Consider the following 52,106-nt stretch of genomic DNA (forward strand, 5'->3'; position numbering starts at 1 on the left):
TCGGCGGGGTCGACGGCCAGCCGCAGCGGCAGGATGTTGACGGCCATGCCGACCATCCCCTCGCTCAGGGTCACGGGCCCGGGCTCGCGGGCCCGGGGTCACTTGCCCGCGGCGGTGTCCTCCGCGAAGCGGACCAGGGTGCGCACCGCGCTGGCGGTGCCGCCCTTGGGGGTGTAGCCGTGCGGGCCGCCCTCGTTGAACGCCGGACCGGCGATGTCCAGGTGCGCCCAGGAGAGGCCCTCGGCGACGAACTCCTGCAGGAACAGGCCGGCCACCAGACCGCCGCCCATCCGCTCGCCCATGTTCGCCAGGTCCGCGACGGTCGACTCGACCATGCCCTTGCGCAGGTCGGCCGGCAGCGGCATCGGCCAGGACGCCTCGCCCACCGCGCCCGCGGTCTCGTGCAGGCGGGTGCGCAGCGCCTCGTCGTTGGCCATCACGCCGAAGGTGCGGGTGCCCAGCGCCAGCACCATCGCGCCGGTCAGGGTCGCCACGTCGACGATCACGTCCGGCTGCTCCTCGCCGGCCCGGACGATCGCGTCGGCCAGCACCAGCCGGCCCTCGGCGTCGGTGTTCAGCACCTCGACGGTCTTGCCGCCGTACATCCGCAGCACGTCGCCCGGACGGGTCGCCGAGCCGGACGGCATGTTCTCCGCCAGCGCCAGCCACGCCGTCACGTTGACCTGCAGGCCGAGCCGCTTGGCGGCGACCACGGCGGCGAACACCGCGGCGGCGCCCGACATGTCGCACTTCATGGTCTCGTTGTGGCCGGCCGGCTTCAGCGAGATGCCGCCCGAGTCGTAGGTGATGCCCTTGCCGACGAAGGCCAGCGAGGCCTTCGCCTTCGGGTGGGTGTACGCCACCTTCACCAGCCGGGGCGGGTTCGCCGAGCCGACGCCCACGCCCAGGATGCCGCCGAAGCCGCCCTTGGCCAGCGCCTTCTCGTCCAGCACCTCGACCTTCAGGCCGTGCTCCTTGCCCGCCGCCTGCGCGATCGCGGCGAAGGACTTCGGGTTCAGGTCGTTCGGGGCGGTGTTGATCAGGTCGCGGGCCCGGTTCATCTCCTCGCCGATCGCCGCGGCGCGCTCCACGGCGGTCTTGGCGTCCTTCGAGCCCTTGCGCTCCACCAGCACGACCAGCTCGCCGACCGGGGCCTTGGCCACCTCGCCCTTGTAGCTGCCGAAGGAGTACGCGCCGAGCAGGCCGCCCAGCGCGACCGCCTCGACCTCGTCGGCCGCGGCCGCGGGCAGGGCCAGCGCGACCTTCTTCGTCCCGGCCAGCGTGCGGGCGGCGACACCGGCCGCCCGGCGCAGCTCCTCGGCGCCGAACGCGCCCTCGGGGGCCGCGCCCAGGCCGACGGCCAGCACCAGCGGCGCCTTGGCCCCGGCCGGAGCGGGGAGCTTGACCGCCTCACCCTCGGCGCCGGTGGCACCCAGGGTGGTGAGGACCTCGGCCAGCTTGCCCTCGAACGCCTCGACGACCGCCTCGGCGCCCGGGGCGACGACCAGGCCCTTGGGGCCCTTCGCCACACCGACCACCACGGCGTCGGCCCGCAGGCTCACGGCGGAAGAGGTGCTCACAGACAGTGCAGTCACGACAAATGCGTCCTGTTCTTTCGCGGTCCACAGCCGGTGACGGCTCCGTTGCCGACCGGCAAAACACCAGGCAGACTCCGCGGCGAAACGGGGCACAGGGCCAGGGTGCTCACCGCATGGTAGTCCGCATGCTGGGATCGCGCCGCCCCGCCTGCCCCGTGCACGAACCGCCGCCGCCCGTGACGGTGCGTGAGTTCGTGCACGTGACGGAAGTTGACGCGCCCTCACACCAGGGCGGTCGCCACCAGCGCCGCCGTCGCCGCCGTCTCCACCAGCGCGCCCAGCACGTCCCCGGTCACTCCGCCGAACCGGCGCACGCACCGTCGCAGCAGCACGCCCGCAGCCAGCACCCCGCACAGCACCGCGACCCCCGCCTGCCAGCGCACCGCCGCCGCCGCGCCGGCCACCAGCAGCGTCACCGCCACCGCCGCCGCCGGACGCACGGTGGCCGCCACCACCGCCCCCAGTCCGCCCGGCCGGGCCGCCGGCACCGACCGCAGGCACCCCCAGGCCAGCGCCGCCCGCCCCGCGGTCGCGGCCACCGCCGCCGCCAGCGCCCCGCGGACCGGCGACACCGCGAACTGCCCGGCCAGCGCCGCGATCTGAGCCAGCACCAGCAGCACCAGCGTCAGCACGCCGAACGGGCCGATATCCGACTGCTTCATGATCCGCAACGCGTCCCCGGCCGGCTTCCCGCTGCCCAGCCCGTCCGCGACGTCCGCCACCCCGTCCAGGTGCAGCCCCCGGGTCAGCAGCGCCCCCGCCGCCACCGCGGCCACCCCGCCCAGCAACCCCCCGCCGCGCCACGCCACCAGCGCGCCCGCCGCCCCGGCGAGCACGCCCACCACCAGCCCCACCAGCGGGGCCAGCACCATCGCCGCCCCGCCCGCGGCCCGGTCCCACCGGTGCACCCGCACCCGCAGCACCGTCAACGTCCCGAACCCGAACCGCAACCCGGCCCCCACCAGCGCGAGGCCGCCGCCCTCCCCGGCGACCCGCGCGGAGCCGGGAGCCGCCGACCCGGAGCCCCCTCCCGAGAGCCCCTCCGCCTCCGCGGCCCCCTGCCGTGCGTGCTGCTCGTCCACCGGGGTCAGTAGCGGTCGAGCAGGTCCGCCGCCGTCGGCAGCTTGGCCGGCGCCCGCGGCGGGAGCGGCTTGGCGCTCGGCACGGCGGCCGGTTCGGCGAGGGTGTCGCCGGCGGCCTGCAGCAGCGGGAGGGCCAGCACCGCGCCGACGCCCTCGCCCATGGTGACGCCCGCGTCCTGCAGCGGGGTCAGGGTCAGCCGGTCGTACGCCTTGGCCTGGGCGGGCTCGCCGGTGAGCGCGGCCGCCCGCCACCACTCGGGGGCGCGGAAGGCGATCCGCTGGGCGACCAGCGCGCAGGCGGCCGAGACCACCCCGTCCAGGACGACCGGGAGCTTGCGGACGGCGGCCTGCAGCAGGAAGCCGGTGATCGCGGCGAAGTCGGCGCCGCCGGAGGTGGCGAGCAGCGCGAGCTGGTCGCCCAGCACCGGACGGGCCCGGCGCAGCGCGTCCCGGACGGTGGCGCACTTGACCATCCAGGTGCGGTCGTCGACGCCCGAGCCGCGGCCGGTGACGGCGGCGGCGTCGGTGCCGCACAGCGCGCCGATCAGCACGGCGGCCACCGTGGTGGAGCCGACCCCGAGGTCGCCGAGCAGCACCAGGTCGGTGCCGGCGTCGGCCTCCTCGTCGGCCACCGCCATGCCGGCCCGGAACGCCCGGGCGGCGTCCTCGGCGCTCAGCGCGTCCTCGACGTCGATCCGCCCGGAGCCGCGGCGCACCCGGTGGCGGACGACCTCCTCGGGGAACTCGTTCGGGTCGGCGTCCACGGCGACGTCGACCACCCGGACGTCCGCGCCGTAGCGGCGGGCCAGCACCGCGACCGGCGCGGTGCCGTCCAGCACGGCCCGGACCCGGTCGGCGGTCCCGCCGCGCGGCTCCAGGGTGGAGACGCCGAGCGAGGCGACGCCGTGGTCGGCGGCGAACAGCAGCACCCGGGCACCGGTCAGCGGGCGGGCCGGCGCCTCGCCCCGGGCGGACGCCAGCCAGGAACCCAGCTCCTGGAGCCGGCCCAGGCCGCCGCGCGGCACGGCGAGTTGCTGCCAGCGCTCCTCGGCGCCGCGCCGCGCACCCTCGTCGGGCCGTTCGACGAGCGAGGAGAAAGTGTCGAGATCCACGGTGGTGTCCATCGCTCGGCAATCTACACGGACACCCCTTTGACGGTCAGCACCTGTCCGGCGACCACCAGGAGCACCTGCTCGGAGGCGTCGGCCACCGCCATGTTGAGCCGCCCGAGGGCGTCCCGGAAGCGCCGCCCGGCCGCGGTGGCGGGCACCACGCCCATGCCGACCTCGTTGGAGACCGCGACCGCCTCCCGCGCGGTGCCCGCCCAGGCCGCGGCCAGCGCCGCGCAGCGCGCCTCCACCGCCTCCTGCCCGCCGTCCAGCCACACCGCGTCGTCCCAGGCCCCGCACTCGTCCATGACGGCGGTCAGCCACAGCGCCAGGCAGTCGATCAGCACCGGCGCCGGGTCGGAGCGGTCGGCCAGCACCTCCTCCAGCGCGCAGGTCTCCGCGGTCCGCCAGGACGCGGGCCGCCGGGCCCGGTGCAGGTCGACCCGGCGGGCCCAGTCGGCGTCGTCGTCCCGGGTGCCGGAGGTGGCCACGTAGAGCACGTCGGGGCGGTCGGCGAGCAGCAGTTCGGCCCGGGTGGACTTGCCGGAGCGGGCGCCGCCGAGGAGCAGGGTGCGGGGGAGTGCCATGCGATCATCCTGCCGGACGGAGCTTCGCCCCCGGACGGGGTGGGCACGCTACCGTCACAACCCCAGTGGCACGACTCGCGGAGGAGCCCGGCATGGTGTGGACCTGGCGGTACGAGAAGAACGACGGCACGGTGGTGGAGCCGGCGAACGGCGCCGAGGAGTTCTCCAGCCAGGGCGACGCGGAGTCCTGGATCGGCGAGGAGTGGAAGGCGCTGCTGGAGGACGGGACGGACCGGGTGGTCCTGGTCGAGGACGGCCGGGACGTCTACCCGATGAGCCTGCACGAGGCGTAGCGCGCCCCGCCCCCGGTCCCCCGGGAGGCCCGGCCGGCGGCCGGGCTCACTTCTCGGCGACGACGTGCAGCAGCGCGGCGACGTGCCGGTAGGGGTCCTGCTTGCCGGCCCGCTCCTCGGAGTCCAGCAGCTGGGCGAGCTGCCGGCCGTCGACCGGGGCGGCCTCGTCCGGCATGGCGTCGGTGAAGACCCGCACCCCGTACCAGTGGCGGACCGGGACGGCGAAGCCGGCCAGCGTGCCGGAGAGCTCGGCGAGGCGGTCGGCGCGGGCGGGCAGGCCCAGCCGGTTGGTGTAGCGGGTGGAGTCGAAGGACTCCTGGCAGGCCCGCCAGTCGCCCATCAGCCCGGCCCGCATGGCCAGCGCGTCGCCGTTGCGGACCAGCAGCGAGAGCAGCCCGCCCGGGGCCAGGATGCGCGCCACCGAGGCGAGCATCGGCTCCGGGTCCGGCAGGTACATCAGGGCGCCGTGGCAGAGCACCAGGTCGAAGCTGCGCGGCCCGAACCAGCGGCCCACCTGGTGGCCGTCCCCGGTGAGCAGCTGGACGCGCTCGCGGACCTCCGGCGGTTCGGCCGCCAGCGCCTGGTGCGCGATGCCCAGGGTGACCGGGTCGGGGTCGATCCCGGTGACGAAGTGCCCGGCCCGGGCCAGCCGCAGCGCCTGGACGCCCTCGGCGCAGCCGACGTCCAGCACCCGCAGCGCGACGCCGCGGGTGAGCTGCTCGGCCAGCTGCCGGGTGACCAGCTCCTGGCGGACCAGGTTGTGCAGCCCGCCGTGCCGCTCCAGCCACTCGCCGGCCCCGCTGTGGTACGGCCCGCCGCGGGCCGGCAGCCGCCCGTGCCGGCCCCGCGGCTGGTAGCCGTACCCGTGCTGCGGCGGGACGCCCGGGGCGCCGAAGGCCCCGACCGGCTGCTGCGCGGGCGGGGCCCAGTAGGGCGGAACGGCTTCCGCGGTCAGGGCCGCTCGCCCCGCTTGACCAGCGGCTTCGGCAGCCGCAGCCGGCGCATCTGCAGGGTGCGCATCAGGCCGTACATCACCGCGCCGCGGGTGTCCTCGTTCGGGAAGCGCTGGGCCAGGCCCTTGCGCAGCTGGAAGCCGATCCGGACGAAGTCCAGGATGACCACCACGAAGAAGACCATGAACAGCAGCGTGGAGAGCAGCTGCAGGTAGTTCACCTTGGTGATGCTGAGCACCAGCACCACGACCGCGTACGGCAGGAAGAACTCGGCGGCGGCCCACCGGGAGTCGATGAAGTCGCGGACGTAGCGCCGCACCGGCCCCTTGTCGCGCGGCGGCAGGGCGCGCTCGTCGCCCGACAGCAGCGCCGTGCGCTGCTTCTCGCGCTCCACCCGGATCCGCTGCCGGGCCTGCTTGGCGGCCTCCTTGCGGTCCTTGGGGACGGTGACCCGGGTCTTCCGGTGGGCCTCGGCCTCACTGCGCTTGGGCGTGGGCCGGCCCTTGGGGGCCTGCGGGTCGCGGGACGGCCTCTCGTCCTCCTTCGTCAAGGTGACGGTGGAGGAGGGGGCGGCGGATTCATCAGAGCGGCGTCGAAACACACTCCCAGCGTACGGGTTGACCGGGGGCTTTCCGGCGCGACCCCGGACGCGAACCGATATCGATCGTGAGGACGATGCCGAACGCCCGCCCGCTGTAGCAGCATTGTTGCAGGCTGGTGCACTGCGCCGGTGGCCTCACCGCGCATACACTCGACCTGTCACGAGACGCAAACCCAGGCCCGAAGAAGGGGGCTATCGAGGCCCATGAGCGACGGAATCATGAAGCGTATGGGGCTGATCTTCCGCTCCAAGGCGAACAAGGCCTTGGACCGGGCGGAGGACCCGCGCGAAACGCTCGACTACTCCTACCAGAAGCAGCTGGAACTGCTGCAGAAGGTGCGCAGGGGCGTCGCCGACGTGGCCACCTCCCGCAAGCGCCTGGAACTCCAGCTGACCCAGCTCCAGCAGCAGTCCGCGAAGTACGAGGACCAGGGCCGCAAGGCGCTCTCCCTCGGCCGCGAGGACCTGGCCCGCGAGGCGCTCAGCCGCAAGGCCAACCTGCAGACCCAGATCACCGACCTGGAGACGCAGTACCAGGCCCTGCAGGGCGAGGAGGAGAAGCTCACGCTCGCCTCCCAGCGCCTCCAGGCCAAGGTGGACGCCTTCCGCACCAAGAAGGAGACCATCAAGGCCACCTACACCGCGGCCCAGGCGCAGACCCGGATCGCCGAGTCCTTCTCCGGCATCTCCGAGGAGATGGGCGACGTCGGCCTGGCGATCCAGCGCGCGGAGGACAAGACCGCGCAGATGCAGGCCCGCGCGGGCGCGATCGACGAGCTGCTGGCCTCCGGCGCGCTCGACGACGCCAGCGGCCTCGGCCGCAAGGACGACATCGAGGCCGAGCTGGAGCGGGTGGCCGGCGGCAGCGACGTCGAACTGGAGCTGGCCCGGATGAAGGCCGAGCTGACCGGCGGCAGCCCCGCCTCCCAGCCGCAGGCGATCGAGCAGGGGAAGAACGACACCCCGCCGCCCACCATCAACTACCAGAAGTAAGCGCCGGGAAGCAGGGGAGACGCACCAGCATGATCATGCGGGTCTTGGGTGAGGGGCAGTTCGAGGTCGCCGAAGGCGACCTGAGCTGGCTGAACCAGCTGGACGACGATCTGCTCCAGGCCGTCGAGGCGGGCGACGAGGCGGCCTTCCGGGCCGCGCTCGGCAGCCTGCTCGCGGCCGTTCGTGAGGTCGGCACGCCGCTCCCGCCGGAGTCGCTGGAGCCGTCGGACCTGATCCTGCCGGACGCCGAGGCGTCCCTGGAGCAGGTCCGCGAGCTGCTGCGGGACGAGGGCGACGGTCTGATCCCCGGCCTCCCGGAGTAGTTCGGGCGCCACACGTGACGAGAGGGCGGGCACCCCGGTGGGGTGCCCGCCCTCTCGTCCGCCCCCGGCCTCCCGGGGGCGGAGAACCGTTACGGCAGGGCCAGCATCCGGTCCAGCGCGGCCTTGGCGTACTTCTCGGTCTCGGCGTCCACCGTGATCACGTTCGGCACCCGGCCCTCGACCAGCGACTCCAGCGTCCACACCAGGTGCGGCAGGTCGATCCGGTTCATGGTCGAGCAGAAGCACACGGTGCGGTCGAGGAAGACGACCTCCTTGTCCGGGTGCGCCTTGGCCAGCCGGCGGACCAGGTTCAGTTCGGTGCCGATCGCCCACTTCGAGCCGGGCTCGGCGGCGTCCAGCGCCTTGATGATGTACTCGGTCGAGCCCACCATGTCGGCGGCGGTGACCACCTCGTGCTTGCACTCCGGGTGCACCAGCACGGTCACGCCCGGGATCCGCTCGCGGACCTCGTTCACCGACTCCACGCTGAAGCGGCCGTGCACCGAGCAGTGCCCGCGCCACAGGATCATCTTGGCGTTCCGCAGTTGCTCGGCGGTCAGGCCGCCGTTCGGCTTGTGCGGGTTGTAGAGCACGCACTCGTCCAGCGAGACGCCCATCTCCAGCACCGCGGTGTTGCGGCCCAGGTGCTGGTCCGGCAGGAACAGCACCTTCTCCCCCTGCTCGAAGGCCCACTCCAGGGCCCGCTTGGCGTTGGAGGAGGTGCAGATGGTGCCGCCGTGCCGGCCGGTGAACGCCTTGATGTCGGCCGAGGAGTTCATGTACGACACCGGCACGGTGGCGTCCGCCACGCCCGCCTCGGTCAGCACGTCCCAGCACTCGGCGACCTGCTCGGCGGTGGCCATGTCGGCCATCGAGCAGCCGGCCGCCAGGTCCGGCAGAACGACCCGCTGGCGCTCGGAGGTGAGGATGTCCGCGGACTCGGCCATGAAGTGCACGCCGCAGAACACGATGTACTCGGCCTCCGGGCGGGCCGCCGCGTCCCGGGCCAGCTTGAAGGAGTCGCCGGTGACGTCGGCGAACTCGATGACCTCGTCGCGCTGGTAGTGGTGGCCGAGGACGAAGACCCGGTCGCCGAGCTTCTCCTTCGCGGCGCGGGCGCGCGCCACCAGGTCGGGGTCGGAGGCGGCGGGCAGGTCGCCGGGGCACTCCACGCCGCGCTCGCTGTTCGGGTCGGCCTCCCGGCCGAGCAGCAGCAGGGCGAGCGGCGAGGGCGCGGGGTCGGTGCCGTAGGTCTCGGTGGTGGTGGTCACGGGCGGCTGCCCTCCTGGTGCGGCCGGATCAACACCAGCCTTCTCGTCTATCTGACGCTATCTATGATAACCGGTTGTCGTCAGCCTGACGATGGCCACCGCGTCGATGTGACGAGAACCGCTCACCGGTATGGAGGCTTCCGACGCGAGGACCCGCCGCACCGTCCGGTTGGCTGGGAACCATGAAGGCAATCGTGATCAACCGCTACGGCGGCCCCGACGTGGTCGAGTACACCGAACTCCCCGACCCGAAGGTCGGCCCCGACACCGTACTCGTCCGCACCCGCGCGGTCGGCGTCAACCCCGTCGACTGGAAGATCCGCGAAGGACACCTCGACGGCGTCCTCGACGCGCACTTCCCCCTGGTCATGGGCTTCGACCTGGCCGGCACCGTCCAGGCCGTCGGCGGCGCCGTCACCGAGTACGCCCCCGGCGACGAGGTGATCGGCTACGTCCGCAAGGACGTCATCGAGAGCGGCACCTACGCCGAACTCGTCGCCGCCCCCGTCCGCACCCTGGCCCGCAAACCCGCCGCCCTCGACTGGGCCGAGGCCGGCGGACTGCCCACCGCCGGCCTCACCGCCCGGCAGGCCCTGGTCGGCGCGCTCGACCTGCGCCGCGGCGAGACCGTGCTGGTCCACAACGCGGCCGGCGGCGTCGGCGCCGTCGCCTGCCAGGTCGCCACCGCCCTCGGCGCCCGGGTCATCGGCACCTCCGGCGAGCACAACCACACCTTCCTGCGCGGCCTGGGCGTCGAACCCGTCCGGTACGGCGACGGCCTCGCCGACCGGGTCCGCGCCCTGGCCCCCGACGGCGTCGACGCCGCGCTCGACCTGATCGGCGGCGACGCCGTCGAGGTCTCCCTCGGCCTGCTCAAGGACCCGACCCGGATCGCCTCGGTGGTCGACTACACCGTCACCGCCCGCGGCGGCCGCTACGTCTTCACCCGCCCCGACCCCGAGGACCTCGCCGCCGTCGCCCGGCTCGCCGAGGAGGGCCTGCTCACCGTCCCGATCGCCTCCACCTTCCCGCTCAGCCAGGCCGCCTCCGCCCAGGCCCTCAACGCCGAGGGCCGCACCCGCGGCAAGATCGTCCTGCTGGTGGACTGACCGGAGCCGGACCGTCCGCGAGAATGGCCCCACGGAGCCGTTCCCCGCACGGCCCGCCACCCTCGCCCGCACCACCCGTGGAGCCCCGCCATGACCACCCGACGCCTGCCCGAGCCCGGCCAGGCGGGGCTCGACGACACCGACCGCCTGCTACTCGAACACCTCAGCCGGGACGGCCGCGCCTCCTACGCCGAGATCGGACTGCGCGCCAACCTCTCCGCCACCGCCGTCCGCCGCCGGATCGACCGGCTGCGGGCGCGCGGCGCGGTCCGCGGCTTCACCGTCGTCCTCGACCCCGCGCTGCTCGGCTGGCGCACCGAAGCCTTCGTCGAGGTCTACTGCCGCGCCCGCACCTCGCCCGAGGAACTCCTCGCCACGCTGCGCCAGTTCCCCGAGGTCGCCGCCGCCTGGACGGTCACCGGCGAACCCGACGCCCTGGTCCACCTGCGCGCCGCCGACACCCGCCACCTGGAAGCCGTCATCGAACGCATCCGCAAGGAACCCGGCGTCCAGCGCAGCCGCTCCTCCGTGGTCCTCTCCCAGCTCATCTGACGCAGCTTTCCTGCGCGCACCCGCCCGAACACGCAGGAAACCCGCCCCGGACGGCCGCGTTCCGACGCGCGCCCGCCCACCCCCGCTGCCTACGCTGATCATGACCCCAGCACCGCCCGCAGCGAAGAGGAACACCCGTGTACGCAGCGCCCGACCGCATGCACAAGCCGGACAACGAGCTGGTCGACCTCGTCTTCGACTACATGCGCGAACGACTGCAGTACGACCCCGTCCCGCTCGACCACCCCGGCGACGGCGCCCACCTGCGCGACGCCCTCGCCGGACTGCTCAACGACCACGGCAACCACCCCGCCGACGTGCTCAAGCTCTACGACCACGAGCTCTCCCGCGCCGTCATCTCCGCCGACAGCCCCCGCTACCTCTCCTTCGTCCCCTGCGCCCCCACCAAGGCCGCCCTGCTCTTCGACATGGTCGTCTCCTGCGCCTCCCTGCAGGGCATCTCCTGGCTGGAGGCGGCCGGCGCGATCGCCGCCGAGAACCAGGTCCTGCGGCTGATAGCGGACCGGGCCGGCCTGCCCGCGAGCGCCGGCGGCACCTTCGTCTCCGGCGGCTCGGCCGGCAACCTCTCCGCCCTGGTCGTCGCCCGGGACACCGCCCGGCGCCGCCTGGCGGTCGGACCCGAGGCCCGGCTGCGGATCGCCGTCGCCGACCAGGTGCACTCCTCGGTCAAGAACACCTTCAACATCATCGGCGTGGAGCCCTTCCTCGTCCCCGCCGTCGACCGCCGCCTGACCGGCGCCGCCCTGCGCGCCGCCCTCGCCGCCGACCCCCACCCCGAGACCGTCATCGCCGTGGTCGGCACCGCCGGCACCACCAACGAGGGCATCGTCGACGACCTGGCCGGCATCGCCGAGGCCGCCCGCGAGTACGGCCTCTGGTTCCACGTCGACGGCGCCTACGGCGGCGCGGGCCTGTTCGCCCCCTCCGTCCGCGCCCGCTACGACGGCATCGAGCACGCCGACAGCTTCGTCGTCGACCCGCACAAGTGGCTGTTCGCCCCGTTCGACTGCGCCGCCCTGCTCTACCGCGAACCGCGCCTCGCCCGCGCCGTCCACACCCAGGACGCCTCCTACCTCGACGTCCTGCACACCGAGGGCGACGAGTGGAACCCCACCGACTACGCCTACCACCTCACCCGCCGGGCCCGCGGCCTCCCGCTCTGGTTCTCCCTCGCCGTCCACGGCGTCCAGGCCTACACCGACGCCATCGAGGCCGGCCTGCGCCTGGCCCGGACCACCGCGCAGCTCATCCGCGACACCGAGCACCTCGAACTCCTGCACGACCCGCAGCTCTCCGCCGTCTGCTTCCGCCGCAAGGGCTGGACCCACGACGACTACTACCACTGGTCCCGCCGGCTGCTCGCCGACCAGACCGGCTTCGTCACCCCCACCGGCTGGGACGGCGAGACGGTCGCCCGCTTCGCCTTCCTGCACCCGGGCACCACGATGGAGATGGTCCAGGAGATCCTCGACACGATGCGGTAGGGGTATTTCAGGGGCTCGGGGAACGGCGAGTCGATGCTGCTGGTGGCCGGAGCCCATCGAAGGTCGGGGCTGCTGCGTGTGGTGAACGGAACCGGAAGCCGGTGCGCGCTCCGGCAGTGAACCTCGCGCAGTACCCGGCCCCGCCGTTCCCCGAGCCCCTGGCGGTTGCCCTTCTCCCTACAGGTAGCCCCCGTTGGGGACGTACGGCATCGGCGGTCGCATGCCGCGCAGGCCCAGGTAGCCGCGGGTGGACAGCGACAGGCCGAGGTCGAGGCCCACGTCCACCGCCCACTCCTGCTCGGCGGTCAGGAAGGAGACGTTCGCCTCCGTCCCCACCGGCACCCGGGACAGCGCCTCGCGCAGCAGCCGGACGGCGATCCGCTTGGAGGTCGCGGCGACCAGCTGCACCTCGCCGCCGTCCCGGTAGCAGTAACCCGTCCCGGCCAGGGTGTCCGCGACCAGCAGTTCCTCGAAGTGCGCCAGCATGAACGCGTGGTCCGGCCCGTGCGCCGCGCCCCGCACCCGGCGGTCGACCGAGTCCAGCAGGTGCAGGTGCGTCGGGTTGCCCGCGTGCACCGGGATGTCGCCCGGGTCCAGCAGCCGCTCCCGGTCGACCTGCCCGGTCAGCCGCATCGCCGGGTGCAGCGTGAACCCGGCCCGCCGGTAGCGCCGCGCCGCCGCCGGGGACGGCGAGGCGCACAGCATGCCGCGCAGGCACCCCCGCCCGTACGCGGTGGCCCGCTCCAGCAGCAGCCGGCCCACCCCCCGCCCCTGCGCGGCGGGCAGCACCACGAACAGCGGCAGCACCCACACCCCCTCGCGGCGCAGCGACAGCGCCGCCCCGACCGCCTCGCCGTCCTGCTCGGCGATCCAGCACCCCTCCGGGTCGGTGACCGCCAGGTGGCGGGTGCGGGCCTTGCCGCGGATCCGGCGGCGCTCGTCCGCCGGGGTCCGCGCGTCGTCCTGCGGCCGGTTGTCCAGGTCACGGAAGGCCGTCCGGGCGATCCGGTCCACGGCCTCGGCGTCCTCTTCGGTGTCCCTGAGCTGACGAATGATCACCCCTCACATCCTGCTGCGCCCGGTGCGCGGGCGGTAGCGGTTTGCCGAAGTGGGCGGTGACCCGCCGGGCCCGGTGTGCGAGCATGGGGTACGTGGGGGAGTGGGCGACGAAAAATGTCCCCCGAACGCACCACCTCCCGGAAATGAATCCGGGGGGCCGCTGGTTGGCACTGGCGGATCACAGTCGTCACAGACCGGGAGTAAGCATGACCGTCCAGGACGAGACCACCGTCGAGAGTGGCATTCTCCTCACCGATGCCGCCGCGGCCAAGGTCAAGGGCCTGCTGGAGCAGGAAGGCCGCGACGACCTCTCGCTGCGCGTCGCCGTGCAGCCCGGCGGCTGCTCGGGCCTGCGCTACCAGCTGTTCTTCGACGAGCGTTCGCTGGACGGCGACGTCGTCAAGGACTTCAACGGTGTCAAGGTCGTCACCGACCGGATGAGCGCCCCCTACCTGGGCGGCGCCACCGTCGACTTCGTGGACACCATCGAGAAGCAGGGCTTCACGATCGACAACCCGAACGCCACCGGCTCCTGCGCCTGCGGCGACTCGTTCAGCTAAGCCCTGAACGGACCGGACGAGGGCGGCTCCCCCAGCACGGGGGAGCCGCCCTCGCGGCGTTCCGGGAGCCGGGTCAGCGCGGGTCGCCACCCGCGACGCCGCTGCGCACCGGCAGCTGCTCGCCCGTCGCGGTGTCCACCACGCCGCCGCCGGACATCGGCTCCGACAGCGTGACGCTCGCCTGCTGCTCCTTCACCAGCTGCGGGCACGCCTTGCCCGGCTCCGCGGTCTGGGTGATCACCACCCGCAGCCTCACCACCGGCGGGGTGTCCTCCTCCACCCGGACCCCGTACTTGTCGCAGACCCCGGCGGTGAAGAACACCGTCAACCGGTTCGGCCCGTCCTGCCGGTACCCGGACGCCGGGATCTTCACCGCCGTCGGCGGGTGCTCGCCCACGGCTATCCCGGGCGTGGTCGGCTGCGCGGCCGAGGGCTGCGGGCTCGCGGACGGGGCCGGTGAGGTCGGGGCCGGGGCGGTCGGCGACGGGCTGGCGGACGGCGAGCCGACCGGGGCCGGGCTCGCGGTCGCGCCCGGCGAACCGGTGGCCGCGGTGGGTGCGCCCGAGCTGCCGCACGCGGTCAGCAGGGCGCCCGCGAGGGCCGCGCCGGCCAGTGCGGCGGCGGCCCGGCGGGCGCGGGTGGTCCTGGCGGGGGCGGCTGCGCTGCTGTCGTCCATGATCTGCGTTCCTCCCGAGGGTCGTGCGGCGCCGCCGTGAGCGGCACCGCGCCGATTTGACGTGCCCCGGAGGAAACCGGTTCCGCGTCAGCTGCCGTACTCCGGCATGCCCGCCACCACCCGGCGCGCGGCCACCGGCACCCGGACGGCCGGGACGGCCGGCGCGGCGGCCGTCGGGAGCGGTCCGGCGACGGGCCAGAACCGGCCCAATCGGCGTGAGGAATCCAGCAGTTCGGCGAGCGTCCCGGCTTCGGGGTCGGTGCTGCGACGGCTCGGCGTCCATCCGGGCGAGTGATCGATGACCATGTGTCCCCAGCTCCGATCGCCGTGCCGCGGCCACGGTGCCGCGGACTGGACGGGGGCCGCGTCCGGCCCCCGTACTGGCGACCCTAGGCCGACGCACGTCCGGAAGACAGCCTTACCGCTCGGTAGTACCCGGCCGGGCCGGGTACCGTAGGCGGGTTGCTGCCCCCAAGCTCCGGCCACCGCCGGGCCGCCAGAGGAGACCCCGTGCGCATCGCCGTCGCCGGCTCGATCGCCACCGACCACCTGACGACCTTCCCCGGACGCTTCTCCGAGCAGCTGGTCGCCGAGCAGCTGCACACGGTGTCGCTGTCCTTCCTCGTCGACACCCTGGACATCCGCCGCGGCGGCGTGGGCCCCAACATCGCCTACGGCATGGGCGTCCTGGGCCTCAACCCGGTCCTGGTCGGCGCGGCCGGCGGCGACTTCGCCGAGTACCGCAGCTGGCTCGACCGGCACGGCGTCGACACCGAGTCCGTGCACATCTCGGAGACCCGGCACACCGCCCGCTTCATGTGCACCACCGACCAGGACCACAACCAGATCGCGTCCTTCTACACCGGCGCGATGGCCGAGGCCCGCAACATCGAGCTCAAGCCGATCGCCGACCGGGTCGGCGGCCTCGACCTGGTCCTGATCGGCGCCGACGACCCCGCCGCGATGGTGCGGCACACCCAGGAGTGCCGCACCCGCGGCTACGCCTTCGCCGCCGACCCCTCCCAGCAGCTCGCCCGGCTGGAGGGCGACGACATCCGGGAGATCGTCGACGGCGCGGCCTACCTCTTCACCAACGAGTACGAGGCCGCCCTGATCGAGTCCAAGACCGGCTGGTCCGCGGACGAGATCCTGGAGCGCGTCGGCACCCGGGTCACCACCCTCGGCCCCAAGGGCGTGCGCATCCAGCGCCGCGGCGAGCCCGACGTCGTGGTCGGCTGCCCCGCCGAGGAGCGCAAGGCCGACCCCACCGGCGTCGGCGACGCCTTCCGGGCCGGCTTCCTGGCCGGCCTCTCCTGGAACCTCGGCCTGGAGCGCGCCGCCCAGATCGGCTGCATGCTCGCCACCCTGGTCATCGAGACCGTCGGCACCCAGGAGTACGAGCTGCGCGGCGGCCACTTCCTGGAGCGCTTCGAGGCGGCCTACGGCACCGAGGCGGCCAAGGAGATCAGCGCCGAGATCGCCCTCTGAGAGCCTCGCCAGGGAGCCCCGCCAGGGGCTCGGGGAACGGCGAGTCGATGCTGCTGGCGGCCGGAGCCCATCGGAGGTCCGTGCTGCTGCGTGTAGTAACGGAACCGGAAGCCGATGCGCGCTCCGGCAGTGAACCTCTCGCAGACCCGGGCTCGCCGTTCCCCGAGCCCCTGGTGGTTCACGACCTCTGCACCAGGTAGGCCGTGCCGTGGCTGCCCCCGTACTCCGCGGCGGGGGCCTCGCCCGCGTAGGTGTGGCCGCACATCTCGCACCAGGCGGGAATGTCGTGCCGGGCCGCCTCGTCGTCGGAGAGGACGGCGACCCGGCCGCCGGGGGCGACCTCGCCGATGTGCTTGGCGAGTTCGATGACCGGGATCGGGCAGCGCCGGCCCAGGGTGTCGAGGACCAGGGCCCCGGCGGGGTGGTCGTCCGCGGGGCCGTCCGCCGGGAGGGCCAGGTCGAGGCCGAGCGGGGCGCGGACGTCGGCGACGACGCGGGGGAGGACGTCGAGGAAGGCGTCCACCTCGGCGCGGGTGGTGCCGGCGGGCAGCGAGACGCGCAGGTTGCCCTCGGTGAGGACGCCCATCGCGGCCAGCACGTGGCTGGGGGTCAGGGTGCTGGAGGTGCAGGAGGAGCCGGAGCTCACCGCGAAGCCCGCCCGGTCGAGTTCGGTGAGCAGCGCCTCGCCGTCGACGTACAGGCAGGAGAAGGTCACCAGGTGGGGGAGCCGCTGCTCGGGGTGGCCGACCACCTCGACGGCGGGGACGAGCCGCGGGACGCGGTGGCGGATCAGCTCGACGAGCTCGCGCAGCCGCGCGTCCTCGGCCTCCGCCCCGGCCCGGACGGCGCGCAGCGAGGCCGCGGCGGCGACGATCGCCGGGACGTTGGGGAAGCCTGGCACCCGGCCGCCCTCGCGGTCGTCGGCGGGCAGCGCGGAGGAGAAGCGGACGCCCTTGCGGACGGCCAGCACCCCGACGCCCGCCGGGCCGCCCCACTTGTGGGCGCTGGCGGTGAGCAGCGACCAGCCGGCCGGGACGGGCAGGCGTCCGGCGCTCTGCGCGGCGTCGACCAGCAGCGGGACGTCGCCGAGCAGCGCGGCGGTCTCGGCGACCGGCTGCAGGGTGCCGACCTCGTGGTTGGCGGACTGCAGCACGGCGAGCGCGGTGTCGGGGCGCAGCGCGGCGGCGAACTCCCCGGCGGACACCCGGCCGTGGCGGTCGACGGGGACGGAGGTGACGGCGCCGCCGTCGGCCTCCCAGCACTCGGCGGTGTGCAGGACGGCGGAGTGCTCGACGGCGGAGTGCACCAGGTGGGAGCCGCGGCGACGGTGGCCGCGCAGGGCGCCGAGGACGCCCAACTGGAGGGACTGGGTGCCGGATGCGGTGAAGGAGACCTCGTCGGCGCGGGCGCCGAGCACCTCGGCGACGGTCTCCCGGGCGGCGTCCAGTAGCATCCGGGCCTGCCGGGCGGAGCGGTGCAGGCGGGCGGGGTCGGCCCAGCCCTCGTCGAGGGCGGCGAGCAGGGCCTGCCGGGCGACGGGGTGCAGCGGGGCGGTGGAGGCGGCGTCGAAGTAGGGCACCGGGCCACCGTAGACGACGCGGGCGGTGCCCCTTACGGGGTGATTCCTCCCGGGTCGGAGCGGGAGCCGACGGCCCGTCACCCGCGTGTCGCAGTACGGTCGCCCGTTCGGCCGTGGGAGGCTCGGATGTCCGCCATGACCTGCGACTCCGTCCGCCCCGAAGGGGTGGTTCACCCCTCGGGGGCTGATCGGGTAGCCGGGCGGCGCGTTACCGGGGGCTGCCCGTGAGTGCCGCATAAGGATGGAGTAGCGTTTGGCCCGCATAAGCATTCAAACCGTGCCCGTGGCCGGGCCGCCGAGGAGACCTGACAACAGTCTCCTCCCGGTGGTGCGTTCGCGGGCGAGACTTCGGGAAGGCGCTACGTGAGTCCCAACGGCTCCGACCGCTCGCCGCGGCGCACGATGCGGCGGAAGCTGCCTCAGGCGCTGGCACTGGGCCTCGTCATCGCGACCGCCACCGGCTGCTCGGCCAACGACCTGCCCAGGCTTGGCCTCCCCAGTCCCGTCACCAAGGAAGGCCCGCTGGTCCTTCACATGTGGCAGGGCTCGTGGATCGCGGCTCTGATTGTTGGCGCACTGATGTGGGGTCTGATCCTCTGGAGCGTGTTCTTCCACCGGCGCAGCCGCACCAAGGTGGAGGTCCCCGCTCAGACCCGGTACAACGTGCCCATCGAGGCGCTGTACACCGCGGTCCCCCTCGTCATCGTCTCGGTGCTCTTCTACTTCGTCGCCCGCGACGAGTCGGCCCTGACGAAGGTCGACGCGAAGCCCCAGCACACCATCAACGTGGTGGGCTTCCAGTGGAGTTGGGCGTTCAACTACGAGAACTCCGAGATCCCGGACCCGGCGAGCACCACCGCCGCGTACGAGGTCGGCAGCACCAAGGAGCCTCCGACGCTCTACCTGCCGATCAACGAGACCGTGAAGTTCCGGTTGACCTCCAACGACGTCATCCACGACTTCTGGCCCGTCAACTTCATGATGAAGATGGACGTCGTGCCCGGTGTGGTCAACGAGTTCCAGGTCACTCCGACCGCGCTCGGCACCTACCGCGGCAAGTGCGCCGAGCTCTGCGGCGTCGACCACTCGCGGATGCTGTTCAACGTGAAGGTCGTGTCGGCGGACGAGTACGAGCAGCACCTCAAGGACCTCCGCGACAAGGGCCAGGCCGGCGCGGTTCCCGCAGGCATCCTCCCCACCACGGGAAGTAGTGAAGAGAAGTGACCATCCTCAACGAGCCCGCCGCGGCCGGTGGGGGAGCCGGGGCCGTCACCTCGGGGACTCCGCGGGTGCGCAAGCCGGGCAACGCGATCATCAAGTGGCTCACCACCACTGACCACAAGACGATCGGCACGATGTACCTGGCGACCTCGTTCGCCTTCTTCCTGATCGGCGGCGTGCTCGCCCTGGTCATGCGTGCCGAGCTGGCCCGTCCGGGGACGCAGATCCTCTCGAACGAGCAGTTCAACCAGGCGTTCACCATGCACGGCACGATCATGCTGCTGATGTTCGCCACCCCGCTGTTCGCGGGCTTCGCCAACTGGATCATGCCGCTCCAGATCGGCGCCCCCGACGTCGCGTTCCCGCGCCTGAACATGTTCGCCTACTGGCTGTACCTGTTCGGCTCGATCATCGCGGTGGCGGGCTTCCTGACCCCGCAGGGCGCGGCCGACTTCGGCTGGTTCGCCTACTCGCCGCTGAGCGACGCGGTCCGTTCGCCGGGCATCGGCGCCGACATGTGGATCATGGGTCTGGCCTTCTCCGGCTTCGGCACCATCCTCGGCGCGGTCAACTTCATCACCACGATCATCTGCATGCGCGCGCCCGGCATGACGATGTTCCGGATGTCGATCTTCGTCTGGAACGTCCTGCTGACCGCCGTGCTGGTCCTGCTGGCCTTCCCGGTCCTCGCGGCCGCGCTGTTCGCCCTGGAGGCGGACCGGAAGTTCGGGGCGCACGTCTTCGATCCGACGAACGGCGGAGCGCTGCTCTGGCAGCACCTGTTCTGGTTCTTCGGCCACCCCGAGGTGTACATCATCGCGCTGCCGTTCTTCGGCATCGTCTCCGAGATCATCCCGGTGTTCAGCCGCAAGCCGATGTTCGGCTACTCCGGCCTGATCGCCGCGACCATCGCCATCGCCGGCCTCTCGGTGACGGTGTGGGCGCACCACATGTACGTGACCGGACAGGTACTGCTCCCGTTCTTCTCGTTCATGACCTTCCTGATCGCGGTCCCGACCGGTGTGAAGTTCTTCAACTGGGTCGGCACCATGTGGAAGGGCTCGCTGAGCTTCGAGACCCCGATGCTCTGGACGGTCGGCTTCCTGGTCACCTTCCTCTTCGGCGGCCTGACCGGCGTGCTGCTCGCCTCCCCGCCGATCGACTTCCACGTCTCGGACTCGTACTTCGTCGTCGCGCACTTCCACTACGTGGTGTTCGGCACCGTCGTCTTCGCGATGTTCGCCGGCTTCCACTTCTGGTGGCCGAAGATGACCGGCAAGATGCTGGACGAGCGCCTCGGCAAGATCACCTTCTGGACGCTGTTCATCGGCTTCCACACCACCTTCCTGGTCCAGCACTGGCTGGGCGCGGAGGGCATGCCCCGCCGCTACGCGGACTACCTGGCCTCGGACGGCTTCACCACCCTGAACACCGTCTCGACCATCGGTTCGTTCCTGCTCGGCCTGTCGATCCTGCCGTTCCTCTACAACGTCTGGAAGACCGCCAAGTACGGCGAGAAGGTCGAGGTCGACGACCCGTGGGGCTACGGCCGCTCGCTGGAGTGGGCGACCTCCTGCCCGCCGCCGCGGCACAACTTCACCACCCTGCCGCGGATCCGCTCCGAGTCCCCGGCCTTCGACCTGCACCACCCGGAGATCGCCGCGCTGGACTACCTGGAGAACCACGGGGAGCCGGCCAAGCACTTCGAGGGTGTGACCCCCGCGCAGTACGACCGTCCGTCGCTGGGCAAGGGCAAGAATGAGGGTGACGCCCGATGAAGGAACAGGGCAAGATCTTCGCCGGCCTGTCCGTGTTCGTGCTGGCGATCGCCATCACCTACATGATCTGGACCGGTAAGTCGGACCACGGCCTGGAGGCCGCCGGCACCACCGCGCTCTTCCTGGCCTTCGGCCTGTGCGCCTTCATCGGCTTCTACCTGGCGTTCACCGCGAAGCGGGTGGACACCGGCGCGGGCGACAACCCCGAGGCCCAGGTCTCGGACGACGCCGGCGAGGTGGGCTTCTTCGCCCCGCACAGCTGGCAGCCGCTCTCGCTGGCGATCGGTGGCGCGCTGGCCTTCCTGGGCGTCATCTTCGGCTGGTGGCTGCTGTTCTGGTCGATCCCGATCATCCTGATCGGCCTGTTCGGCTGGGTCTTCGAGTTCTACCGCGGCGAGAACCAGAACCAGTAGGTTCCGGATCGCGCAGGCCGCACGGCGGGCCGGGCTCCCCCTCGGGGGGTGCCCGGCCCGCCGTCGTTCCCGGGGTTACCGGGCGTCGTCCCCCGCCCGGGTTACCCGGAGTGCCGACCGGGTGACGCCTTCCTACGCTCTGAGGCAGGTTCACACCCCTGGGAGGTTCCGTTGAAGGGCTCTCGGATAGCCGGCTCCACCCGCACCGCGCTGGCCGCCATGTTGGTCCTGGCCCCGGCCGCGGCCTGTTCCGCCGACGGCGGTTCGCAGGAGAAGGAAACGTCCCGTCAGATCGACGTGACCCCGCTGGTGCACACCTCGGCCGCCGGGCAGAAGGCCGACCCGGCGAAGGCGTTCAGCGTCACCGCGGACGGCAGCACCAAGCTCGCCGCCGTCACCGTCACCGGCCCCGACGGGAAGCCGGTGGCCGGTCAGCTCGCCGCCGACCAGCAGCACTGGCAGACCACCGACCCGCTCCGGGCCGGGGCCGCGTACACCGTCAAGGTCGCGGCCGAGGACGGCAAGGGCGGCCACGGCGAGACCGATTCCAGCTTCACCACCGCCGACGCGCAGCACGTCGTCACCGCCGAACTCGGCCCCGACAGCTCGGGCAGCGGCGTCTACGGCGTCGGCCAGCCGCTCACCGTCAAGCTCTCCGAGGCGGTCACCGACCCGGCGGCCCGGCAGCAGATCGAACGCGGACTCACCGTCACCTCGCAGCCCGCCGTCACCGGCGCCTGGTACTGGGTCGACGACGAGAACCTGCACTTCCGGCCGCAGGACTACTGGCCCGCCAACACCACCGTCAAGCTCGCCTACGCCCTGCCCGGCATCCGGATATCCGACGACGTCTACGGCGGCGAGGAGCAGAGCCTCGCGCTGCGGACCGGCGACCGGATCGAGGCACTGGTCGACGCGGGCACCGACCAGCTGACCTACAAGCGCAACGGCGAGGTGGTGAAGACCATCCCGGTCACCACCGGCAAGCCCGGCTTCGACACCCGCAACGGCGTCAAGGTGGTGCTGGGCCAGGAGTCGGACGTCCGGATGAGCAGCGAGACGATCGGGATCGCGGCGGGCAGCAGCGAGTCCTACGACCTGGACGTGAAGTGGGCGACCCGGGTCACCTGGAGCGGCGAGTACGTCCACGCCGCGCCGTGGTCGGTGTGGGCGCAGGGCAAGGAGAACGTCAGCCACGGCTGCACCGGGATGAGCACCGACGAGGCGAAGTGGTTCTTCGACAACACCCGGGTCGGTGACATCGTGCAGGTGGTCAACAGCAAGGGCCACGAGATGGAGCCGTTCGGCAACGGGTTCGGCGACTGGAACGTGAGCTTCGACGAGTACGTGAAGCACAGCGCGCTGGGCAAGCCGGTCAGTACGGCGGCCCCCGAGGACGGGGTGAACGCGACCCCGGGCCCGTCGGCGAGTCCGTCGGCCGGCGCGAGCGCGAGCACCGGCGCGGATGCCTCGGCGCCGGCGGTGCGGGTCGCGGACCGGTGACGTGCGGCGAGGTCCGCCCGGGGAGCCAGGAGCTCCGGCCGGGCGGACCTGACCGTCCTCGCGGAGAACCCGCTGACCGTGCCGGACACCGAACTGGCGGGCGTGCCGGTGCTGTGGACGGTCTCGGGCGACGAGGTCACGCACCGGGCGGTGTGAGGGGCGCGCACGGACGGGAGCGGCCGGTCCCCGGTGGGGGAGCGGCCGCTCCGACGCGTGTCAGCGGTGGGCCACGTCGAGCGCGGTGACGACGGCGGCCAGGGCCTCGTCCCGGCTGAGGCCGAGGCGGGCGGTGCGGGCCGCGTACTCGGCGGCGGCGGTGGCGGCCAGCCGGTGGGCGGTGTCGCCAGTGGGGGCGACGGTGGTGCCGGCCCTGCCGTGGGTCTCGACCACGCCGTCGGACTCCAGCTCGCGGTAGGCGCGGGCCACCGTGTTCGCGGCGAGGCCCAGCTGCTCGGCGAGGGCGCGGACGGTGGGGAGCTTCAGGCCGACCGGGAGTTCACCCGTACGGGCCAGGGAGGCGACCTGCGAGCGGATCTGCTCGTAGGGCGGGGTCGGGGACTGGGCGTCGATCACCAGGTGCACCCGGCCAACATAACAGGGCGCCGGGCCGGAACCGTCCCGGTATGCCAGAACCCCCACCGGCCGGAGCCGATGGGGGTTCTGACGTGGCGTGACAGCTACACGGATCAGTGGTGGCCGTGGCCGCTGGTGATCTCGTGGTACTCCTCGGAGGTGGGCTTGGCGATCTGGTTGCCCTCGCCGTAGAAGCCCTCGGAGAGCTTCACCCGGGTCTTGGTGATCACGCCGGCCTTGCGGGCCACACCGTTCTCGTCCGTCTCGGCGGGCAGCTCCAGCGGCTGGGGCTGCTCGTGGGCGGTGAGGGTGTGCAGGTCCTTCTGCGCCAGCGGGGTGTGGACCTCGACGAACTCACCGTGCGGCAGGCGCTTGATGATGCCGGACTCGCGCCCGTGCAGCACCTTGTCCTTGTCGCGGCGCTGGAGGCCGAGGCACCAGCGCTTGGTGACGATGAAGGTGAGGACCGGCACCACGAAGAAGCCGACGCGGACCGCGTAGGTGATCGTGTTGATCGACATGTGCAGGTGGGTGGCGAACAGGTCGTTGCCACCGCCGACCAGCAGGACCAGGTACAGCGCGATCCAGGCCGCGCCGAACGCGGTGCGGACCGGGGCGTTGCGCGGGCGGTCCAGGATGTGGTGCTCGCGCTTGTCGCCGGTGACCCAGGACTCGATGAACGGCCACACCGCGATGGCGACCAGGACCAGCGGGAAGATCATCAGCGGGATGAACACGCCCAGGTTCAGCGTGTGGCCGCCCCAGACGGAGACCTCCCAGCCCGGCATGAAGCGGATCAGGCCCTCGGCGAAGCCCATGTACCAGTCGGGCTGGGCGTCGGTGGAGACCTGGTCCGGACGGTACGGGCCGTACGCCCAGACCGGGTTGATCGTGGCGACCGCGGACATCACCGCGATGATGCCGAAGACCAGGAAGAAGAAGCCGCCGGCCTTCGCCATGTAGACCGGCATCAGCGGCATGCCGACGACGTTCTTCTCGGTCTTGCCCGGGCCCGCCCACTGGGTGTGCTTGTGGTAGAAGACCAGGATCAGGTGCGCCACCAGCAGGCCCAGCATGATGCCCGGGATGAGCAGCACGTGGATGGTGAAGAAGCGCGGGATGATGTCGGTGCCCGGGAACTCGCCGCCGAACAGGAACATCTGGATGTAGGTGCCGACGATCGGCACCGCCAGGATCGCGCCCTCCATGAAGCGGATGCCGGTGCCCGACAGCAGGTCGTCCGGCAGCGAGTAGCCGAAGAAGCCGTCGAAGAAGCCCAGGCACAGCAGCAGGAAGCCGAACAGCCAGTTGATCTCGCGCGGCTTGCGGAACGCGCCGGTGAAGAAGACGCGCATCATGTGGACGAACATCGCGGCCACGAAGACCAGCGCGGCCCAGTGGTGGATCTGGCGGATCAGCAGACCGCCGCGGATCTCGAAGCTGATGTTCACCGTGGAGGCGTACGCCTCCGACATCTTGATGCCGTTCAGCGGCAGGTAGGAACCGTGGTAGACGGTCTCCGCCATGCTCGGCTTGAAGAACAGCGTCAGGTACACACCCGTGAGGATGATGATGATGAAGCTGTAGAGGCAGATCTCACCGAGCATGAAGGACCAGTGGTCCGGGAAGATCTTGCGCAGGTTGGCCTTGGCCAGGGAGTAGATCCCCAGCCGGCCGTCGACCCAGTCGGCGGCCGCCTCCGCCTTGTTGGCGGGCTTGGCACGGGTGCTGGCCGGCTTGGGGGCACTGTTCTTGGTGCCGCTTGCGGAACTCATCGCGGACGCTCCCAGTAGCTCGGGCCGACGGGCTCGTCGAAGTCGCCGGTGGCGATCAGGTAGCCCTGCTCATCGGTGGTGATCTTCAGCTGCGGCAGCGGGTGGCCGGCCGGGCCGAAGATGACGCGAGCGCCGTCCGCCAGGTCGAAGGTCGACTGGTGGCAGGGGCAGAGCGCGTGGTGGGTCTGCTGCTCGTACAGCGAGATCGGGCAGCCGACGTGGGTGCAGATCTTCGAGTAGGCGAGGATGCCCTCGAAGCCCTTCTCCCGGGACTCGCTGTCCTTGATGTCCTCCGGAGCGATCCGGACGATCATCAGCGCGTCCTTGGCGATCTGCTGCTGGAAGTCCTCGGCGGACTCCTCCAGGCCCTCGGGCTTGGCGAACGTCAGCGAGCCCTGGACGATGTCCTCGGGCTTCATCGGCTCGTTGGTGTTCATGTTGACGAGCTTGATCGGCTGGCTCGCCGTCGCGTCGACCCAGCCGGTGTGCAGCAGCTTCTTGCCCGGCAGCGAGCCGAGGTCGCGCAGCAGCACCACGCCGGCCAGCGGCACCAGGGCCATCGAGCCGATCAGCGTGTTGCGGATCATCTTGCGGCGGCCGAAGCCGGACTCCGCGGCACCCGTCTTGAACTGCTCGATGACGTCGTTGCGGACGTCGTCGTCGGCCTCGATCGCGTGGCGCTCGGCCGGCAGCTCGTGGTCCGACATCAGGGTGCGGGCCCAGTGGACCGCGCCCGCGCCGATGCAGAACAGCGCGAGGCCGAGGGTCGTGCCCAGGGCGAAGTTCAGCGCGCTGACGTGGCCCAGCGGGAAGATGTAGACCAGCTTGTCGGCGTCGATCGCCGCGTAGGACGCGATGAAGCCGATCGTCGCCAGCATCGAGACCACGAACAGCAGCGACACCTGGCGCTCGGCCCGCTTGGCGGCCCGCTCGTCGATGTCGGTCCGACGCGGTTCGTGGGCCGGCAGGCCCGGGTCGGCGAACGGGTCGTCGTGGGAGACGACGTCCGTGCCGTGGGAGGCGCCGTGCGCCTCCGGCAGGTTCTCTGACATGTCGTGGCTCATGACTTCTTGGCCTTGGTGGTGTGGGCGGCGACCCAGATCGCGATGGCGATCAGCGTGCCGAGACCGAAGATCCAGCCGAACAGGCCCTCGGTCACCGGACCGAGGCTGCCCAGGGCGAGACCACCCGGGTTGGGCTCGTCGTTCGTGTGGCGGACGAACGCCACGATCTCGCGCTTCTGCTCCTCCGGCATGGTGGTGTCGGGGAAGGAGGGCATGTTCTGCGGGCCGGTCTGCATGGCCTCGTAGATGTGCTTCGCGTCCACGCCTTCGAGGGACGGGGCGTACTTGCCGTTGGTCAGCGCACCGCCCTTGCCGGCGAAGTTGTGGCACTGGGCGCAGTTGGTGCGGAACAGCTCGCCACCCTTGGCGACCTGCTCGGCGTTGGTGACGGCGTCGGTGGACGGCTCGTACTGCTCCTTGCCCGGGACGACCGGGCCGGGGCCGAGCGAGGCCACGTAGGCGGCCAGCTGGTCGATCTCGGCCTGCGAGTAGATGTTCTTCTTGCGCGGGACCTGGGCGCCCGGCTGCTGGGCCGGCATGCGGCCGGTGCCGACCTGGAAGTCGACCGCGGCCGAGCCGACGCCGACCAGCGACGGGCCGTCGGAGGTGCCCTGGCCGTTCAGGCCGTGGCAGGAGGAGCAGCCGACGGCGAAGAGCTTCTTGCCCTCGTCGATGGCGAGCGACTGCGCGGAGCTGTCGGCCTGCGCCTTCCCGGCGGGCGCGAAAGCGGCGTACAGCCCCCCGGTGGCCGCCAGGGCGAGAAGTAGGACGACGACCGCCGCCAGTGGGTGGCGCCGTCGTGCGGAGAGCTTTTTCACGGAATAACCCCGGTGTCAGGATCTGGTCGGCAGCAGCCTGCCCCCGACTCCCACGCGTCGAGGTGACGCCGGGTCAGGGGCGGGGCGGCTGTTACTTGATCAGGTAGATGGTCGCGAACAGGCCGATCCACACGACGTCGACGAAGTGCCAGTAGTACGACACCACGATCGCCGCGGTTGCCTGCTCGTGGGTGAACCGCCGCGCCGCGTAGGTCCGTCCGAGGACCAGCAGGAAGGCGATCAGACCACCCGTCACGTGGAGTCCGTGGAAGCCGGTGGTCAGGTAGAACACCGTGCCGTACGGGTCGGAGGACAGCGAGAGGCCGTCCTTCTTGACCAGCTCGGTGTACTCGAAGATCTGGCCGCCGATGAAGATGGCGCCCATCACGAAGGTGATCGTGAACCACGAGCGCAGCTTCTTCACGTCACCGCGCTCGGCGGCGAACACGCCGAGCTGGCAGGTGAGCGAGGAGAGCACCAGGATCGTGGTGTTGACCGAGGAGAACGGCACGTTGAGGGCATGGGCCTTCTCGTGCCAGAACTCGGCACCCTTGACCGAGCGGAGGGTGAAGTACATCGCGAACAGGGCCGCGAAGAACATCAGCTCCGAGCTCAGCCAGACAATGGTTCCGACGCTGACCAGGTTCGGCCTGTTGACCGCTCCGTGCGCGTGTCCGGTTTCTGTTGCTGTTGCTGTCGCCACGACGGACATTATGTCGGTCCCTTATTCCGTCTTCACGTCGGGGGGTCTCCCTCGGAGTGTCCGGTGCGTGAGGTATGCCCGCCTCGCGCACCGCCCGTTTTCTGACGGTTGTTCGGAGCGGGTGAGCGCACTGCGCCGGTGGAGTGAGTCCAGGGCGCGGCGGCTTGAGCGAGATCGCGTCGGGGTCTCCGCAGGACGGGCGCGCGGGAGTAGCATCCGTCCCAGGACGTGGTCCGGGTCACACTGGGCCGTTCGGTCGGGGCCGCCCGGCGTGGGCACACATATAAGAGGACGAGCACCAGGAAGCAGGGGCCATGGCGCAGCACTCCGACGAGACGCTCACCGTTCTCGTCTACAGCGACGACCGCAACACCCGTGAGCAGGTGACCCTCGCCCTCGGCAGGCGGCCCGCCGCGGACGTCCCCGCCCTCGACTACCTGGAGTGCGCCACCGCCCCCGCGGTGCTGCGCGCCCTGGAGAAGGGCGGCGTCGACCTCTGCGTGCTGGACGGCGAGGCCGCCCCCGTCGGCGGGCTCGGCCTGACCCGGCAGTTGAAGGACGAGATCTACGGCTGCCCGCCGGTCCTGGTCGTGATCGGCCGCCCGCAGGACTCCTGGCTCGCCGCCTGGAGCCGGGCCGACGCGGCCATCTCGCACCCCGTCGACCCGGTCGCGCTGGCCGACGCCGCGACCGCCCTGCTGCGGGCCCGGCTCGCCCGGCGGGCGCCCGCCGGGCGCTGACCCGGCGGCGGGTCGTCCCACCACCGCGTCTCAACTGGAGAGAAGGGGACGGCAACCCCGGGCGGCCGTCCCCGCTCGCTCGATAGGCTGACGTCCATTCCTCTGGGATCCCTCCGGGACGACGACGAGAGCTGGAGTCAGCCATGGTGAACGCGCACTCTGCGAACGGCGGTAGCGACCCCGCGCAGGTGGTCCGCACCTGGCCCGACCTGCTGAGCTCGCTGCTGGGGGGCGACGACCTCACGCAGGCCGACACCGCCTGGGCGATGGACCGGATCATGAGCGGCGAGGCCAGCCCCGTGCAGGTGGCCGGCTTCCTGATCGCCATGCGCGGCAAGGGCGAGACGGTCGAGGAGATCGCCGGCCTGGTCGAGGCGATGTACGCGCACGCCCTCCCGCTGGACATCCCCGGGCCGGCCGTCGACATCGTCGGCACCGGCGGCGACCGGGCCAAGACCGTCAACATCTCCACCATGTCCGCGGTGGTCGCGGCCGCGGCCGGCGCCAAGGTCGTCAAGCACGGCAACCGGGCCTCCTCCTCCGCCTCCGGCTCCTCGGACGTGCTCGGGCGGCTCGGCGTCAACCTGGACCTCTCCGCGGAGCGGGTCGCGGCGACGGCCGAGGAGGTCGGCCTGACCTTCTGCTTCGCCGCCAAGTTCCACCCCTCGATGCGGCACACCGCCCAGGCGCGCGCCGAGTTGGCCGTCCCCACGGTCTTCAACATCCTCGGCCCGCTCACCAACCCGGCGAAGGTCACCTCGCACGCCGTCGGCTGCTTCGACACCCGGCTGGCCGGGCTGATCGCCGGCGTGCTGGCCCGGCGCGGCGCGCAGGGCCTGGTCTTCCGCGGCGACGACGGGCTCGACGAGCTGACCGTCACCACCACCTCCCACGTCTGGGTGATCCGCGGCGGCGAGGTGACGGAGACCGCGTTCGACCCGCGGGACGTCGGGATCGACCTGGTCGGCATCGAGGCGCTGCGCGGCGCGGACCCCGAGTACAACGCGGACGTCGCCCGCCGGGTGCTGAACGGCGAGCGCGGGCCGGTGCGGGACGCCGTCCTGCTCAACAGCGCGGCCGCGCTGGTCGCGCTGGAGCTGGGCGAGGCGCCGCTCACCGAGCAGATCGCGGCGGCGATGGTGCGGACGGCGGCGGCGATCGACTCCGGGGCGGCGGGGGCGCTGCTGAAGCGCTGGGCGGAGGCGACCCAAGCCTGACGGGCACCGCCAGGGGCTCACGAGGGCACGCATCCAGGGGCTCGGGGAACGGCGAGGCCCGGTCTGCTGGCGGTGCACTGCCGGAGCGCGCGTCTGCTTCGGGTTCTGTTCACTGCACGCAGCAGCACGGACACTTCGGTGGGCTCCGGCCGTCAGCAGCATCGACCCGCCGTTCCCCGGGCCCCTGTCGGGGCCCATGCGCAGCACCGACCCGCCGTTCCCCGGGCCCCTGTCGGGGCCCATGCGCGTGCCGAAGCGTCTCGGTATGCGGACGGGTGTTGAGACGGGGTGGGTGTCGTGTACTGTCTTCGCCAGGTCATGAGTGACAGCGCAAAGCCCCAGCTGGCTGTCCGGCAACCCTCCGTCCGTGGCGGGGTGCCCTGGGTGAGGACCGGGCTGCGCGGCGACAGGTCCGCGTGGCAAGCGCGGACTTCCGGTGCGGCTGCCTCCGGGGTCCTTACCCCGTGGAGGAGTGCACCCATGTCTGTGACCACCGAGATCTGCGAGCCGCTGGCGGTACTGGGCGCGGACGTCGAGGTTCCGCTGGCCTCCGGCGAGAAGGTCGGGTACGCGGCGCTGGACTACGCGGCGAGCGCCCCGGCGCTGAAGCGGGTGTGGGACGACGTCGCGGCGTACGCGCCGTACTACGGGTCGGTGCACCGCGGGGCCGGCTACCTGTCGCAGCTGTCGACCGACCTGTTCGAGCAGAGCCGGCGGACCGTCGCGGAGTTCCTGGACCTGCGGGACGGGGACCAGGTGGTGTTCACCCGGGCGACCACCGACTCGCTGAACCTGCTCGCGGGGGCGGTCCCGGCCGGGACCGAGGTGTTCGCGTTCGAGACCGAGCACCACGCCTCGCTGCTGCCGTGGCGGAGCGAGGGCCTGGCGGTGCGTTACCTGCGGGCGCCGCGTTCGCACGCCGAGGCGGTGGCGGCGCTGGAGGAGGCGCTGCTGGGCGCGTCCGAGGGGCCGAAGCTGTTCTGCGTGACCGGGGCGTCGAACGTCACCGGCGAGCTGTGGCCGGTGAAGGAGCTGACCGAGGTCGCGCACCGGTACGGCGCCCGGGTGGTGCTGGACGCGGCCCAGCTGGCGCCCCACCACCGGGTCTCGGTGCGGGAGTTGGGCGTCGACTGGGTGGCGTTCTCCGGGCACAAGCTGTACGCGCCGTTCGGCGCCGGCGTGCTGGCGGGCCGCTCCGACTGGCTGGACGCGGCGGAGCCGTACCTGGCCGGCGGCGGGGCCAGCCGGACGGTGGCCCGGGAGCTGGACGGCTCGGTGGCGGTCGAGTGGCACACCGGCCCGGCGCGACACGAGGCCGGTTCGCCGAACGTGATCGGCGCGTACGCGATCGCCTCGGCCTGCCGGGCGCTGGACGAGGCGGGCTTCGAGGAGCTGGAGGCCCGGGAGCGGGCGCTGGTGGCGAAGCTGACCGAGGGCCTGGCGGGGATCCCCGAGGTGCGGGTGCTCAACCTGTTCGGCGAGGGCTCCGACCGGGTCGGCGTGGTCTCGTTCGTGGTGCGCGGCTGGAACAGCTCGCACTTCTCGGCCGCGCTGTCCGCCGAGTACGGCATCGGCGTCCGGGACGGCCTGTTCTGCGCGCACCCGCTGGTGCGCACCCTGCTGGGCGGGGAGGAGGCGGCCCCCAGTGAGTGCGGGGCGCCGGAGTCCTCGCTGCCCGGCGAGCGCAGCCTGAACGCGATCCGGGTCAGCTTCGGCGCCGGGACCCCGGTCGAGCACCTGGACCGGTTCCTGACCGCCGTGCGCGAGCTGGTCAGCGACGGCGCGAAGTGGAGCTACCGCAACGAGGGCGGCCGCTGCGTCGTCGACACCCAGCAGCACTGAGGCGCCGCCGGGGGCTCAGCCGTCCAGGCCGAGCGAGAACGCGGCCTCCAGGTCGTGCTGGGAGTAGGTGCGGAAGGCGATGTGGGTCTCGGTGTTGGTGACGCCCGGGACCTTGTTGAGGCGGCCGGGGATGACCTCGGCCAGGTCCTCGTGGCCCCGGACCCGGACCATCGCGACCAGGTCGTAGGTGCCGGTGACGGAGTAGACCTCGCTGACGCCCTCGATGGCGGCGATCGCCTCGGCGATCTCGGGGATCCGGTCGACGTCGGTGTTGATGAGGACGATCGCGGTGATCACTGAGCAACTCCTGTTCGAGAAGGTGCGCCCAGGGTATCGCCCGCCGGACGGGCGGCCCAGGCGAACAACCAGCCCGTCACGAAGCCGATCACGTGCACCAGGTACGCCACCCCGTCGCCGCCGGAGGTGACCGACCAGAACTGCAGGACGAACCACAGGCCGAGCACCAGCCAGGCCGGGAGGCGCAGCGGCAGGAACAGCAGCAGCGGCACCAGCGCGGTCACCCGACCCCTCGGGTACAGCCGCAGGTACGCGCCCAGCACCCCCGCGATCGCGCCGGACGCGCCGACCAGCGCCCGCACCGCGTCCGGGGTGCCCGACTCGGCCAGCGCGTAGCCGTAGGTGGCCAGCACGCCGATCGCCAGGTAGCCGGTCAGGAAGCGGACCCGGCCCAGCCGGGCCTCCACCGCCGGGCCGAAGACGAACAGGAACAGCAGGTTGCCGATCAGGTGCAGCCAGCCCGCGTGGACGAACAGCGCGGTCAGCGCCGACAGTTCGGGGATCTTGCCGGGGGTGGCCGGCAGCACGCAGCCGGGCGCCGCCGGGGGGAGCGCCGACAGCTGGGCCGCCGTCAGCGGGTGCCCGCCGAGCAGCTCGGCCGGGACCGCGCCCCAGCGGTGCTCGTAGCGCTGCTCGGCGCAGGCGCGCGCGTCGCCGCTGCCGTACAGCGGGTTGAGGCCGGCCGGACCGGCCAGCATGACCAGTGCGGCCAGCGCGATCAGCAGGTACGTGGCGACCGGGGTGCGGACGGCCCGCTCGGCCGCCGGCGAACCGGCCCGGGCGGGGGCGGAGAGCACCATGCCGGTCAGCATTCCTCGGGGGCGCACCCGCGACACCGGGCGCTGCTCCGGCCGGGTGAGCGTCCGGGCTGTGGACCGGTGATCCGCCCGTCCGGCGGCAGGCAATAGGCTGGAGGCCCGGAACCGGGACCAGCCGAGAGGGACCACTGATGAGCATTGCCGCGCCGACCGCCGAGACCCGCTGGCGCTGCACCCTGTGCGGCAACCTGACCCGCTTCGACGTCACCCGTTCGTCCCGGGTGACCGATTTCCTGCACTTCGACCTCTCCGGCGAGTCCAAGGTCGAGGAGACCCAGGTGCTGTCCGAGACCATCGAGTCGGTGCGCTGCCGCTGGTGCAACGCCGTCGACCAGGTCGAGCTGGTGGCCCGGCCGGGCGCCGAGGAGCCCGCGGAGGGCGACGCCCAGCAGGGCTGACACCGCACCCACCGCCCCGCGTTCCCGTCCGCCCCGGACGGGGGCGCGGGGCGGACTCGTCGGCGGGGTGCTGTCGGTGCGGCACGGTAGACGGGACAATTGGCAGCAGCGGCGGACACCAACGCCCCGCCCGGCACCCGCCGGGAGGGCCCGCCCGGACCAGGATCGGAGCCGAGGACAGTGGCGGAGGCAGCGAACGCGCCCGCGGGCCCGGACGGGACCGCGCCCGCCCCGGCCCCGGAGCCGCACGGCGGCACGGAGACGGCCGGGCGCCCCCTGCCGGAGGGCGTGCGCCGGCGGGTGGTCGGCATCGCCTCGGACGCGCTCGGCGGCATCGCGGCGGGCGAACTGCCCGCCTCGCTGCGCCCGTACGCCAAGTTCACCCCCGCCCGGCGGGCCAAGTACGCGGCGACCGCGCTGGCCGCCGCGCTGGAGTCGGACCCGGCGTTCCGGGTCCGGATAGCCGAGCGGCTGCGGCTGGGCCAGCCCGACCTGGTGCAGGCGCTGGAGGCGGGCACCGTCCCGGCCGCCGCCGACCCGATGGACGTGGCGGCCGCCGCCTACCTGGTGCGCCCGGCCGGCTGGACCAGGCTGGTGGAGGAGGCCGGCGAGCAGGCCGAGCGGGTCGACGCCGAGGGCGCCGTCGCCGAGGCGGCCCGGCTGGCCGAGAAGCTCCAGGAGGAGCTGGCGGAGGCCAGGTCGGCCGCCCGCGGCGAGCTGGAGCGGCACCGGGCCGAGGCCGAGGGGGTGCGCAAGGAGGCGGAGTCGCTGCGCAAGAAGGTCCGCTCGCTGGAGGCGGACACCCGCCGGGCGCAGGCCGAGAGCCGCCGGCTGGCCGGGGAGCTGGAGGCGGCCAGGGCCGCCGCGGCCGCCGAGCGCAGCACCGCCGAGAGCGAGGCCCGGCGGCTGCGGCACCGGGTCGCCGAACTGGAGGCCGCGGTGGAGAGCGGGCGGCGCAGCGTCCGCGAGGGCCGCAGCGTGGAGGACATGCGGCTGCGCCTGCTGCTGGACACCGTGCTGCAGTCCGCCCAGGGCCTGCAGCGGGAGCTGGCGCTGCCGGTGACGGCGCTGCGCCCGGCCGACCTGGTGGAGGCGGTGGAGCCCGGTTCGGCCTCGCCGCACGACGTGGCCCGGCGCGGCCTGGCCGAGGACGACCCGGCGCTGCTGGACCAGCTGCTGGCCATCCCGCAGGTCCACCTCGTGGTGGACGGCTACAACGTGACCAAGACCGGCTACCCCCAACTGCCGTTGGAGCAGCAGCGGATGAGACTGCTGGGCGGGCTGGCGATGCTGGCCCAGCGGACCCAGGCCGAGGTGACCTGCGTGTTCGACGGCCAGGACCTCGACGTGCCGGTGATCATGGCCCCGCCGCGCGGCGTCCGGGTGCGGTTCAGCCGGACCGGGGAGACCGCGGACGAGCTGATCCGCCGGCTGGTGCGGGCCGAGCCGCAGGGACGGCCGGTGGTGGTGGTCTCCGCCGACCGGGAGGTGGCGGACGGGGTGCGCAAGGCGGGTGCCCGGCCGGTGGCCTCGGTGCTGCTGCTGAACCGGCTCGCGCGCAGCTGAAGAGGCGCAGCTGAGACGGGGTCAGGGGACCTCAGGGCGACCGGAGTGTGACGGTCCGGTGAAGGGGGGCGGGTGCCCGGGGCCGGAAGCCCCCCGGGAGTGGACGCGGGGGTGGGGACTTCACTAGGGTCTGGCGTCAAACCTATATTCCGGACCATCACTCTTTGGGGTGAGTCCAGCAGGAAGAAGGAGCACCCCCTTGGCCTCCCACCGCCGTCCCAAGCAGCCGAGCCGTGCGCGGATCTCCGTGTTCACCGCCGCCGCCGCGACCGCGGTCGCCCTGACGGCCCAGGCCAGCGCGCACGCCGCCCCGGCCCAGCCGAACAAGGACGAGGTCAAGGCGCAGGTCGACAAGCTGCTGGAGGAGCAGGAGCAGGCGGCCGAGAAGTACAACGGCGCCAAGGAGCGGGCCGACCAGTTGCGCAAGCAGGCCAGCGACCTGCAGGACCAGGTGGCCCGCGGCCAGGAGCAGTTGACCGAGCTGGCCTCCGGGCTCGCGGCGGTGGCCGGGGACCAGTACCGGCAGGGCGGTGTCGACCCGTCGATGCAGCTGATGCTCTCCGCCGACCCGGACCAGTACCTGACCAAGGCGTCCTCCTTCGACCAGGCCGCCAGCACCCAGGCCGAGACGCTCAAGTCCCTCAAGGACCAGCAGCGCCGCCTGGACCAGCAGAAGCAGGAGGCCGCGGCCGTCCTGCACGAGCTGGACACCCAGACCCAGGCGCTCAACGACGCCAAGAACGACGTGAACAGCAAGCTCGCCGAGGCGCAGAAGCTGCTCTCCAGGCTGAACGCCGCGGACCGGGCCGCGATCCTCCAGGGCAGCGGCGGCACCGCCTCGCGCAGCGCCTCCCGGGTCGACCCGTCCACCCTGCCGCAGGCCAGCGGCTACGCGGCGACCGCGGTGTCGGCCGCGCTCGGCAAGCAGGGCTCGCCGTACGTCTGGGGCGCCACCGGTGCGAGCACCTTCGACTGCTCGGGCCTGATGGTGTGGGCGTACAAGCAGGCCGGCGTCTCGCTGCCGCGCACCTCGCAGTCGCAGGGCAGCTACGGCGTGAACGTGGGCACCGACTGGCACAACGCGCAGCCCGGCGACCTGGTCATCTACTACAGCGACCGGCACCACGTCGGCATGTACATCGGCAACGGCCTGGTGGTGCACGCCCCGCGCACCGGTGACGTGGTGAAGACGATGAAGGTCGACACCCTGCCGATCTCCACCATCCGCCGGGTCTGACGGTCCGAAAAATCGGACAAACGCCCCACCGGGCGACAACTGACGCATCGTGACACGCCCGGACGGGTCGAGATCCCCCTGTGATCCGCGACACGTCCGGGCGAGGCATTTCCCGACCGTATCGTGAGAATTATTACGCTCTGTGTAAGTAATCGATCACGTTCGGTCAGATTCATTGCGGTATTTGATTCAGAATCAGATTTTTTTCCGACAAGGATTTGAACGGATCACGGATCGGTTACTAGGGTCGTGCTTCGACCACCGCAGAGTCGATCGCCCAAGGGGGGCGGCGGCGGGGGTCGCCGCCGAGTCCGTGACGCAGCGGGCAGACCGTCAACACCGGGTCTGCTGACGGGGATACCCCTACGGGGGTGCTGTCGAACGGAGCCGGGGAACCACGTTCCCCCGGGGTGAATCGGCGCCGGGACGGCCGCGTGCGGTCGGTGAGGCGTCGTAGGGCACATCTCTTCCGGCCCGAACCCGTCAGCTCACCCGGTAGGCGGTGTGAGGAAGAAGGAGTCCGCCTTCGTGGCGTCCCATCGCCGTCCCAAGCCCGTCGGCCGTGCCCGGGTCTCGATTCTCACTGCCACCGCCGCCGCTGCCGTGGCGCTGTCCGCCCAGGGCGGTGCGCACGCCGACCCCGCGCCCACCAAGGACCAGGTCAAGCAGCAGGTCGACCAGCTCAACGAGCAGGCCGAGGTCAAGACGGAGGCGCTCAACGCCTCCGTCGAGAAGCAGCAGGAGCTGCAGAAGCAGGTCGGCCAGCTCCAGGACCAGCTCGCCCGGCAGCAGGAGCAGGTGACCACCGCGCAGGAGGGCCTGGCGGGCATCGCCGCCGAGCAGTACCGCAGCGGCAGCATGCCGCAGACCATGCAGCTGATGCTCTCCAGCAGTCCGGACTCGTTCCTCGGGGAGGCCGGCACGCTGAACGCGGTCGGCTCCACCCAGGCGGACCTGCTGAAGACCTTCAAGTCCGAGCAGGCCAAGCTCGACGCCCAGCGCAAGGAGGCCGAGTCCAAGCTCGCCGAGCTGGACACCACCACCAAGGCCCTGCAGGCCGACAAGGACGACGTCAAGGCGAAGCTGGCCAAGGCCCAGGAGCTGCTCAACACGCTGACCCAGCAGGAGCGCGACCAGCTCGCCGCCGCCGAGGCGAAGGCCGCCGCGGATGCCAAGGCGAAGGCCGACGCCGCGCAGCGCGCCTCCCGCGACGCCGACCAGCACGCCTCCCGCGACACCGTCCGGGTGGAGCTGAACGCCCCGGCGTCCTCCAGCTTCTCGGGCAACGCGGTCGGCGCGGCGGTCTCCAAGCTCGGCAGCTGGTACTCCTACGGCGCGGCCGGTCCGAGCACCTTCGACTGCTCCGGCCTGATGCAGTGGGCCTACAAGCAGGCCGGCGTGTCGATCCCGCGCACCTCGCAGGCGCAGGCCGGGGCCGGGACCAACCTGGGCACCGACATCGCCAACGCCCGCCCGGGCGACCTGATCATCTACTACAGCGACCAGCACCACGTCGGCATGTACGTCGGCAATGGGCAGATCGTCCACGCCCCGCACACCGGCGCGCAGGTCCGCTACGAGTCGGCGACGGTCATGCCGATCAACCGGATCGTCCGGATCTGACGGTCCGGCACGGCCTCCGGCCCGGTACCCCGCAGGGGGTGCCGGGCCGTTCTCGTCCTGGTGTCCGATTCGCGGTCAAATATTCGTGCCTGTCGGGGTTTGGACTGGATCGATCCGACTCGCTAACCTCTGCCCCCGGGCCCCCGCGAGGACGGCCGTCCGACGGCGGACGGCGGCGGAGGCCGGCCGCAGAACGGAGCCGTCGCACGTGTCCGTGCACCGTCGCACCCCGCTGCCCGGCGTCCAGCGCCTGGCCCGCGCCCTGGCGCTCACCGCCGCCGCCACCGGCGCGCTCGGGCTGACCGTCGGCGGGGCCGCCGCCGCCCCGCTCACCCCGGCCGAGCCGGTGAGCCGCGGCGAGGTCAAGGCCCAGGTCGACCAGCTCTACGAGGAGGCCGAGCAGGCGTCCGAGAAGTACAACGCCGCCCAGGAGCGGCAGCAGCGGCTCCAGGCCGAGGCCGGCGGCCTGCAGGACCAGGTCGCCGCCGGACAGGAGGAGCTGAACCGGATGCGCGGCGACCTGGCCGCCGTCGCCGCCGACCAGTACCGGTCCCAGGGCGTGGACCCCACCGTCCGGCTGATGCTCGACCAGGACCCCTCCGGCTACCTGACCGGCGCCCGCTCACTCGAACAGGCCGCCTCCCGGCAGGCCGAGAGCCTGCGCGAGCTCGCCGAGCGGCAGCGCCGGCTGGAGGAGCGGCGGCACGAGGCCGGCGCCAAGCTCGCCGAACTGGAGCAGGCCCGGCGGCAGCTGTCCGCCGCCAAGGACGACGTCCGGCAGCGGCTGGCCAGGGCCCAGCAGCTGCTGAACGGCCTCGCCCCCGCCGAGCGGGCCAGGATGGCCGCCGACGACGCCCACGAGGCCCGGCAGCGCGCCACCCGCGGCACCGACCGGATCGACCTCGGCGACCAGCCGCCCTCCTCGGACCGCGCCGCCGTCGCGCTGGCCGCCGCGCTCTCCAAGATCGGCTCCCCGTACGTCTACGGATCCACCGGGCCGGGCACCTTCGACTGCTCCGGTCTGATGTACTGGTCGTGGCGGCAGGCCGGAGTGACCCTGCCGCGGACCTCGCAGGCGCAGGCTTCGGCCGGCCGGCGGGTGAGCCTCGCCGAAGCCCGGCCCGGAGACCTGGTGATCTTCTACAGCGACAGGCACCACGTCGGCATGTACGCCGGCGGGGGCGTCGTCGTGCACGCGCCCTACCCCGGCGCCCGGGTCCGGTACGAGAGCGTGAACGCGATGCCGGTCAACACGGTGGTGCGGGTCTGAGCCTCGTCGACGAACCCCTGGTCACCGACCTGCCGCCGGCCCCCGGGCCGCCGCCGCGGGCCGGTGCCCCGCTGTCCCGGCGCGCCGCCCTGCTGCTGGCCGCCGCCGCGGCCACCCAGCTGTCGCTGCCCCGGGCGCTGCCCGGCCCGCCGCGGCCGGCCGCCGCCGAGTACCCGGGTCGGCCGCCGTCCGGGCTGCGGGAGGCCGCCGTCCAGGTGCTGTCGCTGCGCGGCCGGGCCGTCGCCGAGCGGGACGCCGACGCGCTGCTGGCGCTGTCCGCGCGGGGCGCCGAGGAGGCCGACCGGGACCTGCTGACCCGCACCGCCGGGCTGCGCTTCACCGCGTACGGGCTGCGGCTGACCTCGTTCACCGAGCCGCCGGCCGGGGCGGACCGGTTCACCGTCGGCGCCGAGTTGGCCTACCGGCTGACCGGGGTGGACGACTACCCGGCGCTGCTGGAGCGGCAGCTGGAGCTGGTGCGGGAGGAGGGCGGCTGGCGGGTGGCCCGGGAGACGCCGACCGGCGCGGCCGCGCCCTGGGACCTGGGCACCGTCCGGGCCGTGGAGGGCGCCCACAGCCTGGTGCTCGGCCTCGGCGAGGGCGCCGAGCTGGCCGCGCTGGCGGCGCTCGCCGACCGCGCGGTGCCCGCGGTGGAGGCCGTCTGGGGCCCGTCCGCTACCCGGCTGCTGCTCGAACTGCCGCTCACCGAGCAGCAGTTCGCCCGCCGGATGGACGTGTCCGCGGACGCCTACCAGGGCATAGCCGCGGTCACCCTGGCGGTCGGCGGCGCCCCCGTGCACACCCCCGCCGACCGGATCGTGGTCAACCCGGACGCCTACCGGCAGCTCAGCGACCTCGGCCGCCGGGTGGTGGTCACCCACGAGGCCACCCACGTCGCCACCCGGGCCGACACCAGGTCCTGGACGCCGCTGTGGCTCTCCGAGGGGGTCGCCGACTACACCGGCTACCTGGGCTCCGGGCGCACCGCCCGGCAGGTCGCCCCCGAACTGGTCAAGGACGTCCGGGCCGGGCGGGCCCCCGCCGCGCTGCCCGAGGACGCGGCGTTCACGGCCGGCGCGGAGGGCATCGCCCAGGCGTACGAGCAGGCCTGGATGGCCTGCGACCTGATCGCCCGCCGGTACGGGCAGGACCGGCTGGTGGCGTTCTACCGCGCCGTCGGGGCCGCCGGCGAGGGCGGCCTCGAACGCGCGATGAAGGCCCAACTCGGGCTCGGCCCGGTGGAGTTCACCAAGGCGTGGGCGGGCGAGGTGGCCAAACTCGGGAACTGACCCCGGGATCAGGCGGTGGTGAGCGCCCGCTCCAGGCCCGCCGCGTCCAGGAAGGCGGTGTGGGTGCCCGCGACGGTGCAGGTGTGCGCCCCGGCCACCGCGCCGGCCCGCATGCACTCCTCCACCGGGCGGCCCGCCAGCCGGTGGTGCAGGAAGCCGGAGACGAAGGCGTCGCCCGCGCCGTTGCTGTCCACCACCGGCGCGCCCGGGTCGACGACCGGGAAGTGCCGGGGCGCGGCGTCGCCGCGGGTCAGCAGGAAGGCGCCGTCCGCGCCCGCGGTGGCCACCACCAGTTCGGCCCGGCCCCGTTCCAGCACCGCGCGCATCACCGCCTCCGGGCGGTTCGCCAGGCCCGCCGCGGAGAGGAAGACCAGGTCCGAGCGGAGCGCGTAGTGCAGGTGGTGCTCGTCGGCGCCGTCCCAGGCGTGCAGGTCGGTGGAGCTGGTGCGGCCCAGCCGCTCGATGTCCGGGTACATGTCCCGGTTGACGTTGGTGATCGACAGGTGGACGTGCGCCGAGCGCTCCAGCAGCGGCAGCCAGAACTCGCGCGGCAGCCGGGCGTCCGCCGGGTGCCGGCCGTCGTAGAAGGAGAACCGCAGGCCGTCCCGGTCGACCAGGTTGACGCTGCGCGGGGTGCCGGCCGGGGCGGGCAGGTGGCTGAAGTCCAGGCCGCGGCGGGCGTACTCGGCGAGGATCAGGGCGCCCTGCGGGTCGTCGCCGAGGAAGTCGGCGAACTTGGTGCGCAGGCCGAGCGCCAGGCAGGCCAGCGCGACGCCGTTGCCGGTGTGCGCGGGGTAGTCCAGCACCGGGGGGACGCCGATCGAGTCGCGGCCCGGCGGGACCTCCAGCCGGTCCACCCGCACGATGGTGTCCACGCCGAGGCCGCCGACGATCAGGATGTCGTAGTCGATCATCCGGTGATGGTGGCAGCACCCCGCCCCGCTCTGCAAGGCTTTGCAGAAACTTGCAAGGGAGGGTGCGGGAGGGCGGCCGTCAGGCCCGGTCCACCGGGGTCAGGTCGTCCAGCAGGTCCTGCTCGTAGGCGATGCCCGGCCGCACCGGGTACTGCGGGGCGACCTGCTCGGCCGGCAGCACCACCGTGGTCAGCGCCTCGGCGCGCCGGGTGGAGCGCCACAGCCGGTACGCCGAGAGCACCGTGCACACCACCAGCAGCAGGTTGCGGGCGGTCAGCACCAGCACCCCGCCCAGCTGGCTATGGTTCACCGCGCCGAACATCACCGGGAACTCCACCGTGGTCAGCACCGACGCCACCAGGACCGGCACCGCCACCGGCCGCTGGCTGCTGCCCCGCACCGTCAGGCACACCGCGACCAGGCCGACCACCCAGATCATGTACTGCGGGGAGATCACCCGGCTGGTCGTGACGAAGATCAGCAGCGCGCACAGCGCCGCGTCGAAGGTGGTCGCCGACGTCCAGCGGGCCGCCCGCAGCCGCCACACCAGCAGCCAGCCGAAGCCCACCACCGACAGCCCGACCATCACCTTGGAGATCACCGGCACCCACGGCCCCAGGAACTCCGTCGAGCCGTAGTTCATCGTCACGGTGCCGTGCCAGGACCCGGCCAGCCGGGCGAAGTGCAGCGGCAGCGCGCCCACCGACTCGATCTCGATGCCGCGCTCCGACTGGAACTTCAGGAACTCGAACGCCCCGTTCATGCCCGCCGTCAGCAGGAAGCCCAGCGCGGCCGCGAACGCCAGCGCCGAGGTCCACACCCGCCGGGTCCGCCGCCCGCGCGGCGAACCGATCAGCGCCAGCAGCGGCCACACCTTCAGCAGCCCGCCCAGGCCCAGCAGCACCCCGCTCAGCGCCGGGCGCCGCAGCATCACCAGCAGGCCCGCGACGGCCAGCGCCGTCACGATGATGTCGTAGCGGCAGTACGCCGTCGGCCCGAGCAGCGGCACGCCCACCACCCAGTACCAGCCGCCCAGGTAGCTGCGGCCCTTGCGGACCCCGGCGCGCATCAGCAGCGCCATCGCGGCCGCGTCCACCACGCCGCAGATCACGAAGAACGACACCAGGTACGACCAGGGCAGCAGCCCCGGCGCCAGGATCACCAGCGCCGCGCCCGGCGGGTACTGCCAGGTCACGTCGTCCAGCGGGAAGGTGCCGGTGCGCAGCACCTCGTACCAGCTGTGGTAGATCACCGAGATGTCGGAACTGACGTCGCCGATCCTCAGGACGTTGACGACCATCAGGACGATCAGCGTCCGGGTCGCCACCCAGCCGGCCGCCAGCGCCCACAGCGGACGGCGGCTCGGCACGGCAACGGCAGGGGACGACGGAGCCACCTGCTCCGCGCCGCCGGCCTCCTCGGCCTGGGCTGACTCCACTGCGCTCCTTCGGGTCGTCGCGTGCGCGTCGGGACACCGGGCACGCCGGGTCCCCACCGGTTGCCTCACCGGTTAAGGAGCGACGCCCCGCCCGAAAGGTTGCGACGGCGGTCCCAACCTTCACCGAACCGTGTCCGAGCCCCCCTTGCGGGGCCCGGGCCGCACCCCGCCGCACTGCGGGGCCGTGTTCCCGGTGAACGGACACGGTGACCTATCGTACGGACCACGCACAGGTAGTCCGAGCACCCCCCGACCGAGCGAGCCGAGGCATGCACAAGACCCTCATCGTCACCAACGACTTCCCGCCCCGGCCCGGCGGCATCCAGACGTTCATCCACAACATGGCCGTCCGGCAGCCCGCGGGCTCGATCGTGGTGTACGCCTCCACCTGGCGCGACGGCCGCGAGGTCGCCGAGTTCGACGCCCGGCAGCCCTTCCCGGTGATCCGCGACCGGACCAGGATGATGCTCCCCACCCCGCGGGTCACCCGCCGCGCCGCCGACCTCCTCCGCGCCGAGGGCTGCACCTCGGTCTGGTTCGGCGCCGCCGCCCCGCTCGGACTGATGGCCCCCGCGCTGCGCCGGGCCGGCGCGCAGCGGCTGCTCGGCATGACCCACGGGCACGAGGCCGCCTGGGCCCAACTGCCGCTCTCCGCCCAACTGCTGCGCCGGGTCGGGGCCGGCACCGACGTGCTGACCTACCTCGGCGAGTACACCCGGTCCCGGATCGCCCGGGCGGTCGGACCGGACGCCGCCCGGCGGATGGTCCGACTGCCGCCCGGCGTCGACGAGACGGCCTTCCGGCCGGACTCCGGCGGCGACGCCGTACGGGCCCGGCTCGGGCTCAGCGAACGGCCGGTGGTGGTGTGCGTGTCCCGGCTGGTGCCGCGCAAGGGCCAGGACACCCTGATCCGCAGCTGGCCGCGGGTGCTCGCCGCCCACCCCGACGCGGTGCTGCTGATCGTCGGCGGCGGCCCCCACCGGGCCGAACTGGAGAAGCTCGTCGACACGGTGGGCGTCCGCCCCTCGGTGGTCCTCACCGGCGAGGTGCCCTGGGAGGAGCTCCCGGCCCACTACGGGGCCGGCGACGTCTTCGCGATGCCCTGCCGCACCCGGCGCGGCGGACTCGACGTCGAGGGCCTGGGCATCGTCTACCTGGAAGCCTCCGCCACCGGGCTCCCGGTCGTCGCCGGGGACTCCGGCGGGGCCCCGGACGCGGTCCGCGAGGGCGAGACCGGGTACGTGGTGCCCGGCAAGGGCGGGGAGACGCTGCTCGCGGAGCGGCTGGTGCGGCTGCTCGGCGACGAGGGCCTGCGACGCCGGATGGGCGAGGCGGGCCGCGCGTGGGTGCACGCGGCCTGGCGCTGGGACACGCTCGCGGAACGGCTCACGGGGGTGCTGCAGGCCCGCTGAGCGCCGCGCTCGGCGGGGCGAGCGCGCCAGCGGGATCGCGGGACGGTGCGAGTTCGTGTCCTGCGGCGCGATCCGGCTGTGCGTGCTCGGTCGGCCGCGCAGTTCCTCGCGCCCCTGTCGGGGCGTCTCCCGGGTGGGCCCTACCGGGTGTAGAGGCTCTCGATCTCGGCGGCGAAGTCCTTGAGGACGACGTTGCGCTTGAGCTTGAGGGAGGGGGTGAGGTGGCCGCCGGCTTCGGTGAAGGTGGTGGTGAGGAGGCGGAACTTCTTGACGGCTTCGGCGTGCGAGACGGCCTGGTTGCCGTCGTCGATCGCGGCCTGGACGGCGGCGAGGAGGTCGGGGTCCTCGCGGAGCTGTTCGACGGTGGCGTCGGCGGGCTTGCCGTTGAGGGCCTTCCAGCGGGGGAAGAACTCGTCGTCGACGGTGACCAGGCAGGCGATGAAGGGCTTGCGGTCGCCGACCACCATGACCTCGCCGACGATCGCGTGGGCGCGGATGCGGTCCTCGATCACGGCGGGGGCGACGTTCTTGCCGCCGGCGGTGACGATGATCTCCTTCTTGCGGCCGGTGATGGTGAGGTAGCCCTCGTCGTCGAGGGTGCCGAGGTCGCCGGTGGCGAACCAGCCGTCGCGGAGGGCGTCGGCGGTGGCGGCGGGGTTGTTCCAGTAGCCGGTGAAGACCTGCGGGCCCTTGAGCAGGACCTCGCCGTCCGCGGCGATCCGGATCGCCGAGCCGGGGAGCGGCTGGCCGACGGTGCCGATCTTGGGCTTGTCGTGCGGGTTGAAGGCGGTGGCGGCGCAGGACTCGGTGAGGCCGTAGCCCTCCAGGACGACGAAGCCGATGCCGCGGTAGAAGTGGCCGAGCCGTTCGCCGAGCGGGGCGCCGCCGGAGATGGCGTAGCGGCAGCGGCCGCCGAGGGCGTTGCGGAGCTTGCCGTAGACCAGCTTGTCGAAGACCGCGTGCTTGATCCGCAGGCCGAGCGAGGGGCCGCCGTCGTCGAGGGCGCGGCTGTAGGCGACGGCGGTGTCGGCGGCGCGGTCGAAGATCCCGCCCTTGCCGTCGGCCTGGGCCTTGGCGCGGGCGGTGTTGTAGACCTTCTCGAACACCCTGGGGACGCCGAGGATCAGGGTCGGCCGGAAGGAGCCGAGCTCCTCGGTGACGTTCTTGATGTCGGAGACGTGGCCGAGCCGGACCGGGGCGATGGCGGCGGCGATCTCGGCGATCCGGCCGAGCACGTGGGCGAGCGGCAGGAACAGCAGGACGGAGGACTCGCCGGTGCGGAACAGTTCGGGCATCCGGGCGGTGACGTTGCCCAGTTCGGCGAGGAAGTTGCCGTGGGTGAGCACGCAGCCCTTGGGGCGGCCGGTGGTGCCGGAGGTGTAGACGAGGGTGGCGGTCGAGTCGGGCCCGGCCAGCCGGCGGCGTTCGGCGATCACGGCGTCGTCCACGCCGGCGCCGGCCCGGGCGAGGGCGGCGACGCCGTCCCGTTCGATCTGCCAGGCGTGCTTCAGCTCCGGCAGTTCGGCGCGGACCCCGTCGACCACGGCGGCGTGCTGGTCGGTCTCGGTGACGACGGCGAGCGCGCCGGAGTCGCCGAGGATCCAGCGGACCTGCTCGGCGGAGGAGGTCTCGTACACCGGGACGGTGACCGCGCCGGCGGTCCAGATCGCGAAGTCGAGCAGCGTCCACTCGTAGCGGGTGCGGGACATCACGGCGACCCGGTCGCCGGGGCCGACGCCGGAGGCGACCAGGCCCTTGGCGACGGCGTGCACCTCGACGAGGAACTGGGCGGCGGTGAGGTCCTGCCACTGCCCGGCGGACTTGCGGCTGAGCACAGCGACGCCCGGGTGGCGCTCCGCGTTCTGGTGGACCAGGTCGGCGAGGTTGCCGTCGCTCGGTACCTGGTAGCGGGCCGGAAGGCTGAACTCGTCGAGCAAGACTGCTCCTCGTCTGCGACGCTGCGGGACGACTGGACGTTACTGCCGGGTAGGCACGTTCGACCAGAGGGGTCGGCCCCGGTGTTCCGATCGTCACACCGCAGGTCGGACGTGCGGGGCGGCCGAATCGAACCCTACGGCAGCCCGGAGGTGACCCGCCGGTAGGTGCCCGCGCGGGAAGCGGGCGGCCCCGCCCGCGATAGCCTCTGCTGGGCGCACAGCAGCACAGGGAGATCGCGGAGGCCGCAATGGCGGAGCACACCAGGTCGAGCATTGTCATCGACGCCACCCCGGCCGAGGTCATGGCGGTGATCGCCGACTTCGCCGCGTACCCGCAGTGGACCGGCGAGGTCAAGGAGATCGACGTCCTGGAGGCCGGGCCCGACGGCCGCGCCGCCAAGGTGCGGCTGCTGCTGGACGCCGGGGCGATCCGCGACGAGCACACCCTCGCCTACACCTGGGACGGCGACCGCGAGGTCAGCTGGACCCTGGTCAGCAGCCAGATGCTGCGCGCCCTGGACGGCTCGTACGCGCTCGCCCCCGCCGGGAAGGGCACCGAGGTCACCTACCAGCTGGCCGTGGACGTCAAGATCCCGATGCTCGGCATGATCAAGCGCAAGGCCGAGAAGGTCATCATCGACCGGGCACTGGCCGGGCTGAAGAAGCGCGTGGAGGGCTGACCGGGCCCGTGGCCACCCGCACCGTACTGGTCAGCGGCCCGGAGTCCGGCCGGATCGCCGCCGCCACCGCCCTGCACCACGCCCGGCAGGGCAGCGACACCCTGCTGCTGGCCGCCGACGACCCGCACCGCGCGGTGGACGACCTGCTCGGCGTCCGCCTCGGACCCGAACCCGTCGAACTGGAACGGCACCTGGCGGCCGCCCGGCTCGACGAGCAGGCCGCCTTCCGGGCCGCCCTGGACGGCTACCGCGACCGGCTCGCCCCCGCGCTCGACCTGATCGGCGCCCAGCCGCTCGACCCCGAGGAACTCGCCCCGCTCCCCGGCACCCGCGCCCTCGCCCTGCTGCGCGCGCTGCCCCGGGCCAAGGCCGAGGTGCTGGTGGTCGCCGCGCCGCCGCCCGCCGAACTGATCGCCACCCTCGCGCTGCCCGCCCAGCTGGAGCGCTACCTCGCCCGGCTGCTGCCCGAACAGCGCCAGGCCGCCCGCGCGCTGCGCCCGCTGCTGGCCAACCTGGCCGGCCTCCCGCTGCCCACCGACCGGCTGTTCGAGGCCCGGGCCGCCGCCTCCGCCGCGCTCGCCGAGGCCGCCGCCGCGATCACCGCCCCCGGCACCACCGTCCGCCTCGTACTGGACGCCGCCCGCCCCGCGCCCCGCGCGCTGGCCCGGATCCGGGCCGGACTCGCCCTGCACGGCCTGCCGCTGGACGCGGTGGTCGCGCACGGCGCGCTGCCCGCCGCCGCGGCTGGCTCCGCGGACCCCTGGCTGGCCGCGACGGCCGCCCGGCAGGACGAGCAGCTCGCCGCCGTCGCCGAACGGCTGGGCGAGGTGCCGGTGCTGGTCGCCCGGCAGCCCGACGGCGGCCTGGAGGCGCTCGCCGAACGCCTCTACGCCACCGGCGCCCCCCGGCCGCCCGCCCCCGCCGACCCCCGGGTCGAGGACCGGCTGGCCGCCGACAACCAGCTGCTCTGGCACCTGCCGCTGCCCGGCGCCGACCGGGGCGAGCTGGAACTGCTGCGCCGCGGCGACGAGTTGGTGCTCGGCGTCGGAGGTTACCGGCGGGTCCTGGCACTCCCGTCCGCGCTGCGCCGTTGCACGGTCAGCGGGGCCGGGCTGGCGGACGGGGTGCTGTCGGTGCGGTTCACGCCCGACCCCGCGCTCTGGCCGCGCGGGTAGCCGGGCGGACGGGACCGTACGGGTCGAACGGGTTGGACGGATGGGGAGTGGCACGGTGAGCACCGAACAGCAGCAGGAACAGCAGGAGCAGGAGCGGGAACGGCCGGGCGGGGCGGGGGAGTTCGCGCCGTTGGTCGAGGAGGTGCGCAGGTTCGCCGCCGCGGTGGGCGTCAAGGCGGTGGAGATCGGCGGCCGGCTGCGCGAGTCCAACCCCGAGGTGTACGGCCACCTCGCGGCCGCGGGCGGGGAGTTGCTGGCCGCCTACCGGGCCGCCGTCGTCCGGCACGAGCGGAACTGGTCCGCGCCCCGACGCGCGGAGGCCGAACGGGTGGACCTGGACGGGGCCGCCGAAGGGCCCGACAAGTAATCAAACCGGCCGAACAGTGGCGTCACGCTACGGTCACGGCTCACTACCGAGCGGTACCGTTGGTATGACTTCTGAAGGCACCATGACCAATGGATCGGCAATTGCCTTCGAATAATGTACGCCTGGCTGTATACGCGGAGACCCCTCAGCGGGTACGGTTCCGCTGAGCGGGAACGAGTGAATAGCTGAGGGACACATGGCTCTGACCATCGGCGTGGACGTCGGCGGTACCAAGATCGCAGCAGGCGTGGTCGACGAGTCCGGCGAGATTCTGGCCAAGACCCGGGTGCCGACCCCGGCCGACCCCCAGTGGGCGGTCGATGCGATCGCCCAGGGCGTACGGGAGTTGAAGGAGCAGTACCCCGACGTCGCGGCGGTCGGTGTCGGCGCCCCCGGGTTCGTCAACCGGGACCGCTCCACCGTCCTGATGGCGCCCAACATCGCCTGGGAGAACGAGCCCCTCAAGCAGCGGGTCGAGGAGCTCACCGGCCTGGAGACCGTCGTCGAGAACGACGCCAACTGCGCCGCCTGGGCCGAGTTCCGGTTCGGCGCCGCCGCCGAGTACGAGGACATGGTCCTGATCACCGTCGGCACCGGCATCGGCGGCGGCATCGTCCTCGACGGCCGGCTGCACCGCGGCCGGTTCGGCGTGGCGGGCGAGATCGGCCACCTCAACATGGTTCCGGACGGCCTGGAGTGCGGCTGCGGCGGCCACGGCTGCTGGGAGCAGTACGGCTCCGGGCGCGCGCTGCGCCGCTACGGCCGCGAGCGCGCCGCCGCCGACCCGATCGCCGGCAAGCGGATGCTCGAACTCAACGACGGCGTCGCCGAGACCATCCGCGGCATCCACATCACCGAGGCCGCCGCGGAGGGCGACGCGCTGGCGCTGTCCTGCTACGCGGAGCTGGCCGACTGGCTCGGCCGCGGCATGGCCGACCTCGCCGCGCTGTTCGACCCGGGCGTCTTCGTCCTCGGCGGCGGCGTCTCCGACTCCGGCAACCTGCTGCTCGACCCGGTCACCGACAGCTTCCACAAGTACCTGACCGGCGGCCCGGCCCGTCCGGTCGCCAACGTGGTGCTGGCGTCGATGGGTTCGGCCGCGGGCATCGCGGGCGCGGCGGACCTGGCGCGGGTCTGACCCCGGCACCGGGCAGCACGGCTGGAGCACGCACCGCGAGGCCGCGACGGGTGGCAAGTCACCGCCCCCGTCGCGGCCTTGCCGTTCCCGCCGCGCGCTCCCCGGGCCCCTGAAATCGCGCCCCGGGTTTGTTACTGTCGGTCAGGTGACGGACACTGGGGTTGCGTTGGCGTCGTCCGGGGCGGAGCCGGACGGGGCGCGACGGGTACGGGTGCTGAGCTACAACGTGCGGTCGCTGCGCGACGACCGGGCCGCGGTGGCCCGGGTGATCCGGGCCTGCGAGCCGGACGTGGTGTGCGTGCAGGAGTCGCCGCGGTACTGGAAGACCGAGAAGGCCGCGGCCTGGCTGGCGCACGAGACCGGGCTGGTGATCCTCGCCGGGGGCGGGCGGGTGGCGGCGGGCCCGCTGCTGCTCGGCAACCTGCGGGTCGACCTGCTGGAACTGCGGGACGTGCTGCTGCCGAAGACCCGGGGACTGCACGCGCGCGGCTTCGCGAGCGCGCTGCTGCGGATCGGCGGGAGCCGGCCGTTCTCGGTGACCAGCTGTCACCTGAGCCTCGAACCGGCCGAGCGGCTGCGGCAGTTCGCCCTGCTGCGGGGTCAACTGCGGCCGGGGGAACCGGGGGTGATCGCCGGAGACTTCAACGAGCCGCCGGAGGGCCCGGGTTGGCGCGGCCTCGCGGCGGAGCTGACCGACGCGCACGCGAAGGCGCCCTGGGGCGGCACGTACACCTCGGTGCCCAAGCAGCCCTACCAGCGGATCGACGGGGTGTTCGCCACGCCGGACGTCGAGGTGCTCGGCTGCGGCGTGCCGTACCCGCTGCCGGGCGTCGCGGAGGCGGACCTGCGGGCCGCCACCGACCACCTGCCGGTGCTGGCGGCGCTGCGGATCCCGGCGCCGGAGTGAATGCGCCCCAGTGGCCCTTGGCGGCCCCGAGCGGCCCTCGGCGGCCCTCGGCGGCCCCCGCCCGGGGCCGAGCGGTCCGTCGGACTCCCGGGCGCGGCACGGCCGTTCAGACGACGGCGCCGCCGTTCGGGTCCTCCGGCTCGTCCTCGTCGCGGTCCTTCATCCGGGCCACCAGGGTGCCGAAGCCGCCGAGGAAGGACAGCAGGCCGACCCAGGCGGGCCAGCCGGAGACCTCGTGCCAGACCACGGCGTCGAACAGCAGCAGCGCGGGGCCGCCCAGGACGGCCAGCCAGGCGAACTTGGCGGTGGTGTCGGCGGGGGGCAGCGGCGGCGGCTCCGGCGGGACGAAGTGCCCCTCGTCCGGGTCCTCGGCGGGCGAGTAGTCGCGCGGGCCGTCGCCCGGGCGGGGGACCGGGCGCGGGGTGAAGTCGCCCAGGCCGCCGTTGCTGGTGGTCGGCGCGGTCGGCCCGCGCCGCTCCGGCCCGCGCTCCCGCTCGTGCTGCGCGCGCAGGTTCTCGACCTCGGGCCAGGCCGGGTCGGTGAGGTCGACCGGGTCGTCGAACTGGGCCACCAGCGCGGCGAAGATCGCGTCCTGTTCGGCCTGGCTGCCCCCGGCGGGGCGGCGCGGGACCGGCGCGGGCGCGGCCCCGGCGGCCTCCGGCTCGGCCGCCTGGGCGTCCTCGCGGGGCAGGTCCTCGTCGTCGTTCGCCTTGCTGGTCTCGTTCACATCCGGCCTTTCAACCCGAGTGGTTCCCGGCATCGACCGCCGCTGCCGGGGCCAGCCGCCGGACGAAGTCGAGGCTCGCCCCGAAGATCAGACCGGCGTCGTGGTCCAGCGTGGCCACGTGGAAGCTGCGCTCCAGCAGCAGCTCCGTCACATCGGTCGAGGATATCCGGGCGAGCACGGTGGCCGAGTTGCGCGGCGAGACCACGTGGTCCTGCGGACTGTGCAACAGCAGAACCGGCTGGGTCACCGAGGGCATTCCCGCCCGGACGGCCTTCCACAGCCGGGCCAGTGACCAGGCGGCGTGCAGCGGGACGCGGTCGTAGCCGACCTCGGCGGCGCCGGGCCGGGCGATGTCGCCGGCCACGCCCGGGAGCGAGGGGAGCAGGTGGCGCAGGAGCGGAAGAAGCACCGTCGCGGGGTTGTCGGAACGCACCGAGGGGTTGACGAGCACCAGTCCGGAGACCCGGTCGCCCTGCTCCGCGGCCAGCCGCAGGGCCAGCGAACCGCCCATCGAGAGCGCGCAGACGAAGACCCGCCCGCACTCGGCGGCCAGTTCCTCGAAGGCGGTCTCCACGGTGGCGTACCAGTCCTCCCAGCGGGTGGGCTGGAGGTCCTGCCAGCGGGTGCCGTGGCCGGGCAGCAGCGGGACGGACACGGTCAGGCCCGCGTCGGCGAGGTGCTCGGCCCACGGGCGCATGGACTGCGGGGAACCGGTGAAACCGTGCACCAGCAGCACGCCGACCGGACCGCCCGCTCGGCGGTACGGCTCGGCACCCGGCAACAGCGGCATGCGGGACTCCTGGAGGTGCGGTCAGGGTGAGGGTGGCTCGATGGTCCCACGGGCGGGATGCCCCGTACAGGGGCCCGGTGCGCGGACGGACGGTTCGCCGGTGCACCGGGCGGCAGGCGGGGGCATTAGGATCGTCCGGTCCGCACCTCAGGAGGCTCCGGTTGTTCTACCGACTGATGAAGATGATCGTCGCGCCGCTGCTGCGGATCTTCTTCCGGCCGTGGATGGAGGGCGAGGAGAACATTCCGGACGAGGGTCCGGCCATCCTCGCCAGCAACCACCTTTCGTTCTCCGACTCGTTCTTCCTGCCGGCCCTGCTCAAGCGCCGGGTGACCTTCATCGCGAAGGCCGAGTACTTCACCACGCCCGGCATCAAGGGCCGGCTGACCGCCGCCTTCTTCAAGGGCGTCGGCCAGCTGCCGGTGGACCGCTCGGGCGCCCGCGGCGCCGGTGAGGCGGCGATCCGCAGCGGCATCGCGGTGGTCGAGCGCGGCGAGGTCTTCGGCGTCTACCCCGAGGGCACCCGCTCGCCCGACGGCAAGCTGTACCGCGGCAAGGTCGGCGGCCTGGCCCGGGTCGCGCTGGCCACCGGCGCCCCGGTGATCCCGGTCGCGATGATCGACACCGAGAAGGTGCAGCCGCCCGGCCAGGTGATGCCCAACTTCGGTGTCCGGCCCGGCATCCGGATCGGCCGCCCGCTCGACTTCTCCCGCTACCAGGGCATGGAGAACGACCGGTTCATCCTGCGCTCGGTCACCGACGAGGTGATGTACGAGATCATGCGGCTGTCCGGCCAGGAGTACGTGGACATCTACGCGACCGCCGCCAAGCGGCAGCTCGCCGAGGAGAAGAAGGCCGCGGACGCCGACCGCAAGGCGCAGCAGAAGGCCGAGAAGGCCGAAGCGGCCGAGGCGGAGAAGGCCGCCGGGGCGGACAAGACCGCCGAGCCGGAGAAGGCCGACGGCGCCGCGGACGGAAAGGCCGCCGAGGGCGGTAAGGCCGCCGAGGGCGGGAAGGCCGACGGGGCCTGACGGGTCGTCACGGGGGAGTGCGGGGGGAGTTCGGACGATGGAGGACCACAGACCCGTCGCGGTGCCGCACCGGGCGCCACCCCGGCCGGCCCGGCCCGGGCCGGCCG

General features: G+C 73.0%; 51 protein-coding genes and 2 riboswitches. Of the genes, 28 read left to right on the forward strand and 23 right to left on the reverse strand.

What is annotated here, in order from left to right; translation table 11 throughout:
- Positions 1 to 98: 98 nt before the first annotated feature.
- The 4 genes from ACWEO5_RS15105 to cobU form a co-directional block, all read right to left on the reverse strand.
- On the reverse strand, positions 99 to 1,595 hold the full coding sequence (locus ACWEO5_RS15105; RefSeq protein ID WP_452162818.1) for a leucyl aminopeptidase: 1,497 nt from the start codon (positions 1,593 to 1,595) through the stop codon (positions 99 to 101).
- 224 nt (positions 1,596 to 1,819) lie between these two features.
- Positions 1,820 to 2,563, reverse strand: coding sequence for an adenosylcobinamide-GDP ribazoletransferase (locus ACWEO5_RS15110; protein ID WP_452162851.1), 744 nt, complete (start codon positions 2,561 to 2,563; stop codon positions 1,820 to 1,822).
- 122 nt (positions 2,564 to 2,685) lie between these two features.
- Entirely contained in the window at positions 2,686 to 3,804 is a 1,119-nt protein-coding gene (locus ACWEO5_RS15115; protein WP_344554750.1) for a nicotinate-nucleotide--dimethylbenzimidazole phosphoribosyltransferase, read from the reverse strand.
- A gap of 11 nt (positions 3,805 to 3,815) precedes the next feature.
- Positions 3,816 to 4,376: a bifunctional adenosylcobinamide kinase/adenosylcobinamide-phosphate guanylyltransferase gene (cobU, locus tag ACWEO5_RS15120; RefSeq protein WP_452162819.1), complete on the reverse strand. Its 561-nt coding sequence runs from the start codon at positions 4,374 to 4,376 to the stop codon at positions 3,816 to 3,818.
- Between the two features lie 92 nt (positions 4,377 to 4,468).
- Between cobU and ACWEO5_RS15125 the strand changes: the two genes are divergently transcribed.
- On the forward strand, positions 4,469 to 4,669 hold the full coding sequence (locus ACWEO5_RS15125) for a hypothetical protein (RefSeq protein ID WP_344554762.1): 201 nt from the start codon (positions 4,469 to 4,471) through the stop codon (positions 4,667 to 4,669).
- Positions 4,670 to 4,715: 46 nt separating this feature from the next.
- Here the strand turns inward: ACWEO5_RS15125 and ACWEO5_RS15130 are convergent, their stop codons facing one another.
- A complete protein-coding gene (locus tag ACWEO5_RS15130) occupies positions 4,716 to 5,426 on the reverse strand; it encodes a class I SAM-dependent methyltransferase (RefSeq protein ID WP_425556872.1) in 711 nt (236 codons plus the stop codon).
- 194 nt (positions 5,427 to 5,620) lie between these two features.
- On the reverse strand, positions 5,621 to 6,223 hold the full coding sequence (locus ACWEO5_RS15135; protein WP_425556871.1) for a DUF3043 domain-containing protein: 603 nt from the start codon (positions 6,221 to 6,223) through the stop codon (positions 5,621 to 5,623).
- Positions 6,224 to 6,427: 204 nt separating this feature from the next.
- On the opposite strand from ACWEO5_RS15135, the gene ACWEO5_RS15140 reads away from it, so the two are divergent.
- The gene (locus tag ACWEO5_RS15140; protein WP_344554747.1) at positions 6,428 to 7,216 is read left to right on the forward strand and encodes a PspA/IM30 family protein; all 789 of its coding nucleotides are present in this window, start codon (positions 6,428 to 6,430) and stop codon (positions 7,214 to 7,216) included.
- A 29-nt stretch (positions 7,217 to 7,245) separates the two neighbouring features.
- Positions 7,246 to 7,539, forward strand: coding sequence for a PspA-associated protein PspAA (gene pspAA, locus ACWEO5_RS15145; RefSeq protein WP_452162820.1), 294 nt, complete (start codon positions 7,246 to 7,248; stop codon positions 7,537 to 7,539).
- An 89-nt stretch (positions 7,540 to 7,628) separates the two neighbouring features.
- Here the strand turns inward: pspAA and nadA are convergent, their stop codons facing one another.
- A complete protein-coding gene (gene nadA / locus ACWEO5_RS15150) occupies positions 7,629 to 8,810 on the reverse strand; it encodes a quinolinate synthase NadA (protein ID WP_452162821.1) in 1,182 nt (393 codons plus the stop codon).
- A 182-nt stretch (positions 8,811 to 8,992) separates the two neighbouring features.
- Between nadA and ACWEO5_RS15155 the strand changes: the two genes are divergently transcribed.
- From ACWEO5_RS15155 to ACWEO5_RS15165, 3 genes are all read left to right on the forward strand, one after another.
- Positions 8,993 to 9,919: an NADP-dependent oxidoreductase gene (locus ACWEO5_RS15155; RefSeq protein WP_452162822.1), complete on the forward strand. Its 927-nt coding sequence runs from the start codon at positions 8,993 to 8,995 to the stop codon at positions 9,917 to 9,919.
- 90 nt (positions 9,920 to 10,009) lie between these two features.
- Positions 10,010 to 10,471 carry an Lrp/AsnC family transcriptional regulator gene (locus ACWEO5_RS15160; protein ID WP_344554743.1) on the forward strand — a complete coding sequence of 154 codons (462 nt, stop codon included), beginning with the start codon at positions 10,010 to 10,012 and terminating at the stop codon, positions 10,469 to 10,471.
- A gap of 137 nt (positions 10,472 to 10,608) precedes the next feature.
- The gene (locus ACWEO5_RS15165) at positions 10,609 to 11,976 is read left to right on the forward strand and encodes a pyridoxal phosphate-dependent decarboxylase family protein (RefSeq protein WP_452162823.1); all 1,368 of its coding nucleotides are present in this window, start codon (positions 10,609 to 10,611) and stop codon (positions 11,974 to 11,976) included.
- A gap of 177 nt (positions 11,977 to 12,153) precedes the next feature.
- Here the strand turns inward: ACWEO5_RS15165 and ACWEO5_RS15170 are convergent, their stop codons facing one another.
- Positions 12,154 to 13,035 (reverse strand): N-acetyltransferase family protein, encoded by an 882-nt coding sequence (locus ACWEO5_RS15170; RefSeq protein ID WP_452162824.1) that lies wholly within the window; start codon positions 13,033 to 13,035, stop codon positions 12,154 to 12,156.
- A gap of 206 nt (positions 13,036 to 13,241) precedes the next feature.
- Between ACWEO5_RS15170 and erpA the strand changes: the two genes are divergently transcribed.
- Positions 13,242 to 13,595, forward strand: coding sequence for an iron-sulfur cluster insertion protein ErpA (gene erpA, locus ACWEO5_RS15175; protein WP_033219641.1), 354 nt, complete (start codon positions 13,242 to 13,244; stop codon positions 13,593 to 13,595).
- A 73-nt stretch (positions 13,596 to 13,668) separates the two neighbouring features.
- Here the strand turns inward: erpA and ACWEO5_RS15180 are convergent, their stop codons facing one another.
- Entirely contained in the window at positions 13,669 to 14,271 is a 603-nt protein-coding gene (locus ACWEO5_RS15180) for a hypothetical protein (RefSeq protein WP_452162825.1), read from the reverse strand.
- Positions 14,272 to 14,358: 87 nt separating this feature from the next.
- Positions 14,359 to 14,577: a hypothetical protein gene (locus ACWEO5_RS15185; RefSeq protein ID WP_452162826.1), complete on the reverse strand. Its 219-nt coding sequence runs from the start codon at positions 14,575 to 14,577 to the stop codon at positions 14,359 to 14,361.
- Between the two features lie 204 nt (positions 14,578 to 14,781).
- On the opposite strand from ACWEO5_RS15185, the gene ACWEO5_RS15190 reads away from it, so the two are divergent.
- Positions 14,782 to 15,759 (forward strand): carbohydrate kinase family protein, encoded by a 978-nt coding sequence (locus tag ACWEO5_RS15190; protein ID WP_452162827.1) that lies wholly within the window; start codon positions 14,782 to 14,784, stop codon positions 15,757 to 15,759.
- A 178-nt stretch (positions 15,760 to 15,937) separates the two neighbouring features.
- Here the strand turns inward: ACWEO5_RS15190 and ACWEO5_RS15195 are convergent, their stop codons facing one another.
- Positions 15,938 to 17,338: an aminotransferase class V-fold PLP-dependent enzyme gene (locus ACWEO5_RS15195; protein ID WP_452162828.1), complete on the reverse strand. Its 1,401-nt coding sequence runs from the start codon at positions 17,336 to 17,338 to the stop codon at positions 15,938 to 15,940.
- Positions 17,339 to 17,701: 363 nt separating this feature from the next.
- On the opposite strand from ACWEO5_RS15195, the gene ctaC reads away from it, so the two are divergent.
- The 4 genes from ctaC (at position 17,702) to ACWEO5_RS15215 (ending at position 22,253) form a co-directional block, all read left to right on the forward strand.
- On the forward strand, positions 17,702 to 18,562 hold the full coding sequence (ctaC, locus tag ACWEO5_RS15200; RefSeq protein WP_452162829.1) for an aa3-type cytochrome oxidase subunit II: 861 nt from the start codon (positions 17,702 to 17,704) through the stop codon (positions 18,560 to 18,562).
- On the forward strand, positions 18,559 to 20,337 hold the full coding sequence (gene ctaD / locus ACWEO5_RS15205) for an aa3-type cytochrome oxidase subunit I (protein WP_380272979.1): 1,779 nt from the start codon (positions 18,559 to 18,561) through the stop codon (positions 20,335 to 20,337). The genes ctaC and ctaD overlap by 4 nt, the downstream gene beginning before the upstream one ends.
- Positions 20,334 to 20,750 carry a cytochrome c oxidase subunit 4 gene (locus tag ACWEO5_RS15210; protein WP_033216773.1) on the forward strand — a complete coding sequence of 139 codons (417 nt, stop codon included), beginning with the start codon at positions 20,334 to 20,336 and terminating at the stop codon, positions 20,748 to 20,750. The genes ctaD and ACWEO5_RS15210 overlap by 4 nt, the downstream gene beginning before the upstream one ends.
- A 171-nt stretch (positions 20,751 to 20,921) precedes the next feature.
- Positions 20,922 to 22,253, forward strand: coding sequence for an Ig-like domain-containing protein (locus ACWEO5_RS15215; RefSeq protein WP_452162830.1), 1,332 nt, complete (start codon positions 20,922 to 20,924; stop codon positions 22,251 to 22,253).
- A 216-nt stretch (positions 22,254 to 22,469) separates the two neighbouring features.
- Here ACWEO5_RS15215 and ACWEO5_RS15220 read toward each other — a convergent pair whose 3' ends face one another.
- The 5 genes from ACWEO5_RS15220 to ctaE form a co-directional block, all read right to left on the reverse strand.
- Positions 22,470 to 22,835, reverse strand: coding sequence for a GntR family transcriptional regulator (locus tag ACWEO5_RS15220; protein ID WP_452162831.1), 366 nt, complete (start codon positions 22,833 to 22,835; stop codon positions 22,470 to 22,472).
- Positions 22,836 to 22,939: 104 nt separating this feature from the next.
- The gene (gene qcrB, locus ACWEO5_RS15225; protein WP_344554730.1) at positions 22,940 to 24,601 is read right to left on the reverse strand and encodes a cytochrome bc1 complex cytochrome b subunit; all 1,662 of its coding nucleotides are present in this window, start codon (positions 24,599 to 24,601) and stop codon (positions 22,940 to 22,942) included.
- Positions 24,598 to 25,653 (reverse strand): cytochrome bc1 complex Rieske iron-sulfur subunit, encoded by a 1,056-nt coding sequence (qcrA, locus tag ACWEO5_RS15230; RefSeq protein WP_452162832.1) that lies wholly within the window; start codon positions 25,651 to 25,653, stop codon positions 24,598 to 24,600. Before qcrA ends, qcrB begins: the two co-directional genes overlap by 4 nt.
- Positions 25,654 to 25,661: 8 nt before the next feature.
- On the reverse strand, positions 25,662 to 26,483 hold the full coding sequence (gene qcrC / locus ACWEO5_RS15235) for a cytochrome bc1 complex diheme cytochrome c subunit (RefSeq protein WP_452162833.1): 822 nt from the start codon (positions 26,481 to 26,483) through the stop codon (positions 25,662 to 25,664).
- A 91-nt stretch (positions 26,484 to 26,574) separates the two neighbouring features.
- Positions 26,575 to 27,195, reverse strand: a complete 621-nt coding sequence (ctaE, locus tag ACWEO5_RS15240) for an aa3-type cytochrome oxidase subunit III (RefSeq protein WP_030460978.1) — start codon at positions 27,193 to 27,195, stop codon at positions 26,575 to 26,577.
- Between the two features lie 305 nt (positions 27,196 to 27,500).
- On the opposite strand from ctaE, the gene ACWEO5_RS15245 reads away from it, so the two are divergent.
- From ACWEO5_RS15245 to ACWEO5_RS15255, 3 genes are all read left to right on the forward strand, one after another.
- A complete protein-coding gene (locus ACWEO5_RS15245) occupies positions 27,501 to 27,926 on the forward strand; it encodes a response regulator (protein ID WP_344554727.1) in 426 nt (141 codons plus the stop codon).
- A 143-nt stretch (positions 27,927 to 28,069) separates the two neighbouring features.
- Entirely contained in the window at positions 28,070 to 29,143 is a 1,074-nt protein-coding gene (trpD, locus tag ACWEO5_RS15250) for an anthranilate phosphoribosyltransferase (RefSeq protein WP_452162834.1), read from the forward strand.
- 314 nt (positions 29,144 to 29,457) lie between these two features.
- Positions 29,458 to 29,575: riboswitch (SAM riboswitch) on the forward strand.
- Between the two features lie 48 nt (positions 29,576 to 29,623).
- Complete coding sequence (locus ACWEO5_RS15255) at positions 29,624 to 30,985, forward strand: aminotransferase class V-fold PLP-dependent enzyme (protein ID WP_452162835.1); 1,362 nt, start codon at positions 29,624 to 29,626, stop codon at positions 30,983 to 30,985.
- A 15-nt stretch (positions 30,986 to 31,000) separates the two neighbouring features.
- Here ACWEO5_RS15255 and ACWEO5_RS15260 read toward each other — a convergent pair whose 3' ends face one another.
- Together ACWEO5_RS15260 and ACWEO5_RS15265 are read right to left on the reverse strand one after the other, a co-directional pair.
- On the reverse strand, positions 31,001 to 31,282 hold the full coding sequence (locus tag ACWEO5_RS15260) for an Lrp/AsnC ligand binding domain-containing protein (protein ID WP_176187285.1): 282 nt from the start codon (positions 31,280 to 31,282) through the stop codon (positions 31,001 to 31,003).
- Positions 31,279 to 32,082, reverse strand: a complete 804-nt coding sequence (locus ACWEO5_RS15265; protein WP_452162836.1) for a rhomboid family intramembrane serine protease — start codon at positions 32,080 to 32,082, stop codon at positions 31,279 to 31,281. The genes ACWEO5_RS15260 and ACWEO5_RS15265 overlap by 4 nt, the downstream gene beginning before the upstream one ends.
- A 149-nt stretch (positions 32,083 to 32,231) precedes the next feature.
- On the opposite strand from ACWEO5_RS15265, the gene ACWEO5_RS15270 reads away from it, so the two are divergent.
- The 6 genes from ACWEO5_RS15270 (at position 32,232) to ACWEO5_RS15295 (ending at position 39,483) form a co-directional block, all read left to right on the forward strand.
- Positions 32,232 to 32,498 (forward strand): hypothetical protein, encoded by a 267-nt coding sequence (locus ACWEO5_RS15270; RefSeq protein WP_123556374.1) that lies wholly within the window; start codon positions 32,232 to 32,234, stop codon positions 32,496 to 32,498.
- 180 nt (positions 32,499 to 32,678) lie between these two features.
- Positions 32,679 to 34,064 carry an NYN domain-containing protein gene (locus tag ACWEO5_RS15275; RefSeq protein ID WP_452162837.1) on the forward strand — a complete coding sequence of 462 codons (1,386 nt, stop codon included), beginning with the start codon at positions 32,679 to 32,681 and terminating at the stop codon, positions 34,062 to 34,064.
- A gap of 199 nt (positions 34,065 to 34,263) precedes the next feature.
- A complete protein-coding gene (locus ACWEO5_RS15280; RefSeq protein WP_452162838.1) occupies positions 34,264 to 35,301 on the forward strand; it encodes an NlpC/P60 family protein in 1,038 nt (345 codons plus the stop codon).
- 362 nt (positions 35,302 to 35,663) lie between these two features.
- A riboswitch (cyclic di-AMP (ydaO/yuaA leader) is annotated at positions 35,664 to 35,819 on the forward strand.
- Between the two features lie 10 nt (positions 35,820 to 35,829).
- The gene (locus ACWEO5_RS15285; protein ID WP_452162839.1) at positions 35,830 to 36,924 is read left to right on the forward strand and encodes an NlpC/P60 family protein; all 1,095 of its coding nucleotides are present in this window, start codon (positions 35,830 to 35,832) and stop codon (positions 36,922 to 36,924) included.
- A gap of 208 nt (positions 36,925 to 37,132) precedes the next feature.
- Positions 37,133 to 38,194 carry an NlpC/P60 family protein gene (locus ACWEO5_RS15290; protein WP_452162840.1) on the forward strand — a complete coding sequence of 354 codons (1,062 nt, stop codon included), beginning with the start codon at positions 37,133 to 37,135 and terminating at the stop codon, positions 38,192 to 38,194.
- 215 nt (positions 38,195 to 38,409) lie between these two features.
- Positions 38,410 to 39,483: a hypothetical protein gene (locus ACWEO5_RS15295; protein WP_452162841.1), complete on the forward strand. Its 1,074-nt coding sequence runs from the start codon at positions 38,410 to 38,412 to the stop codon at positions 39,481 to 39,483.
- A gap of 8 nt (positions 39,484 to 39,491) precedes the next feature.
- Here the strand turns inward: ACWEO5_RS15295 and ACWEO5_RS15300 are convergent, their stop codons facing one another.
- Together ACWEO5_RS15300 and ACWEO5_RS15305 are read right to left on the reverse strand one after the other, a co-directional pair.
- Complete coding sequence (locus tag ACWEO5_RS15300) at positions 39,492 to 40,397, reverse strand: carbohydrate kinase family protein (RefSeq protein WP_452162842.1); 906 nt, start codon at positions 40,395 to 40,397, stop codon at positions 39,492 to 39,494.
- A gap of 79 nt (positions 40,398 to 40,476) precedes the next feature.
- Positions 40,477 to 41,835, reverse strand: coding sequence for a glycosyltransferase 87 family protein (locus tag ACWEO5_RS15305; protein ID WP_452162843.1), 1,359 nt, complete (start codon positions 41,833 to 41,835; stop codon positions 40,477 to 40,479).
- Positions 41,836 to 42,104: 269 nt separating this feature from the next.
- Here ACWEO5_RS15305 and ACWEO5_RS15310 point away from each other — a divergent pair, with 269 nt between their 5' ends.
- Positions 42,105 to 43,247: a glycosyltransferase family 4 protein gene (locus ACWEO5_RS15310; protein ID WP_452162844.1), complete on the forward strand. Its 1,143-nt coding sequence runs from the start codon at positions 42,105 to 42,107 to the stop codon at positions 43,245 to 43,247.
- Between the two features lie 140 nt (positions 43,248 to 43,387).
- Here ACWEO5_RS15310 and ACWEO5_RS15315 read toward each other — a convergent pair whose 3' ends face one another.
- Positions 43,388 to 45,184, reverse strand: coding sequence for an AMP-dependent synthetase/ligase (locus ACWEO5_RS15315; RefSeq protein WP_452162845.1), 1,797 nt, complete (start codon positions 45,182 to 45,184; stop codon positions 43,388 to 43,390).
- A gap of 248 nt (positions 45,185 to 45,432) precedes the next feature.
- Here ACWEO5_RS15315 and ACWEO5_RS15320 point away from each other — a divergent pair, with 248 nt between their 5' ends.
- The 5 genes from ACWEO5_RS15320 to ACWEO5_RS15340 all read left to right on the forward strand — a co-directional run bounded on the left by ACWEO5_RS15320 (position 45,433) and on the right by ACWEO5_RS15340 (position 49,451).
- Positions 45,433 to 45,864: an SRPBCC family protein gene (locus tag ACWEO5_RS15320; RefSeq protein WP_033252361.1), complete on the forward strand. Its 432-nt coding sequence runs from the start codon at positions 45,433 to 45,435 to the stop codon at positions 45,862 to 45,864.
- Between the two features lie 8 nt (positions 45,865 to 45,872).
- A complete protein-coding gene (locus tag ACWEO5_RS15325; RefSeq protein ID WP_452162846.1) occupies positions 45,873 to 47,039 on the forward strand; it encodes an ArsA family ATPase in 1,167 nt (388 codons plus the stop codon).
- Between the two features lie 55 nt (positions 47,040 to 47,094).
- Positions 47,095 to 47,406: a DUF5304 family protein gene (locus tag ACWEO5_RS15330; protein ID WP_452162847.1), complete on the forward strand. Its 312-nt coding sequence runs from the start codon at positions 47,095 to 47,097 to the stop codon at positions 47,404 to 47,406.
- A gap of 196 nt (positions 47,407 to 47,602) precedes the next feature.
- Positions 47,603 to 48,544: an ROK family glucokinase gene (locus tag ACWEO5_RS15335; RefSeq protein WP_344554712.1), complete on the forward strand. Its 942-nt coding sequence runs from the start codon at positions 47,603 to 47,605 to the stop codon at positions 48,542 to 48,544.
- A 145-nt stretch (positions 48,545 to 48,689) separates the two neighbouring features.
- Positions 48,690 to 49,451: an endonuclease/exonuclease/phosphatase family protein gene (locus tag ACWEO5_RS15340; RefSeq protein WP_452162848.1), complete on the forward strand. Its 762-nt coding sequence runs from the start codon at positions 48,690 to 48,692 to the stop codon at positions 49,449 to 49,451.
- A 106-nt stretch (positions 49,452 to 49,557) separates the two neighbouring features.
- Here ACWEO5_RS15340 and ACWEO5_RS15345 read toward each other — a convergent pair whose 3' ends face one another.
- Complete coding sequence (locus ACWEO5_RS15345; RefSeq protein WP_452162849.1) at positions 49,558 to 50,178, reverse strand: hypothetical protein; 621 nt, start codon at positions 50,176 to 50,178, stop codon at positions 49,558 to 49,560.
- A gap of 10 nt (positions 50,179 to 50,188) precedes the next feature.
- Positions 50,189 to 50,968, reverse strand: a complete 780-nt coding sequence (locus ACWEO5_RS15350) for an alpha/beta hydrolase (protein WP_452162850.1) — start codon at positions 50,966 to 50,968, stop codon at positions 50,189 to 50,191.
- Between the two features lie 176 nt (positions 50,969 to 51,144).
- Here ACWEO5_RS15350 and ACWEO5_RS15355 point away from each other — a divergent pair, with 176 nt between their 5' ends.
- A complete protein-coding gene (locus ACWEO5_RS15355; RefSeq protein ID WP_452162852.1) occupies positions 51,145 to 51,999 on the forward strand; it encodes a lysophospholipid acyltransferase family protein in 855 nt (284 codons plus the stop codon).
- Positions 52,000 to 52,106 lie beyond the last annotated feature (107 nt).

Source organism: Kitasatospora sp. NPDC004272 (assembly GCF_053603035.1).

Excerpts from the sequence above, each read along its gene's own strand:
- ACWEO5_RS15115 (WP_344554750.1), bottom strand. The coding sequence starts at position 3,804 with ATGGACACCACCGTGGATCTCGACACTTTCTCCTCGCTCGTCGAACGG.
- cobU (WP_452162819.1), bottom strand. The coding sequence starts at position 4,376 with ATGGCACTCCCCCGCACCCTGCTCCTCGGCGGCGCCCGCTCCGGCAAG.
- ACWEO5_RS15125 (WP_344554762.1), top strand. The coding sequence starts at position 4,469 with ATGGTGTGGACCTGGCGGTACGAGAAGAACGACGGCACGGTGGTGGAG.
- ACWEO5_RS15140 (WP_344554747.1), top strand. The coding sequence starts at position 6,428 with ATGAGCGACGGAATCATGAAGCGTATGGGGCTGATCTTCCGCTCCAAG.
- pspAA (WP_452162820.1), top strand. The coding sequence starts at position 7,246 with ATGATCATGCGGGTCTTGGGTGAGGGGCAGTTCGAGGTCGCCGAAGGC.
- ACWEO5_RS15155 (WP_452162822.1), top strand. The coding sequence starts at position 8,993 with ATGAAGGCAATCGTGATCAACCGCTACGGCGGCCCCGACGTGGTCGAG.
- ACWEO5_RS15160 (WP_344554743.1), top strand. The coding sequence starts at position 10,010 with ATGACCACCCGACGCCTGCCCGAGCCCGGCCAGGCGGGGCTCGACGAC.
- erpA (WP_033219641.1), top strand. The coding sequence starts at position 13,242 with ATGACCGTCCAGGACGAGACCACCGTCGAGAGTGGCATTCTCCTCACC.
- ACWEO5_RS15180 (WP_452162825.1), bottom strand. The coding sequence starts at position 14,271 with ATGGACGACAGCAGCGCAGCCGCCCCCGCCAGGACCACCCGCGCCCGC.
- ACWEO5_RS15185 (WP_452162826.1), bottom strand. The coding sequence starts at position 14,577 with ATGGTCATCGATCACTCGCCCGGATGGACGCCGAGCCGTCGCAGCACC.
- ACWEO5_RS15210 (WP_033216773.1), top strand. The coding sequence starts at position 20,334 with ATGAAGGAACAGGGCAAGATCTTCGCCGGCCTGTCCGTGTTCGTGCTG.
- qcrB (WP_344554730.1), bottom strand. The coding sequence starts at position 24,601 with ATGAGTTCCGCAAGCGGCACCAAGAACAGTGCCCCCAAGCCGGCCAGC.
- qcrA (WP_452162832.1), bottom strand. The coding sequence starts at position 25,653 with ATGTCAGAGAACCTGCCGGAGGCGCACGGCGCCTCCCACGGCACGGAC.
- ctaE (WP_030460978.1), bottom strand. The coding sequence starts at position 27,195 with ATGTCCGTCGTGGCGACAGCAACAGCAACAGAAACCGGACACGCGCAC.
- ACWEO5_RS15245 (WP_344554727.1), top strand. The coding sequence starts at position 27,501 with ATGGCGCAGCACTCCGACGAGACGCTCACCGTTCTCGTCTACAGCGAC.
- trpD (WP_452162834.1), top strand. The coding sequence starts at position 28,070 with ATGGTGAACGCGCACTCTGCGAACGGCGGTAGCGACCCCGCGCAGGTG.
- ACWEO5_RS15255 (WP_452162835.1), top strand. The coding sequence starts at position 29,624 with ATGTCTGTGACCACCGAGATCTGCGAGCCGCTGGCGGTACTGGGCGCG.
- ACWEO5_RS15265 (WP_452162836.1), bottom strand. The coding sequence starts at position 32,082 with ATGGTGCTCTCCGCCCCCGCCCGGGCCGGTTCGCCGGCGGCCGAGCGG.
- ACWEO5_RS15270 (WP_123556374.1), top strand. The coding sequence starts at position 32,232 with ATGAGCATTGCCGCGCCGACCGCCGAGACCCGCTGGCGCTGCACCCTG.
- ACWEO5_RS15300 (WP_452162842.1), bottom strand. The coding sequence starts at position 40,397 with ATGATCGACTACGACATCCTGATCGTCGGCGGCCTCGGCGTGGACACC.
- ACWEO5_RS15310 (WP_452162844.1), top strand. The coding sequence starts at position 42,105 with ATGCACAAGACCCTCATCGTCACCAACGACTTCCCGCCCCGGCCCGGC.
- ACWEO5_RS15320 (WP_033252361.1), top strand. The coding sequence starts at position 45,433 with ATGGCGGAGCACACCAGGTCGAGCATTGTCATCGACGCCACCCCGGCC.
- ACWEO5_RS15335 (WP_344554712.1), top strand. The coding sequence starts at position 47,603 with ATGGCTCTGACCATCGGCGTGGACGTCGGCGGTACCAAGATCGCAGCA.
- ACWEO5_RS15350 (WP_452162850.1), bottom strand. The coding sequence starts at position 50,968 with ATGCCGCTGTTGCCGGGTGCCGAGCCGTACCGCCGAGCGGGCGGTCCG.
- ACWEO5_RS15355 (WP_452162852.1), top strand. The coding sequence starts at position 51,145 with ATGAAGATGATCGTCGCGCCGCTGCTGCGGATCTTCTTCCGGCCGTGG.